The following is a 57,002-nucleotide window of genomic DNA, read 5'->3' on the forward strand; positions in this document are numbered from 1 at the left end:
GGTGAAGTCGTAACAAGGTAGCCGTATCGGAAGGTGCGGCTGGATCACCTCCTTTCTATGGAGAATCGTTTCCTGCAATGGAAACATTCAAATCGACTTAATAAGTCATATCATTCATCCATTTGTTCGGTTTTGATGGAATTTGAGGGGCCATAGCTCAGCTGGGAGAGCGCCTGCCTTGCACGCAGGAGGTCAGCGGTTCGATCCCGCTTGGCTCCACCATAACAATTTCATCATTATTTGTGTTGTTCTTTGAAAACTAGATAACGAAACAATTTTGCGATTTTAGAAGTATCCTTTAAGCTGAACTTGTGTTAAACAAGTGAAGATTAATAGATTGCATAGCGAAATTTTTGAATGATGAACGACTTTTGGCGAATGCCAACCGGAGTGAATCAGTCAAAAATGAGCATATGGTTAAGCTATTAAGAGCACACGGAGGATGCCTAGGCGCTAGGAGCCGATGAAGGACGTGGCGAACAACGATACTGCCTCGGGGAGCTGTACGCAAGCTTTGATCCGGGGATGTCCGAATGGGGAAACCCAGCTATCGTAATGGATAGTTATCTCCACCTGAATACATAGGGTGGTTGAAGGCAGACCAGGGGAACTGAAACATCTAAGTACCCTGAGGAAGAGAAAACAATAGTGATTCCGTCAGTAGCGGCGAGCGAACGCGGATTAGCCCAAACCAATCAGCTTGCTGGTTGGGGTTGTGGGACGTCTCACATGGAGTTACAAAGGAACCGATTAGTTGAAGAGGTCTGGAAAGGCCCGCCAGAGAAGGTAAAAGCCCTGTAGTCAAAAATCTGTTCCCTCCGAGACCCATCCCGAGTAGTGCGAGGCACGTGAAACCTCGTATGAATCCGGCAGGACCATCTGCCAAGGCTAAATACTCCCTAGCGACCGATAGTGAAGCAGTACCGTGAGGGAAAGGTGAAAAGCACCCCGGAAGGGGAGTGAAATAGAACCTGAAACCGTGTGCTTACAAAAAGTCAGAGCCCGTTTTATGGGTGATGGCGTGCCTTTTGTAGAATGAACCGGCGAGTTACGTTCCCGTGCAAGGTTAAGGTGAAAAGCCGTAGCCGCGGCCGAAAGCGAGTCTGAATAGGGCGATGTAGTACGTGGACGTAGACCCGAAACCGTGTGATCTACCCCTGTCCAGGGTGAAGGTGCGGTAACACGCACTGGAGGCCCGAACCCACGCATCGTTGAAAAGTGCGGGGATGAGGTGGGGGTAGCGGAGAAATTCCAATCGAACTCGGAGATAGCTGGTTCTCCCCGAAATAGCTTTAGGGCTAGCCTCGGAACAAGTAAGTCGTGGAGGTAGAGCACTGATTGGGTGCGGGGCCCGCAAGGGTTACCAAGCTCAGTCAAACTCCGAATGCCATAGACTTGTATTCCGGGAGTCAGACAGTGAGTGCTAAGATCCATTGTCAAGAGGGAAACAGCCCAGACCATCAGCTAAGGTCCCCAAGTGTGTGTTAAGTGGGAAAGGATGTGGAGTTGCACAGACAACCAGGATGTTGGCTTAGAAGCGACCACCATTTAAAGAGTGCGTAATAGCTCACTGGTCGAGTGACTCTGCGCCGAAAATGTAACGGGGCTAAACACACCACCGAAGCTATGGCTTGATACTATGTATCAGGGGTAGGGGAGCGTTGTATGCCGGGTTGAAGGTAGACCGGAAGGACTGCTGGACTGCATACAAGTGAGAATGCCGGTATGAGTAACGAAAAGATCAGTGAGAATCTGATCCGCCGAAAACCTAAGGGTTCCTGAGGAAGGCTCGTCCGCTCAGGGTAAGTCGGGACCTAAGGCGAGGCCGAAAGGCGTAGTCGAAGGACAACAGGTCGAAATTCCTGTACCACCGTAAATCGTTACGAGCGATGGGGGGACGCAGTAGGGTAGTGACGCAGACTGATGGATGTCTGTCCAAGCAGTGAGGCTGATGTGTAGGCAAATCCGCACATCATTAAGGCTGGGCTGTGATGGGGAGTGAAAATTATAGTAGCGAAGGTCATGATCTCAGACTGCCAAGAAAAGCCTCTAGCCAGATGAAGGTGCCCGTACCGTAAACCGACACAGGTAGGTGAGAAGAGAATTCTAAGGCGCGCGGAAGAACTCTCGTTAAGGAACTCGGCAAAATGACCCCGTAACTTCGGGAGAAGGGGTACCCCGGTAGTGTGAATAGCACGAGGGGGTCGCAGTGAAAAGGCCCAAGCGACTGTTTAGCAAAAACAGGTCTGTGCGAAGCCGCAAGGCGAAGTATACGGGCTGACGCCTGCCCGGTGCTGGAAGGTTAAGGGGAGTGGTTAGGAGCAATCCGAAGCTATGAACCGAAGCCCCAGTAAACGGCGGCCGTAACTATAACGGTCCTAAGGTAGCGAAATTCCTTGTCAGGTAAATTCTGACCCGCACGAATGGCGTAACGACTTGGGCGCTGTCTCAACGAGAGATCCGGTGAAATTTTAATACCTGTGAAGATGCAGGTTACCCGCGACAAGACGGAAAGACCCCATGGAGCTTTACTGCGACTTGATATTGGATTTGGGTACGATCTGTACAGGATAGGTGGGAGCCTAAGAAGCATGAGCGCCAGCTTGTGTGGAGGCAACGTTGGGATACCACCCTGATCGTATCTAGGTTCTAACTTGGTACCGTGATCCGGTGCGAGGACAGTGTCAGGTGGGCAGTTTGACTGGGGCGGTCGCCTCCTAAAGAGTAACGGAGGCGCCCAAAGGTTCCCTCAGAATGGTTGGAAATCATTCGCAGAGTGTAAAGGCACAAGGGAGCTTGACTGCGAGACCTACAAGTCGAGCAGGGACGAAAGTCGGGCTTAGTGATCCGGTGGTACCGCATGGAAGGGCCATCGCTCAACGGATAAAAGCTACCCTGGGGATAACAGGCTTATCTCCCCCAGAGTCCACATCGACGGGGAGGTTTGGCACCTCGATGTCGGCTCATCGCATCCTGGGGCTGAAGTAGGTCCCAAGGGTTGGGCTGTTCGCCCATTAAAGCGGTACGCGAGCTGGGTTCAGAACGTCGTGAGACAGTTCGGTCCCTATCTGTCGTGGGCGTAGGAAATTTGAGAGGAGCTGTCCTTAGTACGAGAGGACCGGGATGGACATACCGCTGGTGTACCAGTTGTTCCGCCAGGAGCATCGCTGGGTAGCTATGTATGGAAGGGATAAGCGCTGAAAGCATCTAAGCGCGAAGCCCACCTCAAGATGAGATTTCCCAATTAGTAAGACCCCTTGAAGACGACGAGGTAGATAGGCTGGGGGTGGAAGTGCGAATGCATGGAGCTGACCAGTACTAATCGGTCGAGGGCTTATCCTAAAAAAATCGCAAAGATTGTTTCGTATCTAGTTTTCAGGGAGCAAATCCTTGAGGAGAACCTGACGCTTGTTTCTTGATTCACACTTCCGTGTTGAACCCAAGTAACCGCAAAGAGCGAATGAATTTTCCGAAGATTTTTAAGTCGCATGTCCTTTCTAAGGTCTGATATTTTGCTGGTGAGTATTCACTGAAGATATCACAGCGCAAAAATCACGTTTGGTGGCGATAGCGGAGGGGTTCCACACGTACCCATCCCGAACACGACCGTTAAGCCCTCCAGCGCCGATGGTACTTGGACCGCAGGGTCCTGGGAGAGTAGGACGTCGCCAAGCAATAGAAAAAGACACTACCAAATGGTAGTGTCTTTTTTGTTGTCTGGATTTGATTTGTTTATGAAATGCTTACATTCTAACTTAATCTTTTAAATTAACTTACTTTAACCCATGGGCCTCGTGATTGACTTTTAAAAGGAGCTCTGAGACACTCAGGATAAGGTATATATAGGAAATTATATGATGTACATCCATTAAAAGAGGTGAGCGAATGGAAATTAGACAATTAAAAGCAGAGGAATACGAGCAAAGTGTTAGCTTATCAGAATATGCCTTTCAATATACATTAACACCGGAACAAAAAAAGAAAGAAAAGAGCGGTTCAAACCCGAACAATTTTGGGGTATTTTTGAAGAAGATCGATTGCAAGCAAAACTAACGATTCTCCCGCTTAAAGTATACTTGCAAGGAAAAGTAGTGCCTATGGGTGGTATTGCAGGTGTAGCAACTTGGCCGGAGAATCGCCGTAAAGGACATGTCTCTCAGCTACTAGGGCAAGCGCTCAAGGTGATGAAGGAGGAAGGACAGACCTTATCATTTCTACATCCGTTTTCGATTCCGTTTTATCGCAAGTATGGCTGGGAGCTATATGCCGAATATAAAAATTATATTATTACCTCAAAACAGTTTCCTCCTAAAATAGAGTACCCAGGTAAGGTAGTAAGGGATATTAAGGATATCTCTATTCTGAATAAATTGTATCAGTCTTTTGCAAGCTGCTATCAGGGTACTCTTGTTCGAGATGAAGAATGGTGGAAGTATACAGTCTTAGATCATACCAAATATAGTGCTGTCTATTATTCTCTTGATGGAGAGCCACAAGGCTATGTGTTATATGAATTAAAAGATAAAATGCTTGTATGTAATGAATTTGTTTATTTGAATGAAGAAGCGCGGAAAGCATTATGGACTTTTTTCTCGAATCACGACTCTCGTATTGAGCAAGTAAAGTTAACCATGGTTCCAGTTGATGATAATCTACCTTATATGCTCCCAGATCCGCGGGTAATCCAAGAAACAATTCCTTATTTTATGGCTCGTATTGTGGATATAGATTCTTTTTTACAACAGTATACGTTTGAAGCTGGCAATAGATCAGAATTAACGATACAAATTGATGATGCAGCCGCTTCATGGAATGCTGGGTTGTGGAAAATATCTATTAATGAACAAGGTCAAGCGAAGGTAACAAAGGTAATGGAAGAAAAAGAAGAGATTCGACCAGATTTAATAGCAGATATTCAAGTTTGGACTGCTCTTTTTCTGGGATATAAGCGTCCGGTGGCATTGTTTCACATACAGAAGCTAAAAGGGCAATCCCAAAAGGCAAAAGAACTTGAAAAGCTCATTCCCCAAGCACAAACCTTATTAATGGACTTTTTCTAATAACATATAAGAACTGCTCTTCTGGCTTCGATCAGGAGAGTTTTTTCTTAAAGCGAATAATTTATGTAAATATGTGAAAAATGAAAAGGGAATCTTACTTGAGATTTCTGTACAGTATGTTATAATGGAGACAAAGTCAAAGAAAGTCAAAGTCAACAAAGATCAGAATTTAAATTGTTGGTTATACTAATATTATTATGTAGTAAGTTAATTCAAGCTTATTTATAAATTTCACACAGAATGGGTATTTAGACATTTTAAGTGGTTGTTTATAAAAGAGAGCATTCATTTAAGCCAAAGAGGTTCGCCAGCTAAGTAAGATGGGTAATTATTGTAGTTGCCTCTTTCTGGATAAATTCGAATGTATGCATGTGATTAGCTTACCGGTTTTATACAGTGGGGGATGAGAATGCGTAATATTTCTGATATTATCGAACAATATCTGAAAAATATTTTGCAGGATAGCTCTGATGGAATGATTGAAATTCAGAGAAATGATCTTGCAGATAAATTCTCCTGTGTGCCATCCCAGATTAACTATGTAATTAGTACTCGTTTTACTCTTGAAAAAGGTTATCTTGTAGAGAGTAAGCGCGGTGGTGGTGGATATATACGGATACAGCGAGTAGAACTCCCTGCACACTCTGTGCTAGGAGGACATTTCCATCAGCATATTGGGGATGAAATCAACCAGGCATCTGCAGAAGGTCTTATCTACCAGTTAGAAGAAGCTAAATTTCTTAACTGCCGAGAAGCTGCTTTAATCAAAGCAGCGATGTCTAGAGAAGTATTATTCATAAAGCTTCCCTATCGTGATCAAATCCGTGCTCGTATGTTAAAGGCAATGTTAATTTCGCTCCTCGGTAAGTAGGTTGAATGCCATTGTATTTATCCGTTAGGAACGAATAAAGGAGGTATGCGGTATGCTTTGTCAAGAATGTAATGAACGTCCGGCTACTCTTCATTTTACGAAGATTGTAAATGGCGAGAAGACGGAATTCCATATTTGTGAAAGCTGCGCAAGAGAAAAAGGAGATCATCTATCCGGTATCTCTAATGGGTTCTCGATCCATGGACTCCTTTCAGGCCTTATGGATTTTGAATCTGGGAAATATAAAACAGCTGGAACACCTGCACCCGAGACACTTCAGTGTAAGGAATGCGGAATGACGATGCAGCAGTTTAGCAAGCTCAATCGATTTGGTTGCAGTTCATGCTATAAGTATTTTTCTAATCGTTTAGATCCTCTCTTAAAGCGCGTTCATGGAAATACAACTCATGTGGGTAAAGTTCCTGTTCGTGCTGGAGGAAAGATTCATTTAAGACGAAGAGTGGATGAACTTAAAAAAGAACTTCAAGAACAAATTAACCTACAGGAATTTGAGTCTGCTGCTGAATTACGTGACCAGATTCGTGAACTGGAAAGAGAAATAGCGGAAGAGTAAAGTTTGGTAAAGAGCAGGAGGTATGCACTATGTCAGATATCCGGTTTACCGATAAACCACTTAGTGAATGGATGCGTAGTAGCGCAGCTGATTCAGAAATTGTCATTAGCAGCCGGGTAAGAGTGGCACGAAACGTGCAGAGTTTTCCATTTCCTATGTTGGCAACCGACCAGCAGTCGAGAGCGGTACTCGATAAGGTAACGGAAGTCCTTCAATTTGATGATATTCATCAGTTTGGCAGTTTCCATGTCCTAAGTCTGAATGAACTATCTGACCTTGACCAAGAAATACTAGTCGAAAAACATCTCATTAGTCCGAACTTGGCGAATGAATCAAGAAATGGTGCGGTTATTCTCAGTGAAGATGAATCCATTAGTATTATGGTGAACGAAGAGGATCATTTGCGCATTCAATGTTTATATCCTGGTTTTCAGGTTCAAGAAGCGTGGAAACGTGCTTCCGCCATAGATGATGTTTTTGAAGCCCATATCGATTATTCTTTCGATGATCGCAGAGGATATTTAACCAGCTGTCCAACCAATGTAGGGACCGGAGTTCGTGCTTCCGTAATGATGCATTTACCGGCACTCGTAATGACGAAACAGATAGGCAGGGTACTCACTGCTGTATCCCAAGTAGGTCTTGCTGTAAGAGGAATTTACGGTGAGGGCAGTGAAGCGACAGGAAATCTGTTTCAAATATCGAATCAAATTACATTAGGACAAACTGAAACTGAGATTATTGATAATTTATATAGTGTTGTTCTGCAGATCATTGGTCATGAACGTAACGCTAGAGAAAGACTCATGACAGATTCTAAACTTCGTATTGCGGATCGAGTAATGAGATCATATGGTATTTTATCTCATGCTTATCTGATGGACTCGAAGGAAGCAGCTCAGCGTATATCTGATATTCGGCTCGGTATTGATTTGGATCTAATCAGGGAAAAAACGATTGTTGAAATGAATGAACTCAATGTCTTGATCCAGCCAGGTTTTCTTCAGAAGAAATTTGGGAGAACGCTCGAATCAGGAGAAAGAGATATGTATCGTGCGCAGTTAATAAGGGAATTTTTCCAAAAGGAATGAAGAAAGCCTTAGGTCTAGTGTAAAACCTTAGTGAAAGGCCCTTATTATGAACTAAGCTCTTATACGAAGTAATAACCCACTTCTTACATTCTTGTCTCACAAGAACGAAAGTTATGGGATTTACCGGCATTATGTCGGCTGGGCAAGCGTTAGAATAGCCTAGATATATAGATAAAGGAATTATTTTTTAAACTTATGGAGGTGCAAGGAATATGATGTTTGGAAGATTTACGGAACGAGCTCAAAAAGTTCTCGCTTTGGCTCAGGAAGAAGCAGTTCGTTTAGGTCATAATAACATCGGTACCGAACATATTTTGCTCGGCCTGATTCGTGAAGGTGAAGGTATTGCTGCAAAAGCTCTCATCGGCCTTGGCCTTGGTCTTGAAAAAATACAGGATGAGGTAGAAACACTCATTGGCCGTGGCCAAGAGCAACCTACCAATATTGCATATACGCCGCGTGCGAAAAAAGTAATTGAGCTTTCGATGGATGAGGCTCGTAAGCTGGGTCATACTTATGTGGGAACTGAACATATTTTGCTTGGTTTAATTCGTGAAGGTGAAGGTGTAGCAGCTCGCGTGCTAAATAACCTTGGAATTAGCCTTAATAAGGCTCGTCAACAAGTTTTGCAGCTGCTAGGCAGCAGTGAAGCAGTATCCAGTCATAATGGGACACAAGCCAACGTAAGCACTCCTACACTGGATAGTTTGGCAAGAGATTTGACAGCTACTGCGAGAGAGAGCAATCTTGATCCGGTAATCGGCCGTAGTAAAGAGATTGAGCGTGTTATTCAAGTGCTTAGCCGCCGTACAAAAAACAACCCAGTTTTAATTGGTGAACCAGGGGTTGGTAAAACGGCGATTGCAGAAGGACTTGCTCAGAAGATTATTGCAAATGAAATACCTGAAACGTTGCGTGACAAACGTGTAATGACACTAGATATGGGTTCTGTTGTTGCTGGAACGAAATATCGTGGTGAGTTTGAGGATCGACTCAAAAAAATTATGGATGAGATTCGTCAAGCGGGTAATATCATTCTCTTTATTGATGAGCTGCATACTCTTATTGGTGCAGGCGGAGCAGAGGGAGCAATCGACGCTTCTAACATTTTGAAACCTGCTCTTGCTCGTGGAGAACTACAGTGTATTGGTGCTACTACGCTGGATGAGTATCGTAAATATATTGAAAAAGATGCTGCTCTTGAACGTCGTTTCCAACCAATTACCGTTGATCAACCATCCGTTGATGAAGCCATTCAAATCTTGCATGGACTTAGAGATCGTTATGAAGCCCATCACCGTGTGAAAATTACGGATGAGGCAATTGAACAAGCAGTAAAACTGTCTGACCGTTATATTACAGATCGATTCCTGCCAGATAAAGCGATTGACCTTATTGATGAAGCGGGTTCTAAAGTAAGACTGAATTCTTATACAGTACCGCCTAATCTTAAACAACTGGAAAATCGTCTTGATGATATCCGTAAAGAAAAAGATTCTGCAGTTCAAAGTCAAGAATTCGAGAAGGCAGCAGCGCTGCGTGATACGGAGCAGAAAATTCGTGAAGAACTGGATATAACCAAAAATCAGTGGAAAGAAAAACAAGGTCGTACGGATTCAGAAGTAACTCCAGAAGATATCGCTCAAGTGGTAGCAAGCTGGACGGGAATTCCTGTTAGCAAATTGAAACAAGAAGAAACAGATCGCTTGTTAAATATGGAATCTATTCTCCATCAACGTGTTATCGGTCAGGATGAAGCAGTTGTAGCTGTCAGCCGTGCGATTCGCCGGGCACGTGCGGGTCTTAAAGATCCAAAACGTCCAATGGGCTCCTTTATCTTCCTTGGTCCTACAGGGGTAGGTAAAACGGAACTTGCTCGTGCGCTTGCCGAAGCAATGTTTGGAGATGAAAATGCTGTAATACGGATCGATATGTCCGAATACATGGAGAAACACTCTACTTCTCGATTGGTTGGAGCGCCTCCAGGATATGTAGGATATGAAGAAGGCGGTCAGCTTACTGAAAAAGTTCGCCGTAAACCGTATTCTGTAGTTCTCTTGGATGAGATCGAAAAAGCTCACCCAGAAGTATTTAATATCTTGCTTCAAGTTCTTGAAGACGGACGTTTGACTGACTCGAAAGGTCGCGTTGTAGACTTCCGTAATACCCTCATTATCCTGACTTCTAATGTGGGTGCAGATGCAATCAGACGTAATTCTACTCTAGGATTTACTGCAGTTGCAGATGCGGGTGCGGAGTACGTTAACATGAAAGGAAAAGTGATGGAGGAACTCAAGAAGAGTTTCCGTCCTGAATTCCTAAACCGGATTGACGAGGTTATTGTCTTCCATTCACTTGAAGAGAAACATATCGGAGAAATTGTTACTCTGATGGCTGAGGAACTTCGTAAACGTCTGCTCGAATATGAAGTGGACTTCGAGCTTACTGATAAGGCGAAGGCCTTCTTAGCCAAGGAAGGGTTCGATCCAGCCTATGGTGCAAGACCGCTTCGCCGTGCGATTCAAAAGCACATTGAAGATCGTCTCTCTGAAGAACTTCTTACGGCTTCCATTACGAAAGGTGATTTCCTTATCATTGATGAAGAAGATGGTGCACTATCTGTTACGAAAAAGAGCAATGTATCAACTAATTCTTAATTATTGATAATAATGCCCCCTGATTTCACAGGGGGCATTTTTTATTTTTAGTGAAAAGAATCATTCCCTTTGATGTAAAGTTTGTGATTAAGCTTTACGTTAAAATGCATTCAATGTTAAACTTTTAATAAATCCTTTATTGGTAAATTCGGTATGCAAAATTTATACGTGAAGTTTAAGAAAAGTTAAATGAGGAGAAGTGAAGTGGCTAAAGTAAAAACGAAGTTTTACTGTACTGAATGCGGCTATGAATCGCCGAAATGGTACGGTAAATGTCCAGGTTGCCAGTCATGGAATTCCATGCTTGAGGAAACCGAAAGTATTGTGAAGACACAGGGGAGGAATTCTTCCCTTTTTGATAGTAAAGAAAAACCGCTTCCTATCATAAATATAGAAAGTGACCAAGAGCCGCGAATTCTAACTGGCATTCAGGAACTGAATCGAGTTCTTGGCGGAGGAGTAGTACCAGGTTCTTTGATTCTAGTTGGTGGGGATCCGGGTATTGGTAAATCAACGCTCTTGCTCCAGACATCTCATGCCATGACCGTTTCAGGGCTACGTGTCTTGTATATTTCGGGTGAGGAATCGGTCAGACAAACCAAACTGAGAGCCGATCGGCTTGAAGCATTGTCTCCTGATCTATATGTTCTTAGCGAAACGAATATGGAACGGATAGAAGAGGCAGTGAATCAGGTTGATCCTCATTTTCTGGTGATTGATTCGATTCAGACTGTGTTTTTACCGGAAATAACAAGTGCTCCCGGAAGTGTTGCACAGGTACGAGAATGTACATCAAGGTTTATGCGGATTGCGAAAGGGCTAGGCATTGCAACAGTTCTGGTAGGGCATGTTACTAAAGAGGGTGCTATTGCAGGTCCTCGAATGCTGGAACATATGGTGGATTGTGTGCTTTATTTTGAAGGAGAACGCCATCATACGTATCGTTTGCTTCGTGCGGTAAAGAATCGTTTTGGTTCGACGAATGAAATCGGGATTTTCGAGATGGGGGAATCGGGTCTTAGAGAAGTGGCTAACCCATCAGAAATGTTCTTATCTGAGCGACCGCTAGGAGTGGCAGGTTCCACCGTTGCAGCGAGTATGGAAGGAACGCGTCCCATGCTTGTCGAGCTTCAGGCACTGATCTCGGCTACACAATTCCCGTCACCTAGGCGAATGGCTACCGGCGTTGATTATAACCGTATGGCACTAATCATTGCAGTCCTTGAGAAGCGACAAGGAATGTTCCTCCAGAATCAAGATGCTTATCTAAATGTAGCTGGTGGAGTGAAACTGGATGAACCCGCAACCGATTTGGCCATGGCAGTAAGTATTGCCTCCAGTTTTCGCGATTTGCCAACCAAACCCTATGATGTCATATTTGGAGAAGTAGGCTTGACTGGAGAAGTGCGTGGCGTTTCAAGAGCGGAACAAAGAGCCAAAGAAGCGCAAAAACTTGGGTTTAAACGGGTAATTATGCCAGAGAAGAGCTTAAAGGGGTGGAAGCATCCTGTTGGAATAGAACTGATCGGCATTAATACGGTCGGAGATGCACTAGCGGCTGCTTTAGATTAGGGGGCATTGAATAGATGAAAGAATCGAGCCAACTGGATAAAATGAATGAGTTGTTACGTTTGGTTGCACCGGGAACGCCTTTTCGTGAAGGGCTTGAAAATGTGCTTCGTGCAAAAACGGGTGCTTTGATTGTTGTCGGTTACAGTCCAGAAGTCATGGAAGTAGTGGATGGTGGATTTTCAATTAATTGCGATTTTTCACCTAACTACTTATATGAACTTGCCAAGATGGATGGAGCTATTATTCTTAGTGAAGATTTGAAACGGATATTGTATGCAAATACGCAGTTAATTCCCGATTCCTCCATTTCTTCATCCGAAACAGGTATTCGTCACCGTACGGCAGAACGTGTAGCGAAACAGACGGGGAAACTGGTTGTTTCCATTTCGCAAAGACGGAATATCATCACTCTTTACCAAGGAACGCTGCGTTATGCATTGAAGGAAATTGGAGTTATTTTAACAAAAGCCAATCAGGCGATTCAAACTTTGGAGAAATATAAAGCAGTCTTAAACCAGTCACTCACAAATCTGAGTGCATCCGAGTTTGAAGAATTGGTTACTATTCCTGAAGTGATAAACGTAATACAGCGCGTGGAAATGGTGCTGAGAATCAAGATGGAGATTAAACGTTATATTAATGAACTGGGCAATGAGGGCCGCCTGATTAACATGCAGATGGAAGAACTTGTTGCTAATACAGAAGAAGAAGCTTGGCTTTTGTATAAGGATTATGCTAAAGATAACAGTGATGAGAAGATCAAAGATATTATTAACGGCTTAAAACGATCTACAGATGACGAGTTGCTTGATACCCATCATATTGGCCGACTTCTTGGATATGGGGCTGCTGCAGCTGCTTCTGAAGAATCAGTAGCTCCAAGAGGATACCGTGTTTTAAGCAAAATCCCAAGATTGCCTAATGTCATTATTCATAATTTAGTTGAAGAGTTTGAAAAATTACCACATGTGATTATGGCTACGATTGAGGAACTTGATGAAGTGGACGGTATTGGTGAAGTTCGCGCTCGAACGATCAAAGATGGCTTGAAGCGTCTGCAAGAGCAGATGTTTATTGATCGGCAAATGTAAAGTTGTTTAGCTAAGATTTAGAAGAAAATTGTACAGTTACACTTACGAGGTGACGTGATGATAACAAAATCAATTCCGAACTTGTTTACCTTAGGTAATCTATCTCTCGGAATGATTGCCATTCTGCTGGCATCTGAGGGTCGCTACAGTTTAGCAGCGATTATGGTTGTTGTAGCGATGCTGATGGATGGACTGGATGGTCGAATTGCTAGAGCTTTAAATGCTCAAAGTGATTTTGGCAAAGAGCTTGATTCCTTATCGGATATGATCTCTTTTGGAGCTGCGCCAGCTTATATTATGTACAGCGTTTCATTTCAGGAGGCTCCTATCGCTCTCGCTTGGATTGTAACGTGTCTATTCCCGATATGCGGGGCTTTGAGGCTGGCTCGCTTTAATGTACGGCCTGGGATTCCTGGGTACTTTACAGGGCTTCCTATTCCTGCTGCGGGCGGTGTACTTGCGACATTGTCTTTATTCAATAAAGACATTTCTGCTCCCTTCATGATGATTGCAACTTTATTGCTTGCTTATCTGATGATTAGTTCGTTAAAATATCCTAACCTGAAAAAAGTGGGTCTTCCTAAAAAAGCAGTATGGATTGCTCCGCTCGTTGTTCTGTTTTCTATTGCACTTGCTGTATTGTTCTCAGAGCAACTATCTATGTTTGTATTTATACCTCTTGTACTTTATGCCATATATGGTATGACTCATAATATTGATCTTATTCTAGCCCGAAATCGCAAGAAGAAAAAGAAAAGAGAAAGAGATGAAACTTCTCTTTAAGCTTACGTAGAAATCATTATAAATGATCACAAGAAAAAGCATTTACCTTCCTAGGATGGAGAGGTAAATGCTTTTTTATTTTTTATATTCATTCTTTTTGTCGATAGATTATCTCTGTAATGACTAAAAGCTGTTTCCGAAATTAGGAGAGGTTGAAGATACCCAGTGTAGAACACTTTTTCGCTTCATTTTCAAGAACCTCTTCTAACTGAATATTAAGTAGGTTGCATAGTGCTGACATGTAGAACAGATTACGTCCAAGTTCTGAGCTGATGACTTCTTTGCACTGGTCACACAGATCACCATGGACATGTGTCTGTACCGAAGATTTGGCATCTTCTAGATCGCCATTATGAGCGTAAGATTGCTTGGTTGCATGCAGTTCAATACAACCACAGTCTGTGATGGCTTTAGAAACAGCCCGGTTAACAGAAGCATCCGCTTGTCCATTCTTGGATAAAACGTCAATTAGACTTCGGTGGCGGAGCAACAGTTCAGATACTTGGTTCTGGAATGTTTGCAAACTTGATGCGCTCATATTTTATTTTCACCTCGGGTTATCAGTTGAACTTATTATATGCCAGCAGACAAACCATTTTCAACCATCATTTACATTATAGAGAAAATGGTGATCCTACGATTAACGTTAAAAAATACCTTCTAACCACGATTAGGACCTAAAAAATTGGTTCATACTGGATAAAGAAAAGCAATTAAGGAGGTGTAGGGACGTGTGGAGAAAGCTTGTTTTTATTTTTACGGGGCTTTGCGGAGCATGGTCTGGTTATGCGCTTTATTATTCAGTAGGACAAACGATCCCTTGGTTAAGTGAGGGGACAAGTACATTCGGAGTAGGTTTGGCATTAACATTATTTATGTTAATTGGAGCTGTGTTTTTTGTTCTGATAAGTAGGATGCTTGGATCACTTCTTGATTTACGGGTAGAAGAAGGGGTTTCCAAACTTGCACGGGTTCCGATGGGAGAACTTGCAGCAGGAGCACTGGGGCTTGGTATAGGTTTATCGTTCTCGTTACTTCTTTATCCTTCGCTTAACTGGCTTGGCAGACCAGGGGACTTACTTCAAGTGGCGCTTATGCTCGTATTCGGTTATATGGGTCTGCGGGTAGGACTAGCAAAAAAGGAAGATTTGGGTTCGTTCTGGACCTCAGGAAGATGGAACACAGGTACAGTGAATGAGGAAAGGCGCATTGAAGAACATAAGATACTCGATACGAGTGTAATTATCGATGGCCGGATCGCTGATATTTGTAAAACTGGTTTTATTGAAGGGACTATTGTAATCCCAGAATTTGTACTAGAGGAATTACAGCATATTGCAGATTCTTCTGATCTCCTGAAAAGAAATCGCGGACGCCGAGGGCTCGATATTTTGAATAAAATCCAGAAAGAACTGGAGATTAAAGTCCTGATCTACGAGGGGGATTTTGAAGAAATCTCTGAGGTAGACAGCAAGCTTGTAAAATTAGCGAAAGTCCTGCAGGGTAAAGTAGTGACGAATGATTTTAATCTTAATAAAGTATGTGAACTTCAAGGTGTGTCGGTCCTTAATATCAATGATCTTGCTAATGCAGTGAAGCCTGTTGTACTTCCTGGTGAGGAAATTATGGTTCAGATTATTAAAGATGGGAAAGAACACGGTCAAGGTGTAGCCTATTTAGATGATGGAACGATGATTGTCGTGGAAGGCGGACGCGAGTATATCGGCACAATGATGGAAGTCTTGGTGACGAGTGTACTACAAACTTCTGCAGGACGAATGATTTTTGCCAAGCCGAAACTGTTGGAAAAAGCGCAATAAAGCGTTATGATGGAGAGTAAGTGTCCATGTACTGGAGACTGACAGATGACGGACAAGGCAGGGGTTAATGTACATGACGAAATCATGGGGGGCAGTCATTGTCGCAGCAGGAAGAGGCTCACGAATGAAGACAAGTGAGAGTAAACAGTTTCTGCTACTGCAAGATAAGCCCATTTTTATACATACACTTGAAGTGTTTAACCGCATACCTATGATTAAGGATATCATTGTGGTAACTGGTGCGCCCGATGTAAAGCGGTGTGAAGAATGGATTAAACAATCTGGACTTCATGACCATCGTACTTTCGTTGTTGCAGGGGGGAAGGAACGACAAGATTCGGTCTATGCGGGTCTTCAGAAGCTTGAGACGGATTATGTACTTATCCACGATGGCGTTCGTCCTTTTGTCCAGCCAGATCACATTGAAGCTTGCATGAAGGCAGCAGAACAAGTTGGAGCTGCAGTGCTTGCTGTTCCTGTCAAAGATACAATTAAGCAGGTAAGTACAGATGGAATGATAACTGCGACCCCCGATCGGAGCAGTCTGTGGAGCATTCAAACCCCACAGGCTTTTCGTCTTTCGGATGTAATAGAGGCGCATAGACTGGCCATAGAATCAGGTTTTGCGGGAACAGATGATGCTATGCTGGTTGAACGTCTGGGAAGACAGGTTAAGATTGTAGAGGGCAGTTATACCAATATCAAGATTACAACACCGGAAGATCTAGATTATGCTGCATTTATGCAAAAAGGGGAGAGAGAACAATGATTCGAGTAGGACAAGGTTTTGATGTCCATGAGTTGGTGGAAGGCAGGCCATGTATTATCGGCGGAGTAACGATTCCTTATGAAAAAGGCTTAATTGGTCACTCTGATGCCGATGTATTACTGCATGCGATCAGCGATGCAATCCTCGGCGCACTAGGTTTGGGGGATATCGGTAAACATTTTCCTGATACGGATCCTGTATTTAAGGATGCTGACAGCTTGAAGCTTCTTGAGCGAGTCTGGGAACTTGCAGAAGAGCGCGGTTATAAGCTTGGAAATATTGATTCTACTATTATTGCACAAAAGCCAAAAATGGCTCCTTATATTCCGCAAATGGCTGAAATTATCGCCAAGGCGTTACATGCTGAAGTATCGCAAGTGAACGTAAAAGCAACAACTACAGAACAGTTAGGTTTTACAGGACGGGGAGAAGGGATCGCAGCGCAATCGGTTGTCTGCCTGATCCAACCTGTGCTATCATCTTGAGATAAACAATTCGGAGGGGATATTATGAGCACGGAAGTCCGCGTGCGTTACGCGCCAAGCCCGACAGGTCATTTACATATTGGGAATGCCAGAACGGCGCTTTTTAATTATTTGTATGCTAGAAATCAAGGCGGGAAATTTATCATTCGTATTGAAGATACCGATGTGAAACGGAACGTGGAGGGTGGAGAAGAAAGTCAGCTCAAGTACCTGAAATGGCTCGGTATGGAATGGGATGAAAGTGTAGATGTACCGGGAGAATACGGTCCTTACCGTCAAACGGAACGTCTTGATATTTACCGTAAATATTGGCAGGATCTTATTGACCGCGGCCTTGCTTACTTCTGCTACTGTACGGAGGAAGAGCTCGAGCAGGAGAGAGAAGAGCAAACAGCCCGCGGAGAAACTCCGCGCTATTCTGGTAAACACCGGAATTTAACAGAAGAACAGCGTAAGGCATTTGTAGCAGAAGGCCGTGTACCAAGTGTGCGTTTCCGTGTACCGGATGAGAAGGTTTATACTTTTGATGATATGGTAAAAGGAACGATCTCTTTTAATTCGAAAGAGTCCGGTGACTTTGTTATTGTTAAAAAAGATGGAATCCCTACGTATAACTTTGCAGTTGTAGTAGATGATTATTTAATGAAGATCACTCACGTTCTACGTGGGGAAGATCACATCTCTAATACACCAAGACAGCTCATGATTTACGAAGCTCTTGGATGGGAACCTCCGATCTTTGGTCATATGACACTGATCGTGAATGAGAATCACAAAAAACTCAGTAAACGGGATGAGTCAATCATTCAATTTATTGAGCAGTACGATAAACTGGGATACTTGCCGGAAGCGATGTTTAACTTCATTTCCTTATTAGGCTGGTCTCCGGAAGGTGAAGAGGAGATTTACAGCAAAGATGAGCTGATTAAGATCTTTGATCCAAACCGTCTTTCGAAATCCCCGGCTGTATTTGATACAAACAAACTGGCTCATTTAAATAATACGTATATCAAAAATGCGGACACGGATCGGATTGCTAAACTTGCCATCCCTCATTTGCAAAAAGCAGAACTGCTGCCTGCTGAACTTAGTCCAGAACAAGAAAGCTGGGCCAAGGAAGTAGTAGCTCTCTATCAAGAGCAAATGACGGCTGCCTCTGATATCGTGGAACTATCTGCCTTGTTCTTCAAAGAAGAAGTAGAATTTGAAGGCGATGCTGCTGGAATCCTAGAGGAGGAACAAGTTCCTGTTGTACTTCGTGCTTTTGCTGATAAAGTAGCAGTAGAAGAAGATTTTTCAGCGTCTCGTATGGCTGCACTTATCAAAGAAGTTCAGAAAGAAACAGGTTTTAAAGGGAAACAACTCTTTATGCCGATACGTGTGGCTCTAACGGGTCAGACGCATGGGCGGGATTTGAATAAGACCATATATCTGCTAGGTCGTGAAAAAGTACTTTCTCGTCTGAATGCACGACTATAGAACAAGAGTAATAAAGTAATCAAACGAATATTTCTTGTTCTTGTCAGTATGAGTTCTTTTCGTTAAGATATAAGAAATAATAGTGTACCGATTATTCAATAGCTATGATCAGGAGAAGTAGGCGGTGTTGGTTGTGAACCAGAGAAGATAACCAGGTAAGGCTTAAGGGCCTTCGGGGCTGGAAGTTATCTCACAATTTACCGATCGAAAATGCGCCTAGGAGCTGCGCTTCCGAACCTGGCCCCCTTGTTTAACAGCAAGGCACGGCAGGTAGGTGGTGACGTGTCGTCCTCGTTATCGGACGTCAAAAGATAGTTATGCTCTTTATGGACATAACTAAGCAGAGTGGAACCGCGGACTTATGACGCCTCTGCAGCCTATACGGGCTGCGGAGGCGTTTTTTTCATAGACCTGCAAGCAATTCGAAATTAAGACGGTGCTTGGTGCCAAAGAGGGGAACAGACATGTTTAGAAAAATAAAATCGGATATTCAGGCAGTAATTGATAACGATCCCGCAGCTAGAAGCTGGTTTGAGGTCATCTTTACGTATTCCGGCTTGCATGCAATCTGGGCTCACCGACTGGCTCACCGTTTTTATCGTAGAGGGTGGTTTGCCTTAGCGAGAACCATTTCCCAAGCGAGTCGTTTTATGACAGGGATTGAAATACACCCCGGTGCTACGATTGGTGAAAGGCTTTTTATAGATCATGGCATGGGTGTAGTAATAGGAGAAACGTGCGAGATTGGTGATGACGTTGTTATCTACCAGGGAGTAACTTTAGGGGGAACAGGAAAAGAAAAAGGAAAACGGCATCCGACCATCGGGAATAATGTCGTAATTTCATCTGGTTCCAACGTACTCGGTTCGTTTAAAGTAGGAGATTACAGTAACATAGGCGCCAATTCGGTTGTTCTGAAAGAAGTTCCTCCAAACAGCACGGTGGTTGGCATACCAGGGCGTGTAGTGAAACAGGATGGTAAACGAATTGATCGTTTAAGTCAGCAGCTCCCTGACCCTATTATTGACTCCATGCGTGAACTCCAGCTTGAGATTCATGAACTGAGAGAAGAACTGAAAAAGCTGAAATCTTTGCAACAGCAGGACTGCCTTGAAAAAGAACCGGTGGCTCGTGGTAACAAAGTATAAACGTGGTACAATATAATGATGGAAAAGATCGAAAGGAATGTGACTGATGACGCTTCAAATCTATAATACGCTCACAAGGCATAAAGATACCTTCGTTCCTCAGGAGCCAGGGAAAGTGAAAATGTACGTCTGTGGACCGACTGTCTATGATTATATTCATATCGGTAATGCCAGACCGATGATTTTTTTCGACGTTGTTCGCAGTTACCTTGAGGTCATTGGTAATGATGTGAATTATGTCGTAAACTTCACGGACGTAGATGATAAATTGATTAAGAAAGCAGATCAACTGGGTACGACGGTGCCGGAAGTAGCGGATCGCTTTATTCAAGCATACTACGAAGATCTCGATGGTCTAGGCATCCCGAGAGCAACACATAATCCTCGAGTAACCGAGAATATGAATTTGATCATTGATTTTATCAAACAGCTTGAAGATGAAGGTGTCGCTTATGAAAAAGGCGGCGATGTGTATTATCGTACTCACAAATTCCCGGATTACGGTAAACTCTCCAAACAGAATCTTGAAGAACTTCAGTTTGGAATTCGAATTGGAGTCGATGAGCGTAAAGAACATCCGCAAGATTTTGTTTTGTGGAAAGCGGCAAAGCCAGGAGAAATTTTCTGGGATAGTCCGTGGGGGAAAGGTCGTCCAGGCTGGCATATTGAATGCTCTGCAATGGCCCGTAACATCTTGGGGGATACACTGGATATTCATGGCGGAGGACAAGATTTGCAATTCCCGCATCATGAATGTGAAGTAGCACAATCCGAAGTGTTAACAGGAAAACCTCTCGCAAATTACTGGATGCATAATGGTTTTATCCGTATTGATAACGAGAAAATGTCGAAATCACTCGGTAACGGTATCCTTGTAAAAGATTTGCGTGAGCAATACAAAAGAGAAGCTATTCGATATTTCATGCTTTCGACACATTATCGGAATCCGCTGAATTTCAGTGAAGATATTATGGAACAGGCTGAAAATAGTGTGGATCGGATCGCTAATGCGGTTAATAATATGAAACACCGTCTGAATACAGTCACCATTAACGAAGCGATTCCGCTAGAGCGGGAGGCGAAAATTGCAGAAATTCGTGATCAATTTCACGAAAAAATGCAGGATGATTTTAATACGCCTGATGCAATTACTGCTGTTTTTGAATGGGTAAATGAAGCAAATATGCTTCTTCAGGCAGACGTAGTTAACCGCGCTGAACTTGAAGCAATGCTTGCATTGTTTGACGAAATGAATGCGGTACTTCGGGTGTATACCGAAGAACAAGATGAACTTCATGACGATGTAGAGAAGCTGATCCAAGAGCGTGCGGAAGCTCGTAAAGCAAAGGACTGGGCTCGTTCTGATGAGATTCGCGATGAGCTGGCAGATATGGGTATCGTTATCGAAGATACACCACAAGGTGTAAGATGGCGGCGCAAATGAGTGAGAACCAACAACTGCAGAATTATGACGGTGGCCAAGGAGAGAAAGGGTGGTTATTCCCCTACTCTCCTTCCCGTAAGCCGGAACTTATTCCCCCTATTACTCTTGCTTACATAGGAGATGCAGTTTATGAGGTGGCTGTCCGACAATATTTGCTATCAAAGTCTAATCTCCGACCCAATCATCTTCACCAAAATGCGACAAGTTTTGTATCTGCGAAAGCTCAAAGCAGGATTTTGTCGTATATTGAAGAAGAATTGTTGCCTGCCGAAGAGGATATTGTGAGACAAGGTAGAAATGCCAAATCCAATGTTCCGAAAAATGCAGATGTTTTAGAATATAGACACGCTACCGCCTTTGAATGTCTGATTGGGTATTTATACACGAGTGGATATCAAGAAAGACTTAGCGAACTGGTTGCTCTTGGGATTCAGAGGATGGAACAAGCAAAAGAAGATGAAAAAGCACAAAAATAATAATGGATTATAACGAAATATAGAGCTTCTAAACAGTCAAAGTATGGCGTATCGAAGCTAGGAGGATATAGAGAAATGGAAGAAGAATGGATTGCCGGTAAGCACTCGGTTATTGAGGCGTTACGTTCCGGAAGAACGATAAACAAAATATGGATTGCTGAACAGGCGCAGAAGCATCTTACCTTGCCAATCTATGCTGAGGCGAAGAAAGCTGGCGTGATTATTCAACAGGTAGACAAGCGCAAGTTAGAGCAAATGGTTCCTGGCGTACAGCATCAAGGTGTTGTGGCACAGGCTGCTCCCTATGAATATGCACATGTGGAAGATCTACTCGCTGCAGCACGAGATAAAGGAGAAGATCCTTTCTTAGTTCTGCTTGATGAGATTGAGGATCCCCACAATCTTGGTTCGATTTTACGAACCGCAGACTGCACGGGAGCACATGGCGTTATTGTCCCGAAACGTCGCTCGGCTCAGGTAACAGCAACGGTTTCTAAAACTTCTGCCGGTGCAGCAGAGTATGTTCCTGTAGCAAGAGTAAGCAATTTGGCACAAACCATTGATGAGCTTAAAGAAGCGGGTGTATGGGTTGTGGGAACCGACTTGCAAGCAACAGAGTCTGTTTTCGGTAATGGTGTATTTACGGGACCAGTTGCTATCGTGATCGGCAATGAAGGAAAAGGTATAGGAAGACTTATACGCGAAAAATGTGATGTTCTTTTGAAGTTACCAATGGCTGGCCAGATCAACTCCCTGAATGCTTCTGTTGCCGCAGGCGTAGTGATGTACGAAGTGCTTAGATCCCGGAAGTCATAAGGACTAGCAGGAAATGAAGGATACCCGTGATGTGCTTCTCGTGGACGGTTATAACATGATAGGGGCTTGGAAAGAATTCTCTGCCCTAGCCCGAACCGATTTGCAGGACGCACGGGACAAGCTATTGGTACGGCTGGCCGATTACCAGGGTTTTTCGGGGATAAGAGTGATCGTAGTTTTTGATGCTTATAGAGTGCCTGGTTTAGGTAAATCTTTCACAGAGAGTAAAGTACAGGTGCATTTCACTAAAGAAAAAGAGACGGCTGACGAGTGTATTGAACGACTTGTAGGTGAGCTTAGTTCTCGGAGGCGTCAAATCTATGTGGCTACAAGTGATATGGTGGAGCAGCATGTTATTTTTGGTCAAGGTGCGCTCCGTCTATCCGCCCGTGAACTTTATATCGAGCTGGAACAGAATGATAAGGAACTTGGCCGTAAGATAAAAGATGATTACCAGAAGAAATCAACCAAGAATACAATAGATTCGAAATTGTCACCCGAAGTACGTAAAATGTTCGAAAAATGGAGAAGAGATTGAGATCAAATCTATCATTTTGTAAAACATTGGAATTATGAATCTCTTGACATTTATATCATTCTTTTCTTTTTTAGGCGAAGTGTGGTTGACGTTTGAAGGTATGTTCATATATACTTGGGCTATATTTTGATAGGTAACGGGGTCCTTGCGTTGCAGCCGGAGGGATTGTTAGTGAGTGTTGACCTCAAAGATATCATGTTGTCCAAGTTTGATTACCTAAGTGATGAGGATATTGTCCAAGCCGTTCATGACAACGACAGTGAGGCACTAGAATACTTGATCAACAAGTATCGTAATTTTGTACGAGCCAAAGCAAGATCTTACTTTTTAATTGGTGCTGATAGAGAAGATATCATTCAAGAAGGAATGATTGGGCTGTACAAAGCGATACGTGATTTCAGAGGGGACAAGCTGGCATCATTTAAAGCATTTGCTGAGTTATGTATAACGAGGCAGATCATTACGGCTATAAAAACAGCGACTCGCCAGAAGCATATACCACTGAATTCGTATATCTCTCTGGATAAACCGATCTATGATGAAGAATCTGATCGCACTTTGATGGATGTTATTTGTGGCACACAAGTAAGTGATCCGGAAGAACTTGTTATTAACCAGGAAGAATTTACTGGTTTAGAAGACAAAATGTCTGAGATTTTAAGTGATCTGGAACGCAAAGTGCTTATGCTATACCTGGACGGAAGATCTTATCAGGAAATTGCTGTGGATCTCAACCGTCATGTGAAATCGATTGATAATGCATTACAGCGTGTAAAACGAAAACTTGAGAAATATCTAGAAGTAAGAGATAATTAGATTAACTCGTTTTCTGAAGAAGGACTCAGACTAGATCGAGTCTTTTTTTGTTGGAGAAGAGGAAGAACGTTTAAAAATAGCGGTTTGATTAATACTGATAAACATTGACGTTTTCGATGGTACGCTCGATCCAAGCTCTCGAACATGAGATAATGAATGTATATCATTTTATTTTATTCATTTTTCTGTCCGATATGCAGCAGGTGTCAAGAACAGCTTTCTGAGAAAAAAGTTAGACTTGAAGTAAGAAACTCTAGAAAAGGGTATTTTAGGCAGAGATTAAAGCCTATTCTTCGATTGACATGAATATACCCTTGTGATAAAGTGTTTTAGGTAGGCCTAAATTCGCGCTATTTTTTTTAGGAACCAATTTAGAGACTCTGATAATGTTCGGATGTCTTCGGGAGGTGCACATCATGCGGGTAATTATTACTTTGGCTTGTACCAATTGCAAACAAAGAAATTACACAACGACTAAAAACAAGCGTAATCACCCCGACCGCATGGAGATGAAGAAATTTTGCAAGTTTTGTAACGAGCAGACTTCTCATCGCGAAACCAGATAGTTATTTGGAGGTGTAGTCGGCGTGAAACGTAGTTTCAAGTCTCTGTTTTCCTTTTTCTCAGAAAGCTGGGCAGAGCTCAAAAAGGTTCGCTGGCCTAATCGTAAAGAGTTAACAAACTACACCCTTATTGTTTTGGGGACGGTTATAGTTATTACGCTTTATTTTTGGGTGCTTGACATCGGTATTTCCGCTGTGATTGAAGCGATAATTTAAGAAGGGTCCCAGGTGGCTTGATATGGAAAAAAGATGGTATGTCGTTCATACCTATTCAGGGTATGAGAACAAAGTCAAAGCCAATTTGGAAAAACGCGTAGAGTCCATGGGCATGGAGGACAAAATATTCCGTGTTCTTGTTCCAATGGAAGAAGAAGTGGTAAATAAAGACGGTAAGACAAAAACCGTCATGCGTAAAATTTACCCCGGATATGTCCTTGTTGAGATGGTTCAAACTGATGATTCTTGGTATGTTGTTCGCAACACTCCGGGAGTTACTGGTTTTGTTGGATCAACAGGATCTGGTTCGAAGCCCACGCCACTATTGCCGGATGAAGTTGAACAAATTCTGAAGCATATGGGTGTTGTGGAGCCGAAACCGAAGATTGAATTCGATATTAAGGAATCCGTACGAATTAAAGTTGGTCCTTTTGCGAATTTTGTGGGCTCCGTGGAAGAAATATTGGCTGAGAAGAGTAAGTTGAAAGTTCACGTCAACATGTTTGGACGGGAAACCCCGCTTGAGCTCGATTATACTCAAGTGGAAAAATTATAGAGCGCAAGCTTCATGGTTTCTGTGGGAGGGCTACATGCTCGCTAACCACTATTGATGCAAGGAGGTGTCTTACATGGCCAAAAAGGTAATGAAAATGGTAAAACTGCAAATTCCTGCAGGTAAAGCAAACCCAGCACCACCAGTAGGTCCAGCATTGGGTCAAGCAGGTGTCAACATCATGGCATTCTGTAAAGAATTTAATGCTCGTACTGCTGATCAAGCAGGTTTGATTATTCCAGTTGAAATTACGGTGTTTGAAGATCGTTCTTTCACATTTATCACTAAAACTCCACCGGCAGCAGTATTGCTTAAAGTAGCTGCTAAACTTGAAAAAGGATCCGGTGAGCCGAACACGAAAAAAGTCGCAACTGTAAAACGTGACGCTGTTCGTCAAATTGCAGAGCAAAAAATGCCTGACCTAAACGCTGCGAACGTTGAGTCCGCAATGCGCATGGTAGAGGGTACTGCTCGCAGCATGGGTATCACCATCGAAGACTAATTACAAGTGTTCGTGCACAGGCTGATTCGCAGCCTGTGTTGTGGGAGGTATATCCGCTAAAACCACAAAGGAGGAAAAAAACATGGCTAAACATGGTAAGAAATATGTTGAAGCTGCTAAGCTGATTGACAGCGAAGCAAGCTACGAGCCTTTGGAAGCTGTAGAGCTTGTCAAAAAGGCAGCTACTGCAAAATTCGACGAAACAATCGAAGTTGCAGTACGTTTGGGTGTAGACCCTCGTAAACAAGACCAAGCCGTTCGTGGTGTTGTTGTCTTGCCACATGGTACAGGTAAAACACAACGCGTATTGGTATTTGCAAAAGGTGAAAAAGCGAAAGAGGCGGAAGCTGCTGGAGCAGACTACGTTGGAGATCAAGATATGATCACAAAAATCCAACAAGGTTGGTTCGAGTTTGATGTCTGCGTAGCTACACCTGACATGATGAGTGAAGTAGGTAAATTGGGTCGTCTGCTCGGTGGTAAAGGTCTTATGCCTAACCCTAAAGCTGGTACGGTTACTTTTGATGTTACTAAAGCTGTTCAAGAAATTAAAGCTGGTAAAATCGAGTATCGTCTGGATCGTGCGGGACAAATTCATGCGCCAATCGGTAAAGCTTCTTTCACTGCTGAGCAGTTGAATGAAAACCTGACTGCTTTGGTTGAAGCACTTAACCGTGCAAAACCATCGGCTGCAAAAGGTGTTTACCTGAAAAACATCAGCATGTCCTCTACAATGGGACCTGGTGCGCGTGTGAACACAGCTTCTTTTAAATAATAAATTCCAGTTGACTTATGTCATCTGAATCTGTTATTCTGATGAAGTTGTTTAGTCCTTGTGACTGACCATTAAATTCGAATATGCTTACCGTAGACAGTAGGTGCTGTAACAAGCTTAATTTCCTACCGAGGTGTGATGATAGAACGTATCATTTGAGTGTTTTGCTCAATATGACTTTATCAAGCCTTCGTGATTCTACGGAGGCTTTTCTTATGGGTAAATGAATCGGGAATTGTATTACTTCCCGATTCATATATCTTACGGAAAATCTTCCGCGAATAAGCGGTTTTTACAGCCCTAATCTTTCATTAATGGAATAGGTGCTGGATGCAGGGCAGCCTTCGGCTGATCTGCAAGAAATCTATCAGGAGGTGTACAATTTGGCAAACGCAAAAGTGATCCAAGCAAAACAAGAAGCGGTTGATGTAGTATCAGCTAAATTACGCGAAAGCGTAACTACTGTAGTTGCTGACTACCGTGGTCTAAACGTTTCCCAAGTAACTGAGCTGCGTAAACAGCTTCGTGATGCGGGAATCGAATTCCAAGTACTGAAAAACACATTGCTTCGCCGCGCAACTGCGGCTGCTGAGCTGACTGAACTTGATGAAGTTCTTACTGGCCCTACTGCAATTGCTTTCAGTGTTGATGATGTTGTTGCTCCAGCCAAAATTTTGAATGACTTCGCTAAGAAAAACGAAGCTTTGAAAATTAAAGGTGGGGTAGTTGAAGGTCGTGTAGTTAGTCTTGAAGAAGTTCAAGCACTTGCAGAGCTTCCTTCACGCGATGGTCTTCTTTCTATGCTCCTCAGCGTGCTTCAAGCACCTGTACGCAACTTCGCCCTTGCTGTTAAAGCAGTTGGCGAAAAAGAAGAGCAAGGCGCTTAAGTTTTTGAATAAACAAGTTGTATAAAATACTAATTAAAATAATGGAGGTTCAACCATGAGTAAAGAGCAAATCTTGGAAGCAATCAAAGGTATGACTGTATTGGAACTGAACGATCTTGTTAAAGCAATCGAAGAAGAATTTGGCGTAACTGCAGCAGCTCCTGTAGCTGTAGCGGGTGGCGCTGCTGCTGCTGAAGCTGCAGAGCAAACAGAATTTGATGTAATCCTTACATCTGCTGGTGGTTCTAAAATCAACGTAATCAAAGCAGTTCGCGAAATTACTGGTCTTGGCTTGAAAGAAGCTAAAGAAGTAGTAGATAACGCTCCTAAAGCTTTGAAAGAAAAAGTAAGCAAAGAAGAAGCTGAAACAGTTAAAGCTAAACTTGAAGAAGTTGGCGCTTCTGTTGAATTGAAATAGTCCATTTCACTATATTAAGTGAATAGGAAATTAACATACAAACCCCTTGAAGCAATCAAGGGGTTTGTTGTTATGAAGGGGCATGATTGGTAATAATTGAAGATAAAAAGTATCTTTAATTGTACTAATGTACTTTGTGGAGAAGGGGTTTTGTATCATGTCCGATCACTACTATTCCAGTAAGCCTGAAACTGCTCATGATCGGCAGACGCTTGCAGTAGATTTGAGAGGTTTTTCACTAAAACTGACAAGTGATGCTGGAGTTTTTTCGAAGAATGGTGTGGATTATGGTAGTCGGGTCCTGATTAATGCAATGGATTTGACAGGTGCCAAAGCAATTCTTGATGTTGGTTGTGGGTATGGTCCAATTGGTATTACGGCAGCAAAACTTGTCCCGAATGCGATTGTGACAATGCTTGATATTAATGAAAGAGCTGTTGAACTTGCCAGACACAATGCCATTCAAAATCAAGTGAGTAGTAATACGGTGATTAAACAAAGCGATCGTCTTGAAGCGGTAAGGAATCAAACGTTTGATCTCATTCTAACGAATCCACCGATTCGAGCAGGTAAAGAGATCGTGCATTCTATTTTTGAACAGGCATATGAGCAACTTACAGTGGGAGGATCTCTGTGGATTGTAATTCAGAAGAAACAGGGCGCGCCTTCAGCAAGAGAAAAGCTTTCTTCCATGTTCAAATATGTAGAGGAAGTTACCAAAGATAAAGGATATCGGATCTTAAGAGCGGAGAAATAACCAAGAGATGGCAAGTATATAATTGCAAAAAAATGCAATTGGACTATTGACTTGACAAATCAGTTATGGTATTCTTAGTGAATGTCAGTATTAAGATGCCCTACTTAGCTTTAGTTTGTGAAAATGTCAATCTTTTTTTCGCCTTTTTTGGCATATTTCTGTGCAGATCGGCGTATAATATGTACATTTTGGGCAAACTATACGTAAGTGGGTTTTTCTGGGATGAAGAGGACATCCACTAATTAAGTTGCTCTTTTATCGAAAAAATTCGAATTAAGGGCTTTTCTTTATTTGTGGATACGCAAACTCTGTTATCAGATAATCTTGTTATGAGTTCCATTATAAGGTTACAAACAGAGGTTCGCAACGAAATTTTTAAAAGTGAGTAGACATTGAGGGGTGAGTTTAAGTTGGCAGGACATCTTGTTCAGTATGGTCGACGCACTCGGCGCAGTTATGCACGAATTAACGAGATACTCGAAATTCCGAACCTGATAGAAATCCAACAAAAATCTTACGAATGGTTTTTGGAGGAAGGTTTGCGAGAAATGTTCCAGGACATCTCGCCAATTCAGGATTTTACCGGTAATTTGGTATTGGAATTTATCGACTACAGTCTCGGTGAACCGAAATATACGGTAGACGACGCGAAGGAACGCGACGTTACTTATGCCGCACCACTTCGGGTTAAGGTCCGGCTCATTAATAAGGAAACGGGCGAAGTCAAAGAGCAGGAAGTATTCATGGGGGATTTCCCGCTGATGACGGAAACAGGCACGTTTATCATTAACGGTGCGGAACGGGTTATTGTCAGCCAGTTGGTTCGCTCCCCTAGCGTCTATTTCAGCACTAAAATAGATAAGAATGCAAAGAAATCTTATACAGCTACAGTGATTCCGAACCGTGGAGCATGGCTCGAACTCGAGATGGATGCGAAGGACATTATCTATGTTCGTATCGATCGTACTCGTAAAATCCCTGTTACCGTACTACTAAGATCTCTTGGATTCGGTACAGACGCAGAAATTTTGGAACTACTCGGCGATGACGAGTATATCCGGAATACGCTGGATAAAGACAATACGGATTCGACAGAGAAAGCGCTGATTGAAATTTATGAGCGTCTTCGTCCAGGCGAACCGCCAACATTGGATAATGCAAAGAGCTTGCTTGTAGCTCGCTTCTTTGATCCAAAACGTTATGACCTTGCTAATGTAGGTCGTTACAAAATGAATAAAAAACTTCATATTAAGAACCGTTTGTTCAATCAGCGTCTAGCTGAGTCTCTGATTGATACTTCAACAGGGGAAATCATTGCTGAAGCAGGTCAAGTTATTGACCGCCGTTTGCTTGATGAGATTCTTCCTTACCTTGAAAGTGAAAACGGAGTTGGAACACGTACTTATCATGTAGCTAATGGTGTTCTTGACGCTAATGATATTCCTGTTCAAACGATTGATGTATTCTCACCAACTGAAGATGGAAAAGTTGTGAAGTTAATAGCGAACAGCAATATTGATAAATCTGTGAAGAACATAACTCCAGCAGATATTATCTCTTCCATCAGTTATTTCCTTAACTTACTGCAAGGCATTGGTGATACAGATGATATCGATCATCTGGGTAACCGTCGTTTGCGTTCTGTAGGTGAACTCTTACAGAATCAATTCCGTATTGGTCTTTCCCGTATGGAACGTGTAGTTCGTGAGAGAATGTCTATCCAAGATGCGAATGTAATTACACCTCAAGCGCTTATTAATATTCGCCCTGTAATTGCATCGATTAAAGAATTCTTCGGTAGTTCGCAGTTGTCTCAATTTATGGATCAAACGAACCCGTTGGGAGAACTTACTCACAAACGTCGTTTATCCGCACTCGGACCGGGTGGTTTGACTCGTGAGCGTGCTGGCTTTGAAGTGCGTGACGTTCATCCATCTCACTATGGCCGTATGTGTCCAATTGAAACTCCTGAGGGACCAAACATCGGTTTGATCAACTCCTTGTCTACCTTTGCTCGTGTTAATGAGTATGGTTTTATTGAGGCTCCTTATCGTTGGGTAGATCCTAAGACAGGCCGAGTTACTGATCAAGTTCGCTACGTTACAGCTGACGAGGAAGATAACTATGTTATCGCTCAGGCAAACGCGAAGTTGAATGATGACGGTTCATTTGCTGAGGATATGGTTGTTGTACGTTACAACAAACAGTCAGATAACATTACAACCATGCCTAATAACCGTGTTGACTATATGGACGTATCGCCTAAACAAGTAGTTTCCGTTGCAACGGCGCTCATTCCGTTCCTTGAGAACGATGACTCCAACCGTGCGCTCATGGGATCTAACATGCAGCGGCAGGCCGTTCCTCTTCTGATTCCTAAAGCACCACTAGTGGGTACAGGAATGGAACATAAGGCTGCGAAAGATTCTGGTGTATGTATTGTATCCAAACATGACGGGATTATTGAAAGATCTTCTGCCAATGAAATTTGGGTTCGTAAAATTGAAATGGTAGATGGTAAAGAAGTTAAAGGCGATCTTGTTAAACATAAATTACACAAATTTATGCGTTCGAACCAAGGAACATGTATTAACCAGCGTCCAATTGCTAAAATTGGCGATCGTGTTAAGGTTGGCGACATTTTGGCTGATGGTCCATCTACTGAGTTGGGTGAACTAGCACTTGGTCGTAACGTTGTCGTAGCCTTTATGACTTGGGAAGGTTACAACTATGAGGATGCGATCCTTCTTAGTGAGAAACTCGTTAAAGAAGATGTTTATACATCGATCCATATCGAGGAGTATGAGTCCGAAGCTCGTGATACGAAACTCGGGCCAGAAGAAATTACACGCGACATTCCAAATGTCGGGGAAGAAGCTCTTCGTAATCTAGATGAGCGTGGTATTATCCGTATCGGTGCCGAGATCGCTGCAGGCGATATCTTGGTAGGTAAGGTTACACCGAAAGGGGTAACAGAACTTACGGCGGAAGAACGTCTCCTTCATGCAATCTTCGGTGAGAAGGCTCGTGAAGTTCGTGATACATCTCTGAGAGTTCCTCATGGTACTGACGGGATTGTAGTCGATGTGAAGGTGTTTACTCGTGAGAATGGTGATGAACTCCCTCCAGGTGTGAATCAACTCGTTCGTGTCTATATCGCTCAAAAACGGAAAATTTCCGAGGGTGATAAAATGGCAGGACGTCACGGTAACAAAGGGGTCGTGGCGCGTATTCTTCCAGAAGAAGATATGCCTTTCCTTCCTGATGGAACGCCAGTTCAAGTTGTTCTGAACCCGCTGGGTGTACCATCCCGTATGAACATCGGTCAGGTTCTTGAAGTTCACTTGGGTATGGCTGCAATGCAGCTAGGTATTCATGTTGCTACACCAGTATTTGACGGTGCTACAGAATATGACGTATTTGATACGATGGAAGAAGCCGGAATGCAGCGTAACGGTAAGACTGTTCTGTATGATGGCCGTACAGGTGATCGCTTCGAGCGTGAAGTTACTGTTGGTGTCATGCACATGATCAAACTTGCCCACATGGTTGACGATAAAATCCATGCTCGTTCTACAGGTCCTTACTCACTCGTTACGCAACAGCCGCTGGGTGGTAAAGCTCAGTTTGGTGGACAACGTTTCGGGGAGATGGAGGTATGGGCGCTTGAAGCATACGGTGCTGCCTACACGCTTCAAGAAATCCTTACTGTAAAATCAGATGATGTGGTTGGTCGTGTGAAAACTTACGAATCCATCGTTAAAGGTGAGAATGTACCAGAACCAGGTATTCCAGAATCCTTTAAAGTTCTTATTAAAGAGCTTCAGAGCCTTGGTATGGACGTTAAGATGCTCACTAAAGATGAAGAAGAAATTGATTTGAAAGAATCAGATGATGATGATGATGCTGCGAGCGATAAACTGAGCCTCAATCTTGAAGGTTCAGAAGTAGGCGCAGAGTAATTCATTAGTAAGTCATTGTCATTTGTCTCAATACCGGAATTTTCATCAGGCTCTTACTCCCCTCTGGTGGTCTTATGACCTCTAGAGGGGGAAGAACCTAGAATTTAGGACTTGGTTAAGGAGGGTTGCTCCTTGTTGGACGTAAACAATTTCGAATATATGAAAATCGGGCTTGCATCGCCGGAAAAAATTCGCTCTTGGTCCCGCGGAGAAGTGAAAAAGCCGGAGACGATTAACTATCGTACGTTGAAACCGGAAAAAGAAGGTCTGTTCTGCGAGAAAATCTTCGGTCCTACAAAGGACTGGGAATGTCACTGCGGTAAATACAAACGTGTGCGTTATAAAGGCGTAGTTTGTGATCGCTGTGGTGTTGAAGTAACTCGCGCTAAAGTGCGTCGCGAACGCATGGGGCATATTGAACTGGCAGCTCCGGTTTCTCACATCTGGTATTTCAAAGGCATTCCGAGCCGTATGGGTCTGGCTCTAGATATGTCTCCGAGATCTTTGGAAGAGATCATCTATTTTGCATCTTATGTTGTTACTGATCCAGGTGAGACTCCCCTGGAAAGAAAACAGCTTTTGTCCGAAAAAGAATATCGTAGCTACCGTGAAAAATACGGGTACGGATTCCATGCAGGCATGGGTGCAGAAGCAGTAAAAAAACTACTTCAAGATCTTGATATTGATAAAGAACTTGAATTCTTGAAGGAAGAGCTTCGTACTGCTCAAGGACAACGTCGTAATCGTGCGATTAAACGTCTTGAAGTAATTGAAGCTTTCCGTAATTCTGGCAATAAGCCGGATTGGATGATCATGGATGTACTTCCTGTCATTCCTCCAGAGCTTCGTCCAATGGTTCAGCTGGATGGTGGGCGTTTTGCAACGTCAGACCTGAACGATCTGTACCGTCGTGTTATTAACCGTAATAACCGTTTGAAACGTCTTTTGGATCTTGGTGCTCCTGATATTATCGTTCAAAACGAAAAACGGATGCTTCAAGAAGCAGTAGATGCTCTTATCGATAATGGCCGTCGTGGTCGTCCGGTAACAGGTCCTGGTAACCGTCCTTTGAAATCTCTCAGCCACATGCTGAAAGGTAAACAAGGTCGTTTCCGTCAGAACTTGCTCGGTAAACGGGTTGACTATTCTGGTCGTTCCGTTATCGTTGTAGGTCCTTCCCTGAAAATGTATCAATGTGGTCTTCCAAAAGATATGGCGCTTGAATTGTTCAAACCTTTTGTTATGAAAGAACTTGTTAACAAAGGACTTGCTCATAATATCAAGAGTGCAAAACGTAAAGTTGAACGTGTAAGTCCGGAAGTTTGGGACGTTCTTGAAGAAGTAATTAGAGAACATCCAGTATTACTTAACCGTGCACCAACTCTTCACAGACTTGGTATCCAAGCGTTCGAACCAATTCTTGTAGAAGGTAAAGCGATTCGTTTGCATCCGCTCGTATGTACGGCTTATAATGCCGACTTTGACGGTGACCAAATGGCCGTTCACGTACCTTTGTCTGCAGAAGCGCAAGCTGAAGCACGTCTTTTGATGCTTGCAGCAGGTAACATCTTGAACCCTAAAGATGGAAAGCCGGTTGTAACTCCATCTCAAGATATGGTCCTTGGCTCTTTCTATCTGACGATGGATAATAAAGAGGAAAAAGGTACAGGTATGATTCTGCGTACGGTTAACGAAGCAGTATCTGCTTACCAACGTGGATCTGCTGGTCTGCATGCTCGTGTTGCTATTCCTGTTAAAGCTTTGAATAAAACAAACTTTACAGAAAAACAACAAGAAGCAATGATGATTACAACGATTGGTAAGATTATCTTTAACGAGATCTTCCCTAGCAGTTTCCCTTATATTAATGATGCAACTCGTGCGAACCTTATCCAAGGTACACCTGAGTTTTCCTTTGTATATGAGAAAGGTGCTAACTTGCAGGAAGCAATCATGAATGCACCTCAAACCAATGGTGTTGGTAAAGAGTATCTTGGTCACATCATTGCACGTTGTTTTGAGGTTTACCATACAACAAGAACATCTGTTATTTTGGATAAAATCAAGCAACTCGGTTTCACATACTCCACTCGTGCAGGGGTTACTGTTGGTGTATCCGACGTTATCATTCCTGAGGCGAAGTATGAGATTCTTCGTGTATCTGATGAAAAGGTTGCTGTCGTTACGAATCAGTATCGTCGCGGACTTATCACGAACGAAGAACGTTATGACCGCGTAATTGATATTTGGTCCAAAGCAAAAGATGAAATTACTGATATCCTTATGAAATCCATGGATCGCTTTAACTCCATTATGCTTATGGTGGACTCTAAAGCCCGTGGTAACAAATCACAGATCACTCAGCTGGGCGGTATGCGTGGACTGATGGCCAACCCATCTGGACGTATCATCGAACTCCCAATTAAATCGAACTTCCGTGAAGGTCTGACAGTACTCGAGTACTTCTTGTCCACTCACGGTGCGCGTAAAGGTCTTGCCGATACAGCGCTTCGTACTGCTGACTCCGGTTACCTGACTCGTCGTCTGGTAGACGTAGCACAGGATGTTATTGTTCGAGAAGATGACTGTGGAACGGACAAAGGATTTACGGTTAGCCGTATTCAGGATGGTAAAGAGGTTATCGAGGATCTATACGATCGTATCGAAGGCCGTTACTGTTTCCAAACGGTACGTCACCCAGAAACGGGAGAAGTTATTGCTAACCGCAATGAGTTGATCGATTCGGATAAAGCAGAAGCTATTGTAGCTGCTGGTGTTCAAAAGCTGCAGATTCGTTCTGTGCTTAGTTGCCGTGCGCGTCATGGGGTCTGCAAGAAGTGTTACGGACGTAACCTGGCAACAGGTAAACATGTGGAGATTGGTGAAGCAGTTGGTATTATCGCAGCTCAATCCATCGGTGAACCAGGAACACAGCTTACAATGCGTACGTTCCATACCGGTGGTGTTGCTGGAGATGATATTACACAAGGTCTTCCGCGTATCCAAGAGCTCTTTGAGGCACGTAATCCTAAAGGTCAAGCAACAATCAGTGAAATTGATGGTGTTGTTAAAGAAATCCGTGAAGCAAAAGACCGCCGTGAAATTGAAATCCAAGGGGAAGCAGAAACGAAAGTTTATGCTGTTACCTATGGATCCCGTCTGCGCGTAAGCGAAGGCATGGAAATTGAAGCGGGCGACGAGCTTACAGACGGTTCTATTGACCCGAAAGAAATGCTTCGAATCAAAGGTGTTCGTGGAGTTCAAAACTATATCTTGCAAGAAGTACAACGCGTATATCGTAACCAAGGTGTAGAAATTAACGACAAACACGTTGAAGTTATGATTCGTCAAATGCTTCGTAAGATCCGTATTGTGGATGCAGGAGATACAACGTTGCTTCCAGGATCTTTCGTAGATACACATGAATACGAAGCAGCGAATAAAGATGCGATTCTTAGTGACAAGGAACCTGCTGTGGCGAAACCAGTACTTCTTGGTATTACCAAGGCATCCCTTGAAACAGATTCCTTCTTGTCTGCAGCTTCCTTCCAAGAAACGACACGCGTCTTAACTGATGCTGCCATTAAAGGTAAAGTCGACCAACTTCTTGGCTTGAAAGAAAATGTAATTCTTGGTAAATTGATCCCTGCCGGTACTGGTATGAATCGTTACCGCAGTGTGAAATTGGCACAGCCGGAAGATGGCGAATCTAACCTAGAAGCGCTTGAAACGGTATCAGTAGACTAGTAACACTACTTTGGAGTCTGAAAGGACACCAAATTCGGCTTGACCGTACCAATTGTATATTCAAGAGGAGATATTCATCTCCTCTGAATATAACAATTCCAATGCTTAGAATTTATATGAATCTCTTGACAACGAATGTCTCTAGATGCTAATATAGCAAAGGTGCGTGAGTAGTCACATGTTATCATGTCTTTTCGGAGGTATTGATAAATGTCGAACGACAACTTTTTGCAGGATGCTCATGTCAAGATCGGTACCAAGCAGACCATGAAGATGGTTGAGTCAGGAATTGCTGCTGAGGTTTATGTGGCGCAAGATGCTGATATGCGGATTACTTCAAAAATCCAGGCTTTATGTGAGAAACACCAAGTGAAACTAACATTAGTTGACACGATGGAACGACTCGGTAAAGCATGCGGAATCGAAGTAGGAGCGGCGATGGTAGCCGTTGTGAAACAATAGGTTTTAGAAGATGTTTTTGTCTGGATGCTCAAGCTTCCTAATACGGCAAAAACTTTTCATTTGTTCTTTTATGAACCGCCTGGGTCTGTGGACTTAAAAAGTGAGGTTTATAAATAGAATGACGAATCTGGGAAGGGGGTGGCAACATGCCAACAATTAATCAGCTAGTTCGTAAAGGACGCCAAGCTAAAGTTTACAAGTCTAAATCACCAGCGTTGCAAAAAGGCTACAATGCCCTAAAACGTGAATCCACTAACATTAGTGCTCCACAAAAACGTGGTGTTTGTACTCGTGTAGGTACTATGACTCCACGTAAACCAAACTCAGCGCTCCGTAAATATGCTCGTGTTCGTTTGACGAACCGTCTCGAGGTAACAGCTTATATCCCGGGTATCGGACATAACTTACAAGAGCACAGTGTTGTATTGCTTCGCGGAGGTAAAGTAAAGGACCTTGCAGGGGTTCGTTACCATATCGTTCGTGGTGCTTTGGATACAGCAGGTGTAGCTAACCGGATGCAAGCCCGTTCTAAATACGGTGCGAAACGCCCTAAAGCTAAAAAAGCATAAGATTATCAACTAATCTTATTGTGTCAGTAAACCGATAGCATAGCGCTTCGGTCGCAGAACAACAACAACAACAACAACAACAAAAGTATAAACATATAAGAAAGGGGGATTTCTATGCCACGCAAAGGTCCTGTTACCAAAAGAGACGTGTTGCCTGATCCGGTTTACAATAGCAAACTTGTTACTCGCCTGATCAACCGCATCATGCTTGATGGAAAACGTGGTGTTGCTCAAAGCATCTTGTACAATGCGTTCAACTTGATTCAAGAACGTACTGGTAAAGATCCTATGGAAGTCTTTGAAGCAGCTATCAAAAATATTATGCCTGTTCTGGAAGTTAAAGCTCGCCGTGTTGGTGGTGCTAACTATCAAGTACCTATCGAGGTTAAACCTGAAAGACGTACTGCCCTTGGTTTACGTTGGCTTGTAAACTACTCCCGCAGCCGCGGTGAGAAAACAATGGAAGAACGTTTGGCAGCTGAGATCATCGACGCTTCCAACAACACTGGTGCTTCCGTTAAAAAACGTGAAGACACACACAAAATGGCTGAAGCAAATAAAGCATTTGCTCACTACCGTTGGTAGGATTTCAGTCTTAAAAATATACTTCATTTTGAAGGGAGACCCAAGTCATGGCTACTAGAGAGTTCTCCTTGCAAAATACACGTAATATCGGGATCATGGCGCATATTGACGCTGGTAAGACTACTACCACTGAGCGGATCTTATTCTATACAGGCCGTACGCACAAAATCGGTGAAGTTCACGAGGGTGCTGCGACAATGGACTGGATGGAGCAAGAACAGGAGCGCGGTATCACGATTACATCCGCTGCGACGACTGCTCAATGGAAGGGTCACCGCGTTAATATTATTGATACCCCGGGACACGTTGACTTCACAGTAGAAGTTGAACGTTCCCTTCGTGTATTGGACGGAGCTGTAGGTGTTTTCAGTGCGAAAGAAGGCGTAGAGCCTCAGTCTGAAACTGTATGGAGACAGGCTGATCGCTACGGCGTTCCACGTATCGCATATGTAAACAAAATGGATATCATTGGCGCAGACTATCTTAACGTAGTTAAAGATATGCGCGAGCGTCTTCAAGCTAATGCTGTTGCAATTCAACTTCCTATCGGAGCTGAAAATGATTTTGTTGGTATTATCGACATCATCGAGCAAAGAGCATATATGTTCAAAGACGATCTCGGTAGAGAAGTAGAAGAAACTGACGTGCCAGCAGAATTTGCTGACCAAGTTGAAGAACTTCGTATGGAACTGATCGAGAAAGTAGCAGAACTTGATGAAGATTTGACTATGAAATACCTCGAAGGTGAAGAAATCTCTGTTCCAGAGATTAAAGCAGCTCTTCGTAAAGGTGTAGTAGAAGTTAAAATCTTCCCAGTTATCTGTGGATCCTCTTACCGTAACAAAGGTGTTCAACTTATGTTGGATGCTGTTCTTGATTACCTCCCATCTCCTATTGATGTTCCTGCTATCACAGGTCATTTGGAAGATGGAACAGAAGCAGTTCGTAACTCTTCTGACGAAGAGTCGTTCTCGGCTCTTGCGTTTAAGATTATGACGGACCCTTATGTTGGTAAACTTACATTCTTCCGCGTATACTCTGGTGTACTTCAATCCGGTTCATACGTATTGAATGCAACAAAAGGAAAACGCGAACGTATCGGACGTATTCTACAAATGCATGCGAACACACGTCAAGAAATCACTGAAGTATTCTCTGGTGATATTGCGTCTGCCGTAGGTTTGAAAGATACCGGTACAGGTGATACACTATGTGATGAGAAAAATCCGATCATCTTGGAGTCAATGAACTTCCCAGATCCGGTTATTCAAATCGCGGTTGAACCAAAAACTAAAGCTGACCAAGATAAAATGTCTGTTGCTCTTGGTAAATTGACTGAAGAGGATCCAACTCTTCGTGCTCATACTGATGAAGAAACAGGACAAACTATTTTGGCTGGTATGGGTGAACTTCACCTTGATATTATCATTGACCGTATGCGTCGTGAGTTCAAAGTGGATACTAACATTGGTCAACCTCAAGTTGCTTACCGTGAAACATTCCGTCAACCAGCGCGTGTTGAAGGTAAATTCGTACGTCAGTCCGGTGGCCGCGGTCAATATGGACACGTATGGGTTGAATTCGAACCGCTCGAAGCGGGTAGCGGTAACCAATTTGAAAGTAAAGTAGTCGGTGGATCCGTACCTCGTGAGTACATTGGACCTGCACAACAAGGTATTGAAGAATCTATGAAAAACGGTGTCCTTGCAGGATTCCCGCTTGTAGACGTTAAAGCTACAATCGTAGATGGTTCATACCATGATGTCGATTCCAATGAAATGGCATTTAAAATTGCCGGATCCATGGCACTTAAAGCAGCTAAAGACAAGTGTAAAGCTGTCCTGCTTGAGCCAATCATGAAAGTTGAAGTTACCGTTCCAGAGGAATACATGGGCGATGTAATGGGTATGCTGAATTCCCGTCGTGGTAGAATCGAAGGTATGGATTCTCGCGGTGGTACGCAAATCATTCGTGCTAAGGTACCTCTCTCTGAAATGTTCGGTTACTCCACAACTCTCCGTTCTGGTACACAAGGTCGCGGTGTGTTCTCTATGGAACTCTCTCATTATGAAGAAGTTCCAAGAACAATTTCCGAAGAAATTGTTGCTAAAACTAAGGGAGAATAATTTTTACTAACTGATGTGTGAAAGCACCGAAAGGTTAATATTAATCTGAGGGTGCTTATCCACACAGTGCCAACATATAAATTTATCCATTTTAAGGAGGCCACGTTCAAATGGCAAAGGCTAAGTTCGAACGTAATAAACCACACGTTAACATTGGTACTATCGGTCACGTTGACCATGGTAAAACTACTTTGACTGCTGCAATTACTACTGTATTGGGTAAAACTTACGGTGGCGCAGCGATCGCTTTCGATCAAATCGATAAAGCTCCAGAAGAGCGCGAACGCGGTATCACAATCTCTACTTCACACGTTGAATATGAAACTGATGCTCGTCACTATGCACACGTTGACTGCCCAGGTCACGCTGACTATGTTAAAAACATGATCACTGGTGCTGCACAAATGGACGGAGCTATCCTGGTTGTATCCGCAGCTGACGGCCCTATGCCGCAAACTCGTGAACACATCCTTCTGTCCCGCCAAGTAGGCGTACCTTACATCGTTGTATTCTTGAACAAATGCGACATGGTAGAAGACGAAGAGCTTCTTGAACTCGTTGAAATGGAAGTTCGCGACCTTCTTAGCGAATACGACTTCCCAGGTGATGATACTCCAATCACTCGTGGATCTGCTCGTGAAGCACTTCAAAACCCAGATGGTGAGTGGGCTCAAAAAATCGTTGAGATGTTTAAAGAAATCGATACTTACATCCCGAATCCAGAGCGCGACACTGACAAACCTTTCTTGATGCCTGTTGAGGATGTATTCTCTATCACTGGTCGTGGTACTGTTGCTACAGGTCGTGTAGAGCGTGGTACTATCAAAGTCGGCGAAGAAATCGAAATCGTAGGTATTCACGAAGAAACTAAAAAATCCGTTGTAACGGGCGTTGAAATGTTCCGTAAACTTCTGGATTCCGCTCAAGCTGGTGACAACATTGGAGCATTGCTTCGTGGTGTAGACCGTTCTCAAATCGAGCGTGGACAAGTTCTTTCCAAACCAGGTTCCGTTAATCCTCATACTGAGTTTACTGCTCAAGTATACGTTTTGACTAAAGAAGAAGGCGGACGTCATAAACCTTTCTTCACTGGTTACCGTCCACAGTTCTACTTCCGTACAACTGACGTAACTGGTATCATTAACCTTCCAGAAGGTACTGAAATGGTTATGCCTGGCGACAACATCGAAGTTACAGTATCATTGATCTCTCCAATCGCTATTGAAGAGGGTACTCGCTTCGCGATCCGTGAAGGCGGACGTACTGTTGGTGCTGGTGCAGTAGCATCCATCCAAAAATAATTTGACTCAATAGTCAAATTAAAAATAGAGTAACATTGTATTGGAACGAGTAACATTGTATTGGACAGTAAAAAAGGATCTTGCCAGAGATGGCAGGGTCCTTTTTTCATTTTTTTCTTTTGCTTTTTTTATAATATAATATATAATAGGAAAAGTTGTGATTCGGGGACAACAGATCATAGGAAACAAGGTATCTCTATTTTTCATAGTAGGCTGCATGAATACTAACGTATTTTGAGTCAGACAAAAGATAGAATAATAGAAGATTGATTGGTTTTAGAATCTTTTATATAAATGCTTGCATTATGCCTATGTTTTCGATATAATAATAAATGTTGTTCTGTGACGTTGCGATGATGTGAGAGGTTACTGACACACCCGGCCCCTTTGCCATGGGAGAGTGGGTTAGAAAATTTTCACGGAGTATGTCCGATATTAAATTGGGCGATAAAAGGAGGGACTAAAATGGCAAAGCAAAAAATTCGTATTCGTTTGAAAGCTTACGACCACAGGATTCTTGATCAATCCGCTGAGAAAATTGTAGAAACGGCAAAACGTTCGGGTGCAGGTGTATCCGGTCCGATTCCGCTTCCAACTGAAAAACAAATCATTACTATTCTTCGTGCGGTACACAAGTACAAGGATTCTCGTGAACAATTCGAACAACGTACACATAAACGTTTGATCGATATTGTGAACCCAACTCCACAAACTGTGGATGCCTTGATGCGCTTGGATCTACCGTCCGGTGTAGATATCGAAATTAAATTGTAATATCAAACTCGTATTAATGAAGGAAAAGAGGTGTCAACATGAAAGGTATCTTAGGTAAAAAACTAGGCATGACGCAAGTATTTACACCAGAAGGTAACGTAATTCCTGTAACGGTTATCGAAGCAGGCCCATCTGTTGTCTTGCAAAAGAAAGACCTGGAAAACGACGGCTACGAAGCTGTACAACTAGGTTATGCCGATAAGAAAGAAAAAAATGCTAACAAACCTGAAACAGGACATGCGAAAAAAGCTAATACGGCTCCTAAGCGCTACGTTCGCGAACTCCGCGGTGTTGATCTTGCGGGATTCGAGGTTGGCCAAGAAATTAAAGCAGACATCTTCGCAGAAGGCGAATTTGTTGACGTAACTGGTATTTCTAAAGGTAAAGGTTTCGCCGGTGTTATCAAACGTTGGGGACAAAGAACAGGCCCGATGTCTCACGGTTCCCGTTACCACAGAGGACCAGGTTCCATGGGTTCCATTCAAGCGAACCGTGTACCTAAAGGTAAACACCTTCCAGGACACATGGGACACGAAACAATTACAATTCAACGTCTTGAAGTAATTAAAGTAGACGCTGAACGTAACGTATTGCTTGTTAAAGGTTCTATTCCTGGACCGAAAAACACTTTCGTTAAAATTAAAGAATCGGTGAAGAAATAATCACCTAAGGAAAGGAGGAACACAAAATGCCAAAAGTAGCACTTTATAATGTCAGTGGTAGCCAAGTAGGAGAAGTTGAATTGAATGACGCAGTATTCGGAATTGAGCCGAACACTCACGTTCTTCATGATGCTGTTGTTATGCAACGCGCTTCCCTTCGTCAAGGTACACACAAAGTAAAAGGACGTTCTGAAGTACGTGGCGGTGGACGTAAACCTTGGAAACAAAAAGGTACAGGTCGCGCTCGTCAAGGTTCGATCCGTGCACCACAATGGGTAGGTGGTGGTACTGTATTCGGTCCAACTCCGCGCAGTTACGCTTTCAAACTACCTAAAAAAGTTCGTCGTCTGGCGATTAAATCCGCATTGTCTTCTAAAGTAATCGACAACGAAATCATCGTTCTGGATGCTCTTACACTGAACACACCGAAAACTAAAGAATTTGCTGCTATTTTGAACAATCTTAAAGTAGATCGCAAAGCTTTGATCGTTGGTTCAGGCTATGATGATAATGTTGCTCTTTCCGCGAGAAATATTCCAGGTGTGAAATTTGTTGCGGCTGACGGCATTAATGTTCTTGACGTACTTACGTACGACAAACTGATCATTACAAAAGAAGCAGTACAGATGGTAGAGGAGGTTCTTGCGTAATGAAAAATCCTCGTGATATCATTAAACGTCCAGTAATCACTGAGCGTACAGCTGATATGATGGCTGATTTGAAATATGTTTTCGAAGTAGATATTCGTGCAAATAAAACGGAAATCAAAGCTGCTGTTGAAGAAATCTTCAACGTTAAAGTGAAAAACGTGAACACACTTCGCGTACCTGGTAAGTTGAAACGTTACGGCCGTTACTCTGGCTATACTCCAGAGTGGAAAAAAGCTTTCGTAACTCTCGCTCCAGATAGCAAAGCACTTGAGTTCTTTGAGACTGTATAAGAAACTGCTAAAGTAAGGAGGGAAATTCAGTGCCAATTAAAAAGTACAAACCGACATCTCCGGCTAGACGTAATATGTCCGTATCCACTTTCGAAGAAATTACGACTAACCAGCCTGAGAAATCGTTGCTTGCTCCGCTGAGCAAAACAGCAGGGCGTAACAACCAAGGTAAAATTACGGTTCGTCATCATGGCGGCGGACACAAACGTAAATATCGTATCATTGACTTCAAACGTACTAAAGATGGAATACCGGGCCGCGTTGCTACAATCGAGTACGACCCTAACCGGACTTCTAATATTGCTCTGATCAACTACGCAGATGGTGAGAAACGTTACATCATCGCTCCAAAAGGACTTAAAGTAGGAGATCTAATCGAATCTGGACCAACTGCAGATATCAAAACAGGTAATGCTTTGCCTCTTGAAAATATCCCAGTAGGTACTGTTATTCATAACATTGAGCTTCAACCAGGTAAAGGTGGCCAATTGGTTCGCGCAGCTGGTACAGAAGCACAACTTCTTGGTAAAGAAGAAAAATACGTGACTGTTCGTTTGTCATCTGGTGAAGTTCGTCGCATTCTTAAAGTTTGCCGTGCTACAATCGGATCCGTTGGTAACCAAGATCACGAATTGATCAAAATCGGTAAAGCAGGCCGTAGCCGCTGGCTCGGAAGACGTCCTGAAGTCCGTGGTGTTGTAATGAACCCTAACGATCACCCACACGGTGGTGGTGAAGGTAAAGCTCCAATCGGTCGTAAATCGCCAATGTCTCCTTGGGGTAAACCAACTCTTGGATACAAAACACGTAAGAAAAACAAAGCTTCTGACAAATACATCGTTCGCCGCCGCACGAAGTAATACACATTACTGTGCATAACTTCGCGCGCGCGATCGTGAATGAACGAGAACATTGGATGAAGGGAGGATTTACACATGAGTCGCAGTCTAAAAAAAGGGCCATTTGTTGATGGACACCTGATGAAAAAAGTTGAAGATTTGAACGAGTCCGGGAAGAAACTAGTTATCAAAACTTGGTCCCGTCGCTCTACAATTTTCCCACAATTCATTGGACATACGTTTGGTGTGTATGACGGCCGTAAACACGTTCCTGTATATGTAACGGAAGATATGGTTGGACACAAACTGGGTGAGTTCGCTCCTACGCGTACTTACAAAGGTCATGCAGCAGACGATAAGAAAACAAGAAGATAAATGATCAAGCGCTAATGTTTGAGAGGAGGTTAAACAATGGAAGCAAAAGCACATGCCAAGTTTGTTCGGATTGCTCCTCGTAAAGTTCAACTTGTTGTTGACTTGATTCGTGGTAAGCAAGTGGGCGAGGCGATCGCAATTCTGCGTCACACTCCAAAATCCGCTTCTCCAGTAGTTGAGAAATTGCTCAACTCTGCTATTGCAAATGCAGAGCACAATTACTCTTTGGATATTAACAATCTGGTTATCTCACAAGCTTATGTAAACCAAGGACCGACTATGAAACGTTTCCGCCCTCGTGCAATGGGACGTGCAAGTCGTATCAATAAACGCACCAGCCACATTACTTTGGTGGTATCCGAAAAATAAGGAGGGAAAACGTGTGGGACAAAAGGTAAATCCCATCGGGCTCCGTATCGGAGTTATCCGTGACTGGGAATCCAAATGGTACGCAGGCAAAGATTTCGGTGATCTTTTGCTTGAAGACGTAAAAATTCGTGAATACCTGAAAAACAAATTGAAAGACTCCGCAGTATCTCGTATTGAAATTGAGAGAGCGGCTAACCGTGTCAATGTAACGATCCATACTGCTAAACCAGGAATGGTTATCGGTAAAGGTGGATCCGAAGTTGAAATTCTCCGTGGTCAAATCACGAAGATTGCAGGCGGTAAAAAAGTTCACATCAACATTTCTGAAATTAAACAACCAGATCTTGACGCAATTCTTGTTGCTGAAAGCATTGCACAACAATTGGAACGCCGTGTTTCTTTCCGTCGTGCTCTGAAACAAGCAATTCAAAGAACTATGCGCTCTGGTGCAAAAGGAATTAAAACACAAGTAGGCGGACGTCTTGGCGGAGCTGAGATCGCACGTTCTGAAGGCTACAGCGAAGGAACTGTTCCACTGCATACGCTTCGTGCCGACATTGACTACGGTACAGCTGAAGCTCATACTACTTACGGCCGTCTGGGCGTAAAAGTATGGATCTATCGTGGAGAGATTCTTCCTACGGCTAAGAAAGCTGTCAAGGAAGGAGGCAACTAATCATGTTGGTACCAAAACGTGTTAAACACCGTAAGCAACAACGCGGACACATGAAAGGCCAAGCTAAAGGCGGAACTACACTGAACTTTGGCGAATATGGCTTGCAAGCTACTGAGCCAGCGTGGATTACGAACCGTCAGATCGAGGCAGCTCGTATCGCGATGACTCGTTATATCAAACGTGGTGGTAAAGTTTGGATTAAAATTTTCCCTGATAAACCAATCACTCAAAAGCCTCTAGAGGTTCGTATGGGTAGTGGTAAAGGTAACGTTGAGAAATGGGTTGCTGTAGTTAAACCAGGAAAGATCATGTTTGAACTTTCTGGCGTACCAGAAGATGTTGCTCGTGAAGCAATGCGTCTGGCTGCTCACAAGCTGCCAATCAAAACGAAGTTTGTGAAACGTGAAGAATTGGGTGGTGAAGTAAATGAAGGCTAGTGAATTCCGCAACCTAACCACTGCTGAAATTGAGCAAAAGATTGCCGGATTTAAAGAAGAACTCTTTAACCTCCGCTTTCAACTCGCTACCGGTCAGCTTGATAACCCAACTCGTATTCGTGACGTACGTAGAGAAATTGCACGTGCTAAAACGATCATCCGTGAAAGAGAACTTGGGATTAGCTAATATATAGTACCGGATGGACAATCCGTCTGTAATTGAGGAAGGAGGCCCAACAATGAGCGAAGAACGCAACGCACGTAAAGTGCAAGTCGGTAAAGTGGTTAGTGACAAAATGGATAAAACAATTGTGGTTGCTGTAGAAACTTACAAAAAGCATGATTTGTACCATAAACGCATCAAGTACACTAAAAAGTTCAAAGCACATGATGAAAATAACACTGCTAAAATCGGTGATGTTGTTAAAATCATGGAAACTCGTCCTTTGTCGAAAGACAAGAACTGGAGACTTGTTGAAGTCGTGGAAAAAGCGATTATCATTTAATGATTTTCAGCTTGGCTGAAAGGAGGAAAACAAGATGATTCAACCATTTACACGTTTGACTGTAGCAGACAACTCTGGTGCGAAGGAACTGATGTGTATCCGCGTACTGGGTGGTACGGGACGTAGTCGTACAGCTTCAATCGGAGACCTTATCGTTTGTTCTGTCAAACAAGCAACACCAGGCGGCGTTGTCAAAAAAGGTGATGTGGTAAGAGCAGTTGTGGTTCGCACAAAACGTTCTGTTCGTCGTAAAGACGGATCCTACATCGCATTTGATGAAAATGCAGCAGTGGTAGTTAAAGAAGACAGAAGCCCTCGTGGAACTCGTATTTTCGGACCAGTTGCTCGCGAACTTCGCGAAAAAGACTACATGAAAATCGTTTCCTTGGCTCCAGAAGTTATCTAATAACACAACTTAATCCTTCTGAGGATTGATTTATAGCTTGTTCACGCAAGTCATAGGAGGTGTACGAAATGGCAAAAGTGAAAAAGGTCTTGGAATCTCATAACAACAAGTTGCACGTCAAAAAAGACGACACTGTTATGGTGATCAGCGGTAAAGACAAAGGCAAAAAAGGCCGTGTCATCGCAGCTTATCCTCGTGAAAACCGTGTTCTTGTAGAAGGTGTTAACCTCGTGAAAAAACACCAAAAGCCTAACCAGCTTAATCCGCAAGGCGGCATCATCGAGAAAGAAGCTCCAATCCATGTATCGAACGTGATGCATATTGATCCGAAGAGCGGAAACGTAACCCGTATTGGTTACAAAGTTTTGGACAACGGCAAAAAAGTACGCGTTGCTAAACGTTCCGGAGAATCGATCGACTAATGTAACCGAATGAGAAAGGAGGTCCATAATTCATGGCAAGATTGAAAGAACGTTTTCTAAATGAAATAACTCCTGCTTTGGTGCAGAAGTTTGAATATAGCTCAGTAATGCAAGTTCCTAAAATCGAGAAAGTGGTTATCAACATGGGGGTGGGCGACGCTGTCCAAAACTCCAAAGTGCTTGATTCCGCTGTGAATGATTTGCAGCTGATTTCTGGTCAAAAACCAGTTATCACAAAAGCTAAAAAATCAATCGCTGGTTTTAAACTACGTGAGAACATGCCAATCGGGGTGAAAGTGACACTGCGCGGCGAGCGTATGTACCACTTCCTTGATAAATTGTTCAACATTACTCTTCCTCGTGTACGTGACTTCCAAGGGGTATCAAACAAAGCGTTTGATGGTCGTGGTAACTACACACTTGGTCTTAAAGAGCAACTCATCTTCCCTGAGATTGAGTATGATAAAGTGGACAAAGTCCGCGGTATGGATATCGTAATCGTAACTACGGCTAAAACCGATGAAGAGTCTCGCGAATTGCTTACTCAACTCGGAATGCCTTTCGCAAAGTAAGAAACTAATAGTATCCGGGAGTCCTTGACAGACCCCGAATTCTCCGAAATTATTTAGGAGGTGTCAGGCTAAGTGGCAAAAACTTCAATGAAAGTTAAACAACAACGTACACCGAAATATAAAGTTCGTGCTTATACTCGTTGCGAACGTTGTGGTCGTCCACATTCTGTATTGCAGAAGTTTAAAATTTGCAGAATTTGTTTCCGTGAATTAGCTTATAAAGGCCAGATCCCTGGCGTGAAAAAAGCAAGCTGGTAAAAAGTCCTGAACGGGAAGGAGGTTACACACAATGACTATGTCTGATCCAATTGCAGATATGCTTACTCGCATTCGTAATGCGAACACAGTTCGTCACGAAACGGTAGAAATGCCTGCTTCGACGATGAAAAAACAAATCGCTGAAATCCTGAAGCGTGAAGGTTTCATCCGTGATGCTGAATATGTGGATGATAACAAACAAGGAATCATCCGTATCTTCTTGAAATACGGACAAAACAACGAGCGTGTTATTACTGGTCTGAAAAGAATCAGTAAACCAGGTCTACGTGTTTACACGAAGAGCAATGAAGTACCTCGCGTACTTGGCGGTCTCGGAATCGCGATCATTTCTACTTCCAAAGGCGTAATGACAGATAAAGAAGCTCGTCAAGCAAAATCTGGCGGCGAAGTTATCTGCTACGTATGGTAATATAAGTCACAAAACAAGGAGGTGCAACACATGTCCCGTATTGGTCGCAAACCAATTACTGTACCAAGTGGCGTAGAAGTCACTTTGAATGACACCGTTATTACGGTAAAAGGTCCTAAAGGTACACTTACACGTGAACTTCATAAAGATATGAAGGTAACTGTTGAAAATAATGAAATTCTTGTAACTCGTCCTTCTGACAACAAACTCCATCGTTCCCTACACGGTACTACTCGTTCCGTTGTTAGTAACATGGTGAGTGGTGTAACTGAAGGTTTCGAAAAATCTCTAGAGCTGGTTGGGGTCGGATATCGTGCAAGCAAATCTGGAGATAAGATTGTACTGAACGTAGGTTACTCCCATCCGGTAGAAATCACTCCGGAACCGGGCATTGAGTTCGATGTTCCTACGAACACAAAAATCATCGTTCGCGGTATCAATAAAGAGCGTGTAGGTGCATATGCAGCTGAGATCCGTTCTGTTCGCGAACCTGAGCCTTACAAAGGTAAAGGGATTAAATATGAAGGCGAGCGCATTATCCGTAAGGAAGGTAAAGCCGGTAAGAAGAAATAAGTTTTCTTACCGCTTTTCCCTCGTCCCTATCATATGGTGGCGATATGCTCGTGTTTCTAATATACCCTGTGCGTCTTAATATGAAGCTTTAAAGGCAAACTGAAGGGAGTGAAACGAAGATGATTACTAAACAAGATAAGAACAAAGTACGTCTGAAAAGACATATCCGTGTTCGTGGTAAAATTTCTGGAACAGCTGAACGTCCACGTTTGAACGTATTCCGTTCTTCCAAGCATATCTACGCTCAATTGATCGATGATGTAGCAGGTGTAACCCTGGTATCCGCATCAACAGTAGATAAAGCAATCAGTGGCGAAATCAGTAACGGTGGTAACGTAGAAGCAGCTCGTAAAGTTGGCGAACTCGTTGCTAAACGTGCAAAAGAAAAAGGATACACTAACATCGTTTTCGATCGTGGTGGCTACCTTTATCATGGACGTGTTCAAGCATTAGCTGATGCTGCTCGTGAAGCAGGGCTTGAATTCTAAGATATTTTTAAAAGGAGGTTAACGACTTGCGTGTAGATCCTAACACTTTAGAACTCACTGAAAGAGTTGTAAATATTAATCGCGTAGCTAAAGTAGTAAAAGGCGGACGCCGTTTCAGTTTCAGCGCACTAGTTGTTGTCGGCGATGGCAACGGCTGGGTTGGAGCTGGTATTGGTAAAGCTGGCGAAGTACCTGATGCGATTCGCAAAGGTATTGATGATGCTAAGAAAAATCTGATTTATGTACCAATCGTAGGAACATCTATTCCTCACATGATCACTGGTAAGTTCGGCGCTGGCCGTGTTCTTTTGAAACCAGCTTCTGAAGGTACTGGAGTTATCGCTGGTGGACCAGTACGTGCCGTTCTGGAACTTGCTGGTGTAGGTGACATTTTGACAAAATCACTGGGTTCTTCGAATTCCATGAACATGGTCAATGCGACCTTGGAAGGTTTGTCCCGCTTGAAACGCGCTGAAGATGTAGCGAAATTGCGTGGAAAAACTGTCGAAGAGCTTCGGGGCTAAGGAGGGAATCTCATGGCTAAATTGGAAATTACCCTCGTTCGCAGTTTGATCGGACGTAATGAGTCACAAAGAGCGACTGTTAATACACTCGGTCTTCGTAAGATCAACCAAACTGTGGTTCATAACGATAATGCTGCTATCCGCGGTATGGTGAATAAAGTAAGTCACATGGTTTCTGTTAAAGAAATCCAAGAATAATTCGTAAGGGACTTGTCCCACAAATCATTAAGGAGGTGCAACGAACGATGAAGTTACATGAACTTTCTCCAGCACCTGGATCCCGCAAAGAACGCAAACGCGTTGGACGCGGTACTTCCAGCGGTATGGGTAAAACTTCAGGTCGCGGTCATAAAGGTCAAAACTCTCGCTCTGGCGGTGGTGTACGTCCAGGCTTCGAGGGTGGACAAAACCCATTGTATCGTCGTCTGCCAAAACGCGGTTTCACGAATCCTACTCGTAAAGAGTATGCGATTGTGAATCTTGAAGATCTGAACAGTTTTGAAGCAGGTACAGAAGTAACTCCAGAAATTTTGGTTAATTCGGGTATTGTGAAAAACACAAAATCCGGAATCAAAATTCTGGGTAATGGCGATGTTACTGTGAAGTTGACAGTTAAAGCTAACAAGTTCTCTCAATCTGCGGTAGAGAAAATCGAGGCTGCCGGCGGTAAAACCGAGGTGATCTAATGCTCACAACCTTAAAGAATATATGGCGAGTTGAAGATCTGCGTAAACGGATTTTATTCACTCTCTTTGTTCTGATAATCTATCGCATTGGCTCCTTTGTTCCGGTTCCCGGAGTTAACAAAGAAGTATTCACTGCGGCAGATTCGCAAGGCAGAGAATTGTTTGGTCTTCTAAACACATTCTCGGGCGGAGCGTTGTTCCAATTTTCGATCTTCGCGCTCGGGATTATGCCATATATTACAGCGTCCATCATTGTACAGCTTCTGTCGATGGATGTTATTCCGAAACTAGCGGAATGGGCTAAACAAGGTGAGCATGGCAAGAAAAAACTTGCGCAGCTCACGCGTTATGGTACAGTAATTTTGGGGTTAATCCAGGCTTTTGGTACATCTATCGGTTTTAACCGGTTGTATGGACAGGAAATGGTGCCGAATGCAACATTCATTGACTATATTGTCATTGCAATCGTATTGACTGCAGGTACTTCATTCCTCATGTGGCTCGGTGAACAAATTACTGAAAAAGGTATTGGTAACGGGATTTCCATCATTATCTTTGCAGGTATCGTTTCAACGATTCCTAATGTGATCCGTACAACAGTTGAATCTGAATTTATCCAGGCTGATCAAGTATTCATGAATGCACTTAAAGTGATCATAGTGGTACTAGTTCTCCTGTTAACAGTAGTAGGGGTTATTTACATCCAGCAAGCGATTCGGAAGATTCCGGTTCAATATGCTAAACGTGTTGTAGGTAACAAAATGTACGGTGGACAAAACACTCATATTCCGCTGAAAATTAATGCGGCGGGTGTTATCCCAGTCATTTTTGCTGTATCACTTCTTCAGTTCCCTGTCATCATTGCTTCATTCTGGGCTAATTATGGCTGGGCTGATTGGGTAACTGCTAATTTGTCTTATGACAAACCGCTTGGTATGGTACTCTATGTACTTATGATTATCGGTTTTACGTTCTTCTACACTTTCGTGCAGATGAACCCGCAACAAATGGCCGATAACATGAAAAAGAATGGTGGTTACATCCCAGGCATTCGCCCGGGTAAAGCAACTGAGAAATACTTGTCCCGTGTCATGACTCGCTTGACTATGACCGGAGCTTTGTTCTTGGCTGTCATCTCCGTTCTACCTGTATTCTTAGGTTCGCTTTCTGGTTTGCCGCAAGTTGCACAACTTGCAGGTACATCCATGCTGATCGTAATCGGTGTAGCGCTGGATACGACCAAACAAATCGAAAGTCAATTGATTAAACGCCATTACAAAGGTTTCATCAATAAGTAGCCATAGGTTCCGGTATTGAAAGCAGCTAATCATTTATTTGATTGTTGCCAGAACCGGCACCTATTGTGCTGTTTCTTGTTGAAGGGATAGTCTTGGAGGGAGTGACATAACGTGAACATTTTATTCATGGGCCCTCCTGGGGCAGGGAAAGGGACACAAGCAGAAGCAATTGTAAATGAATTCAGCATTCCTCACATTTCAACAGGCGATGCATTCCGCTTAGCGATCAAACAAGGAACTCCTATTGGGATGAAAGCTAAAGAATACATGGACCAAGGACTGCTTGTACCAGACGATGTAACAATCGGTATTGTTGAAGAACGCCTACAGCAGCCTGACTGCAAGAAAGGGTTTCTATTGGATGGATTTCCAAGAACCATTTCTCAAGCAGAAGCGCTTGACGGTATTCTAAATCGACTTAATACTGGTTTGGATCATGTCATCAACTTGAAAGTAGACCGTGATAAACTTCTTGCTCGTCTAACGGGACGTCGCTTGTGTAAAAATTGCGGTGCTACGTATCATGTTGTTTTTAACCCTCCTAAACAGGAAGGCATTTGTGATAAATGCGGCGGCGAATTGTATCAACGTTCTGATGATAATGAAGAGAGCGTAGGTACACGTCTTGACGAATATATCAACAAAACTGCACCACTCCTCACGTTTTATGAGAACAAAGGTCTTCTGCGTCAAATCGACGGGGAACAGGAAATTCATGCGGTGTCGCAAGAGATCGTATCCTTACTGCGAGGTTAATGGTAATGATCATTTGTAAGTCCGATGCAGAACTGGGATCAATCTGTGATGCAAGATTAACTCGCACATTAGTGCAGGTGGATCCTTCGAGTCATTGTATTGCTCGGGTTTTGTCCGGAGAACTTGACCAAATGACTGATCAACATAATCGCAGTCAAGGGGCTGTGCCGTCTTTCACAGGTTATAACGGTTTTCCTGCCAGTATTTGTACTTCAGTCGATGAACGAAGAGTGCATGAAGCGTCGAACATTGTTCGACTGTATACAATGTCGTATGACAATGTGCTGTGTGCTCAAGAACTTTCTTTTGTTCTTAACCAGACAGGATGTAATTTTTACGAAAGCGAGATGCGTAGGAGATGAGACGATGAATCAAAAGATCCCACAAGTCGGACAGATCGTAAAAATACTTCGAGGCAGAGATGCCGGTCAGATTGCAGTAGTCATTGCTGTTGAGGACAACAGGTTCGTGTATATTGCTGACGGATACAAACGTAAGTTTGACGGACGAAAGAAGAAGAACCTTCTTCACCTGGAACCCCAGCCGATGATTAGCAGCGAGGTTGTGAACAGCTTAAACGAAGTTGGACGGGTAACGAACGGAAAACTGCGTTATGCAGTTCAGCAGTTCTTAAATGTAGGCGAAGTTCAAAGCTGAAGAGAAAGGAGACTAACTGTGGCCAAAGAAGATGTCATTGAAGTGGAAGGAACGGTTCTTGAGCCGCTTCCCAACGCAACGTTCAAAGTAGAGCTTGAGAATGGTCATCAAATTCTAGCTCACGTTTCCGGCAAACTGCGGATGCACTTTATCCGCATTCTGACAGGAGATAAAGTGGTTGTTCAGTTATCGCCTTATGACCTATCAAAAGGGCGTATAACTTATCGTAAATAGTAAGGCTTATTTTCTGAAATAACGATGAAGGTTTATATCAGCTTTGCATGGTATGATAATCTAGTGTACGCTATGTAAATAGATTGTGTATCATCTGGCTGTTAGCATGCTTTCGAAGTCAGTTTTACTCATCGTAAAACTTTGAGGAGGTAATCAACATGAAGGTAAGACCTTCTGTAAAACCTATCTGCGAGAAATGCAAAGTCATTCGCCGCAAAGGTAATGTAATGGTCATCTGCGAAAATCCGAAACACAAACAAAAACAAGGTTAATAGAAGGGGGTGTAGCGTAAAATGGCTCGTATAGCTGGTGTGGATTTGCCACGTGATAAACGCGTTGAGATCGCCTTGACATATATTTTCGGAATCGGTTCAACGACTTCCAAGAAAATTCTGAGCGAAACTGGCATTAGTCCGAATACTCGTGTCCGTGATCTTACGGAAGATGAAGTGAGCAAATTACGTGAAAGTATCGACAAAATGGTTAAAGTAGAAGGTGACCTTCGTCGAGAAATTTCTTTAAATATTAAACGTTTGACTGAGATTGGATGCTACCGTGGTATTCGTCACCGTCGTGGTCTTCCAGTTCGTGGACAACGTACTAAAACAAATGCTCGTACGCGTAAAGGTCCTCGTCGTACTGTAGCAAATAAAAAGAAATAAGAAGGGAGGATAATCTACAATGGCTAAACCGAAAAAAGTCGTACGTACTAAACGTCGTGACCGTAAAAATATTGAGTCTGGCGTGGCTCACATTCGTTCCACGTTCAATAACACAATTGTTACTATTACGGATCCACACGGTAACGCTATCTCTTGGGCAAGCTCCGGCGGTCTTGGATTTAGAGGTTCCCGTAAGTCGACTCCATTCGCAGCTCAAATGGCAGCAGAATCTGCAGCTAAAGCAGCAATGGAACATGGCATGAAAGCAGTTGAAGTTATGGTTAAAGGTCCAGGTGCTGGCCGTGAAGCAGCGATCCGCTCTTTGCAAGCTGCTGGTCTTGAAGTTAACCTGATCAAAGACGTAACTCCTGTGCCACATAACGGATGCCGTCCTCCAAAACGTCGTCGTGTCTAATGAGATTTGCCCCCTTCGTGTGGTATAATCCGGCACAATCTGTTAATAATGGTTGTTTAGGCATACTACATGGTAACACTAGATAAGGTAAATATTTCATATCGGACCGACGTTTTGAAGGAGGGGTATTGCAGTGATAGAAATCGAAAAGCCAAAAATTGAGACGGTAGACGTCAACGATGATGGCACTTATGGCAAATTTGTGGTAGAACCGCTGGAACGCGGATATGGTACGACGCTAGGTAACTCGCTTCGCCGTATCTTGCTTTCCTCACTTCCAGGTGCGGCAGTTACATCGGTGCAAATCGATGGAGTGTTGCACGAGTTTGCTACAGTTCCTGGCGTAATGGAAGACGTTACGGAAATCATTCTGAACCTTAAAGCTTTGTCTTTGAAGATTCACTCTGATGAAGAGAAGATTCTTGAGATTGATGCTGAAGGTGAAGGGGCTGTTACAGCCGGAGATATCCGTGCGGATAGTGATGTTGAAATCCTTAATCCGGATCTTCATATCGCTACTCTTGGTCCAGGTTCGAGACTTCACATGCGTATTTATGCCAATCGCGGTCGCGGCTACGTCCAGGCAGATCGGAATAAACGCGATGATCAGCCGATCGGCGTCATCCCTGTGGATTCGATCTATACCCCGATTGCGCGTGTCAACTATGGTGTTGAAAATACGCGTGTAGGTCAAGTAACAAACTACGATAAGCTTACACTTGAAATTTGGACAGATGGCAGCATCCGTCCAGAAGAAGCGGTAAGTCTTGGCGCAAAAATCTTGACTGAACATGTACTGCTCTTTGTGGGTCTAACAGACGAAGCAAAAGATGCAGAAATCATGGTCGAAAAAGAGGAAGACAAAAAAGAAAAAGTACTCGAAATGACGATCGAAGAGCTCGATCTATCTGTTCGATCCTATAACTGCTTGAAACGTGCTGGTATCAATACGGTTCAAGAACTTACAACGAAAACTGAAGAGGACATGATGAAGGTACGTAACCTGGGTCGTAAATCTTTAGAAGAAGTGCAAGAGAAGCTCGAAGAGCTTGGTTTGGGTCTTCGTACAGAAGAGTAGCAACACGATTGCTTGAAGTGAAGGAGGGGAAAACATGGCATACCAAAAATTGGGTCGTAACTCCAGTGCTCGTAAAGCATTGTTCCGTGACCTCGTAACGGATCTGTTCTTATATGAGCGCATTCAAACGACGGAAGCGAAAGCGAAAGAAGTTCGTTCTATCGCTGAGAAATTGATCACAAAAGCTAAAAAAGGTGATTTGCACGCACGTCGTCAAGTTGCTGCATATGTGCGCCGTGAAACAATTGATGGTGAACAGGATGCAATTCAAAAACTGTTCAGCGATATTGCACCACGTTACACTGAGCGTCCAGGCGGATACACTCGTATCATGAAACTGGGACCTCGTCGCGGTGATTCTGCACCTATGGTTTACTTGGAATTAGTAGACCGCGTGTAATATTAGGCGAGAGTGAAGGAAGGGTGGACAGGATCTAGGTTCTGAACTGCCCCTTTTTTTCACTTGCGCTACGCTGTAGTTTGGGGAGGAGCTCCGAGAGGAGCTCTTTTTCATTGTGGTGCTTTCAAGTACGAAGTGGTTACTGTGATTAGTATGGTATGATGAGGTGAGAATAATGCGGAACATTTGTATGCGTGTGAATTATGATGGAACGGATTACTTTGGTTTTCAGACACAGCCCATTGGCAACACAATACAGGATGTTATCGAGAAATCGATTAAATACCTGACTGGAGAGGAAATCAAAATCCATGCCTCGGGACGTACTGATGCTGGGGTCCATGCAAGGGGACAAGTATTTCACTTTCACACAGAGTCCAAGATTCCTCTTGAACGCTGGTGCATGGCTCTTAACACAAGACTTCCTGATGACATCCTTATAACAGATGCATATGAAGTACCACTCTCATTTCATTCCCGGCGCTCTGCCAAAAGAAAGACTTATCGTTATACGATTAATGCGAATCAATTTGTAGATCTATTTAATCGCCGAATACAGCTGCACCATCCAGGTAAGCTCGATATTAAGGCAATGAATGAAAGTTTGCCGTACTTACTAGGTACGCACGACTTTACTTCTTTTGCATCCAGG

At 43.2% G+C, this 57,002-nt stretch carries 63 protein-coding genes, 1 tRNA gene, 3 rRNA genes, 3 pseudogenes and 1 other annotated feature (2 of these 71 only partly in view); of the genes and pseudogenes, 69 read left to right on the top strand and 1 reads right to left on the bottom strand.

The window, feature by feature from the left end; translation table 11 throughout:
- From ACWPWY_RS21355 to pssA, 12 genes and pseudogenes are all read left to right on the top strand, one after another.
- A 16S ribosomal RNA gene (locus ACWPWY_RS21355) occupies positions 1–55 on the top strand; it begins 1,493 nt to the left of the window's first position.
- 91 nt (positions 56–146) lie between these two features.
- Positions 147–222, top strand: a tRNA-Ala gene (locus tag ACWPWY_RS21360).
- Between the two features lie 193 nt (positions 223–415).
- Positions 416–3,342 (top strand): 23S ribosomal RNA (locus ACWPWY_RS21365).
- A 215-nt stretch (positions 3,343–3,557) separates the two neighbouring features.
- Positions 3,558–3,674: ribosomal RNA gene (gene rrf, locus ACWPWY_RS21370) — 5S ribosomal RNA — on the top strand.
- The 16S, 23S and 5S rRNA genes sit together here with 1 tRNA gene alongside, the layout of an rRNA operon.
- Before the next feature lie 211 nt (positions 3,675–3,885).
- Positions 3,886–5,060: pseudogene (locus ACWPWY_RS21375) on the top strand (GNAT family N-acetyltransferase).
- Positions 5,061–5,469: 409 nt separating this feature from the next.
- Positions 5,470–5,931 (top strand): CtsR family transcriptional regulator, encoded by a 462-nt coding sequence (locus ACWPWY_RS21380; protein WP_454193593.1) that lies wholly within the window; start codon positions 5,470–5,472, stop codon positions 5,929–5,931.
- A gap of 52 nt (positions 5,932–5,983) precedes the next feature.
- A complete protein-coding gene (locus ACWPWY_RS21385; RefSeq protein WP_454193594.1) occupies positions 5,984–6,505 on the top strand; it encodes a UvrB/UvrC motif-containing protein in 522 nt (173 codons plus the stop codon).
- A gap of 29 nt (positions 6,506–6,534) precedes the next feature.
- Positions 6,535–7,596 (top strand): protein arginine kinase, encoded by a 1,062-nt coding sequence (locus tag ACWPWY_RS21390; RefSeq protein ID WP_454193595.1) that lies wholly within the window; start codon positions 6,535–6,537, stop codon positions 7,594–7,596.
- Positions 7,597–7,808: 212 nt separating this feature from the next.
- Positions 7,809–10,253: an ATP-dependent protease ATP-binding subunit ClpC gene (gene clpC, locus ACWPWY_RS21395; protein ID WP_454193596.1), complete on the top strand. Its 2,445-nt coding sequence runs from the start codon at positions 7,809–7,811 to the stop codon at positions 10,251–10,253.
- A 204-nt stretch (positions 10,254–10,457) separates the two neighbouring features.
- On the top strand, positions 10,458–11,825 hold the full coding sequence (gene radA / locus ACWPWY_RS21400) for a DNA repair protein RadA (RefSeq protein ID WP_454193597.1): 1,368 nt from the start codon (positions 10,458–10,460) through the stop codon (positions 11,823–11,825).
- A 14-nt stretch (positions 11,826–11,839) separates the two neighbouring features.
- Positions 11,840–12,916, top strand: a complete 1,077-nt coding sequence (gene disA, locus ACWPWY_RS21405) for a DNA integrity scanning diadenylate cyclase DisA (RefSeq protein WP_454193598.1) — start codon at positions 11,840–11,842, stop codon at positions 12,914–12,916.
- A gap of 57 nt (positions 12,917–12,973) precedes the next feature.
- On the top strand, positions 12,974–13,699 hold the full coding sequence (pssA, locus tag ACWPWY_RS21410; protein WP_454193599.1) for a CDP-diacylglycerol--serine O-phosphatidyltransferase: 726 nt from the start codon (positions 12,974–12,976) through the stop codon (positions 13,697–13,699).
- A 142-nt stretch (positions 13,700–13,841) separates the two neighbouring features.
- On the opposite strand, the gene ACWPWY_RS21415 is transcribed toward pssA, so the two are convergent.
- Entirely contained in the window at positions 13,842–14,237 is a 396-nt protein-coding gene (locus tag ACWPWY_RS21415) for a nucleoside triphosphate pyrophosphohydrolase family protein (protein WP_191804476.1), read from the bottom strand.
- Between the two features lie 193 nt (positions 14,238–14,430).
- Here ACWPWY_RS21415 and ACWPWY_RS21420 point away from each other — a divergent pair, with 193 nt between their 5' ends.
- The 57 genes and pseudogenes from ACWPWY_RS21420 to truA form a co-directional block, all read left to right on the top strand.
- The gene (locus tag ACWPWY_RS21420) at positions 14,431–15,519 is read left to right on the top strand and encodes a PIN domain-containing protein (RefSeq protein WP_454193600.1); all 1,089 of its coding nucleotides are present in this window, start codon (positions 14,431–14,433) and stop codon (positions 15,517–15,519) included.
- A 73-nt stretch (positions 15,520–15,592) separates the two neighbouring features.
- Entirely contained in the window at positions 15,593–16,288 is a 696-nt protein-coding gene (gene ispD, locus ACWPWY_RS21425) for a 2-C-methyl-D-erythritol 4-phosphate cytidylyltransferase (RefSeq protein WP_454193601.1), read from the top strand.
- The gene (ispF, locus tag ACWPWY_RS21430) at positions 16,285–16,773 is read left to right on the top strand and encodes a 2-C-methyl-D-erythritol 2,4-cyclodiphosphate synthase (RefSeq protein WP_454193602.1); all 489 of its coding nucleotides are present in this window, start codon (positions 16,285–16,287) and stop codon (positions 16,771–16,773) included. The genes ispD and ispF overlap by 4 nt, the downstream gene beginning before the upstream one ends.
- Before the next feature lie 24 nt (positions 16,774–16,797).
- On the top strand, positions 16,798–18,252 hold the full coding sequence (gene gltX, locus ACWPWY_RS21435) for a glutamate--tRNA ligase (RefSeq protein WP_454193603.1): 1,455 nt from the start codon (positions 16,798–16,800) through the stop codon (positions 18,250–18,252).
- A 464-nt stretch (positions 18,253–18,716) separates the two neighbouring features.
- The gene (gene cysE / locus ACWPWY_RS21440) at positions 18,717–19,400 is read left to right on the top strand and encodes a serine O-acetyltransferase (protein ID WP_454193604.1); all 684 of its coding nucleotides are present in this window, start codon (positions 18,717–18,719) and stop codon (positions 19,398–19,400) included.
- A 46-nt stretch (positions 19,401–19,446) separates the two neighbouring features.
- The gene (cysS, locus tag ACWPWY_RS21445; protein ID WP_454193605.1) at positions 19,447–20,844 is read left to right on the top strand and encodes a cysteine--tRNA ligase; all 1,398 of its coding nucleotides are present in this window, start codon (positions 19,447–19,449) and stop codon (positions 20,842–20,844) included.
- Entirely contained in the window at positions 20,841–21,320 is a 480-nt protein-coding gene (locus ACWPWY_RS21450; protein ID WP_454193606.1) for a Mini-ribonuclease 3, read from the top strand. Before cysS ends, ACWPWY_RS21450 begins: the two co-directional genes overlap by 4 nt.
- A 75-nt stretch (positions 21,321–21,395) precedes the next feature.
- A complete protein-coding gene (gene rlmB, locus ACWPWY_RS21455; RefSeq protein WP_454193607.1) occupies positions 21,396–22,136 on the top strand; it encodes a 23S rRNA (guanosine(2251)-2'-O)-methyltransferase RlmB in 741 nt (246 codons plus the stop codon).
- Between the two features lie 13 nt (positions 22,137–22,149).
- A complete protein-coding gene (locus tag ACWPWY_RS21460; RefSeq protein ID WP_454193608.1) occupies positions 22,150–22,674 on the top strand; it encodes an NYN domain-containing protein in 525 nt (174 codons plus the stop codon).
- Between the two features lie 171 nt (positions 22,675–22,845).
- The gene (gene sigH, locus ACWPWY_RS21465) at positions 22,846–23,490 is read left to right on the top strand and encodes an RNA polymerase sporulation sigma factor SigH (RefSeq protein WP_160036593.1); all 645 of its coding nucleotides are present in this window, start codon (positions 22,846–22,848) and stop codon (positions 23,488–23,490) included.
- Positions 23,491–23,906: 416 nt separating this feature from the next.
- A complete protein-coding gene (gene rpmG / locus ACWPWY_RS21470; protein ID WP_072735843.1) occupies positions 23,907–24,056 on the top strand; it encodes a 50S ribosomal protein L33 in 150 nt (49 codons plus the stop codon).
- 21 nt (positions 24,057–24,077) lie between these two features.
- A complete protein-coding gene (secE, locus tag ACWPWY_RS21475; protein ID WP_160036594.1) occupies positions 24,078–24,269 on the top strand; it encodes a preprotein translocase subunit SecE in 192 nt (63 codons plus the stop codon).
- Between the two features lie 22 nt (positions 24,270–24,291).
- On the top strand, positions 24,292–24,825 hold the full coding sequence (gene nusG, locus ACWPWY_RS21480) for a transcription termination/antitermination protein NusG (protein WP_160036595.1): 534 nt from the start codon (positions 24,292–24,294) through the stop codon (positions 24,823–24,825).
- Positions 24,826–24,898: 73 nt separating this feature from the next.
- Positions 24,899–25,324, top strand: a complete 426-nt coding sequence (gene rplK, locus ACWPWY_RS21485; protein WP_160036596.1) for a 50S ribosomal protein L11 — start codon at positions 24,899–24,901, stop codon at positions 25,322–25,324.
- Between the two features lie 82 nt (positions 25,325–25,406).
- Positions 25,407–26,099, top strand: coding sequence for a 50S ribosomal protein L1 (gene rplA, locus ACWPWY_RS21490; protein ID WP_454193609.1), 693 nt, complete (start codon positions 25,407–25,409; stop codon positions 26,097–26,099).
- A gap of 72 nt (positions 26,100–26,171) precedes the next feature.
- Positions 26,172–26,322: a sequence feature (ribosomal protein L10 leader region), on the top strand.
- 160 nt (positions 26,323–26,482) lie between these two features.
- On the top strand, positions 26,483–26,986 hold the full coding sequence (gene rplJ / locus ACWPWY_RS21495; RefSeq protein WP_454193610.1) for a 50S ribosomal protein L10: 504 nt from the start codon (positions 26,483–26,485) through the stop codon (positions 26,984–26,986).
- 55 nt (positions 26,987–27,041) lie between these two features.
- Positions 27,042–27,404 carry a 50S ribosomal protein L7/L12 gene (gene rplL / locus ACWPWY_RS21500; RefSeq protein WP_454193611.1) on the top strand — a complete coding sequence of 121 codons (363 nt, stop codon included), beginning with the start codon at positions 27,042–27,044 and terminating at the stop codon, positions 27,402–27,404.
- 157 nt (positions 27,405–27,561) lie between these two features.
- Positions 27,562–28,161, top strand: coding sequence for a class I SAM-dependent methyltransferase (locus ACWPWY_RS21505; RefSeq protein WP_454193612.1), 600 nt, complete (start codon positions 27,562–27,564; stop codon positions 28,159–28,161).
- A gap of 410 nt (positions 28,162–28,571) precedes the next feature.
- Positions 28,572–32,123: a DNA-directed RNA polymerase subunit beta gene (rpoB, locus tag ACWPWY_RS21510; RefSeq protein ID WP_454193613.1), complete on the top strand. Its 3,552-nt coding sequence runs from the start codon at positions 28,572–28,574 to the stop codon at positions 32,121–32,123.
- Between the two features lie 132 nt (positions 32,124–32,255).
- Positions 32,256–35,870 carry a DNA-directed RNA polymerase subunit beta' gene (gene rpoC, locus ACWPWY_RS21515; RefSeq protein ID WP_454193614.1) on the top strand — a complete coding sequence of 1,205 codons (3,615 nt, stop codon included), beginning with the start codon at positions 32,256–32,258 and terminating at the stop codon, positions 35,868–35,870.
- Positions 35,871–36,080: 210 nt separating this feature from the next.
- On the top strand, positions 36,081–36,332 hold the full coding sequence (locus ACWPWY_RS21520) for a ribosomal L7Ae/L30e/S12e/Gadd45 family protein (protein ID WP_213535597.1): 252 nt from the start codon (positions 36,081–36,083) through the stop codon (positions 36,330–36,332).
- A gap of 146 nt (positions 36,333–36,478) precedes the next feature.
- On the top strand, positions 36,479–36,901 hold the full coding sequence (gene rpsL / locus ACWPWY_RS21525; protein WP_160036603.1) for a 30S ribosomal protein S12: 423 nt from the start codon (positions 36,479–36,481) through the stop codon (positions 36,899–36,901).
- 114 nt (positions 36,902–37,015) lie between these two features.
- On the top strand, positions 37,016–37,486 hold the full coding sequence (gene rpsG, locus ACWPWY_RS21530) for a 30S ribosomal protein S7 (RefSeq protein ID WP_191804514.1): 471 nt from the start codon (positions 37,016–37,018) through the stop codon (positions 37,484–37,486).
- A gap of 47 nt (positions 37,487–37,533) precedes the next feature.
- A complete protein-coding gene (gene fusA, locus ACWPWY_RS21535) occupies positions 37,534–39,612 on the top strand; it encodes an elongation factor G (protein WP_454193615.1) in 2,079 nt (692 codons plus the stop codon).
- A gap of 110 nt (positions 39,613–39,722) precedes the next feature.
- A complete protein-coding gene (tuf, locus tag ACWPWY_RS21540) occupies positions 39,723–40,913 on the top strand; it encodes an elongation factor Tu (RefSeq protein WP_454193616.1) in 1,191 nt (396 codons plus the stop codon).
- 465 nt (positions 40,914–41,378) lie between these two features.
- Entirely contained in the window at positions 41,379–41,687 is a 309-nt protein-coding gene (rpsJ, locus tag ACWPWY_RS21545) for a 30S ribosomal protein S10 (protein WP_017692074.1), read from the top strand.
- A 38-nt stretch (positions 41,688–41,725) separates the two neighbouring features.
- Complete coding sequence (gene rplC / locus ACWPWY_RS21550) at positions 41,726–42,349, top strand: 50S ribosomal protein L3 (RefSeq protein ID WP_454193617.1); 624 nt, start codon at positions 41,726–41,728, stop codon at positions 42,347–42,349.
- Positions 42,350–42,375: 26 nt separating this feature from the next.
- Positions 42,376–42,999 carry a 50S ribosomal protein L4 gene (gene rplD, locus ACWPWY_RS21555; RefSeq protein WP_191804520.1) on the top strand — a complete coding sequence of 208 codons (624 nt, stop codon included), beginning with the start codon at positions 42,376–42,378 and terminating at the stop codon, positions 42,997–42,999.
- Positions 42,999–43,289: a 50S ribosomal protein L23 gene (gene rplW, locus ACWPWY_RS21560; protein WP_454193618.1), complete on the top strand. Its 291-nt coding sequence runs from the start codon at positions 42,999–43,001 to the stop codon at positions 43,287–43,289. The genes rplD and rplW overlap by 1 nt, the downstream gene beginning before the upstream one ends.
- Positions 43,290–43,318: 29 nt before the next feature.
- Positions 43,319–44,149, top strand: coding sequence for a 50S ribosomal protein L2 (gene rplB, locus ACWPWY_RS21565; protein ID WP_191804524.1), 831 nt, complete (start codon positions 43,319–43,321; stop codon positions 44,147–44,149).
- A gap of 75 nt (positions 44,150–44,224) precedes the next feature.
- Positions 44,225–44,503, top strand: a complete 279-nt coding sequence (rpsS, locus tag ACWPWY_RS21570) for a 30S ribosomal protein S19 (protein ID WP_191804526.1) — start codon at positions 44,225–44,227, stop codon at positions 44,501–44,503.
- A 36-nt stretch (positions 44,504–44,539) separates the two neighbouring features.
- Positions 44,540–44,872, top strand: a complete 333-nt coding sequence (rplV, locus tag ACWPWY_RS21575; protein WP_160036611.1) for a 50S ribosomal protein L22 — start codon at positions 44,540–44,542, stop codon at positions 44,870–44,872.
- A 13-nt stretch (positions 44,873–44,885) separates the two neighbouring features.
- Complete coding sequence (gene rpsC, locus ACWPWY_RS21580) at positions 44,886–45,548, top strand: 30S ribosomal protein S3 (protein WP_454193619.1); 663 nt, start codon at positions 44,886–44,888, stop codon at positions 45,546–45,548.
- A 2-nt stretch (positions 45,549–45,550) separates the two neighbouring features.
- Positions 45,551–45,985 carry a 50S ribosomal protein L16 gene (gene rplP / locus ACWPWY_RS21585; protein WP_160036613.1) on the top strand — a complete coding sequence of 145 codons (435 nt, stop codon included), beginning with the start codon at positions 45,551–45,553 and terminating at the stop codon, positions 45,983–45,985.
- Positions 45,975–46,172 (top strand): 50S ribosomal protein L29, encoded by a 198-nt coding sequence (gene rpmC / locus ACWPWY_RS21590; protein WP_160036614.1) that lies wholly within the window; start codon positions 45,975–45,977, stop codon positions 46,170–46,172. Before rplP ends, rpmC begins: the two co-directional genes overlap by 11 nt.
- A 52-nt stretch (positions 46,173–46,224) precedes the next feature.
- The gene (rpsQ, locus tag ACWPWY_RS21595) at positions 46,225–46,491 is read left to right on the top strand and encodes a 30S ribosomal protein S17 (RefSeq protein WP_160036615.1); all 267 of its coding nucleotides are present in this window, start codon (positions 46,225–46,227) and stop codon (positions 46,489–46,491) included.
- A gap of 34 nt (positions 46,492–46,525) precedes the next feature.
- A complete protein-coding gene (rplN, locus tag ACWPWY_RS21600; protein ID WP_160036616.1) occupies positions 46,526–46,897 on the top strand; it encodes a 50S ribosomal protein L14 in 372 nt (123 codons plus the stop codon).
- Between the two features lie 68 nt (positions 46,898–46,965).
- Entirely contained in the window at positions 46,966–47,319 is a 354-nt protein-coding gene (gene rplX, locus ACWPWY_RS21605; RefSeq protein ID WP_076315706.1) for a 50S ribosomal protein L24, read from the top strand.
- Positions 47,320–47,351: 32 nt separating this feature from the next.
- Complete coding sequence (gene rplE, locus ACWPWY_RS21610; RefSeq protein ID WP_191804532.1) at positions 47,352–47,891, top strand: 50S ribosomal protein L5; 540 nt, start codon at positions 47,352–47,354, stop codon at positions 47,889–47,891.
- Positions 47,892–47,963: 72 nt separating this feature from the next.
- Positions 47,964–48,149 carry a type Z 30S ribosomal protein S14 gene (locus ACWPWY_RS21615; protein ID WP_074961883.1) on the top strand — a complete coding sequence of 62 codons (186 nt, stop codon included), beginning with the start codon at positions 47,964–47,966 and terminating at the stop codon, positions 48,147–48,149.
- Positions 48,150–48,180: 31 nt separating this feature from the next.
- Positions 48,181–48,579, top strand: a complete 399-nt coding sequence (rpsH, locus tag ACWPWY_RS21620) for a 30S ribosomal protein S8 (RefSeq protein ID WP_160036618.1) — start codon at positions 48,181–48,183, stop codon at positions 48,577–48,579.
- A gap of 30 nt (positions 48,580–48,609) precedes the next feature.
- A complete protein-coding gene (gene rplF / locus ACWPWY_RS21625; protein WP_191804534.1) occupies positions 48,610–49,152 on the top strand; it encodes a 50S ribosomal protein L6 in 543 nt (180 codons plus the stop codon).
- A 119-nt stretch (positions 49,153–49,271) separates the two neighbouring features.
- Positions 49,272–49,640 carry a 50S ribosomal protein L18 gene (gene rplR, locus ACWPWY_RS21630; RefSeq protein ID WP_211749529.1) on the top strand — a complete coding sequence of 123 codons (369 nt, stop codon included), beginning with the start codon at positions 49,272–49,274 and terminating at the stop codon, positions 49,638–49,640.
- A 26-nt stretch (positions 49,641–49,666) separates the two neighbouring features.
- Positions 49,667–50,164, top strand: coding sequence for a 30S ribosomal protein S5 (gene rpsE / locus ACWPWY_RS21635; RefSeq protein ID WP_191804538.1), 498 nt, complete (start codon positions 49,667–49,669; stop codon positions 50,162–50,164).
- Between the two features lie 12 nt (positions 50,165–50,176).
- Positions 50,177–50,362: a 50S ribosomal protein L30 gene (gene rpmD, locus ACWPWY_RS21640; RefSeq protein WP_160036622.1), complete on the top strand. Its 186-nt coding sequence runs from the start codon at positions 50,177–50,179 to the stop codon at positions 50,360–50,362.
- A gap of 47 nt (positions 50,363–50,409) precedes the next feature.
- Positions 50,410–50,850: a 50S ribosomal protein L15 gene (gene rplO, locus ACWPWY_RS21645; RefSeq protein ID WP_454193620.1), complete on the top strand. Its 441-nt coding sequence runs from the start codon at positions 50,410–50,412 to the stop codon at positions 50,848–50,850.
- Complete coding sequence (secY, locus tag ACWPWY_RS21650) at positions 50,850–52,148, top strand: preprotein translocase subunit SecY (RefSeq protein ID WP_191804542.1); 1,299 nt, start codon at positions 50,850–50,852, stop codon at positions 52,146–52,148. Before rplO ends, secY begins: the two co-directional genes overlap by 1 nt.
- Before the next feature lie 111 nt (positions 52,149–52,259).
- Positions 52,260–52,904 (top strand): adenylate kinase, encoded by a 645-nt coding sequence (locus ACWPWY_RS21655; RefSeq protein ID WP_191804544.1) that lies wholly within the window; start codon positions 52,260–52,262, stop codon positions 52,902–52,904.
- A gap of 113 nt (positions 52,905–53,017) precedes the next feature.
- Positions 53,018–53,140: pseudogene (locus ACWPWY_RS21660) on the top strand (type I methionyl aminopeptidase); the annotation flags it as partial.
- 130 nt (positions 53,141–53,270) lie between these two features.
- Positions 53,271–53,577, top strand: a pseudogene (locus ACWPWY_RS21665) (KOW motif-containing protein).
- Between the two features lie 2 nt (positions 53,578–53,579).
- A complete protein-coding gene (gene infA, locus ACWPWY_RS21670) occupies positions 53,580–53,795 on the top strand; it encodes a translation initiation factor IF-1 (RefSeq protein ID WP_036652996.1) in 216 nt (71 codons plus the stop codon).
- Between the two features lie 158 nt (positions 53,796–53,953).
- Entirely contained in the window at positions 53,954–54,067 is a 114-nt protein-coding gene (gene rpmJ, locus ACWPWY_RS21675; RefSeq protein WP_003333770.1) for a 50S ribosomal protein L36, read from the top strand.
- 21 nt (positions 54,068–54,088) lie between these two features.
- Entirely contained in the window at positions 54,089–54,457 is a 369-nt protein-coding gene (gene rpsM, locus ACWPWY_RS21680) for a 30S ribosomal protein S13 (protein WP_191804548.1), read from the top strand.
- 19 nt (positions 54,458–54,476) lie between these two features.
- Positions 54,477–54,872: a 30S ribosomal protein S11 gene (gene rpsK, locus ACWPWY_RS21685; protein ID WP_191804550.1), complete on the top strand. Its 396-nt coding sequence runs from the start codon at positions 54,477–54,479 to the stop codon at positions 54,870–54,872.
- 133 nt (positions 54,873–55,005) lie between these two features.
- Entirely contained in the window at positions 55,006–55,950 is a 945-nt protein-coding gene (locus tag ACWPWY_RS21690) for a DNA-directed RNA polymerase subunit alpha (RefSeq protein ID WP_160036627.1), read from the top strand.
- Positions 55,951–55,984: 34 nt separating this feature from the next.
- Positions 55,985–56,350: a 50S ribosomal protein L17 gene (rplQ, locus tag ACWPWY_RS21695; protein WP_160036628.1), complete on the top strand. Its 366-nt coding sequence runs from the start codon at positions 55,985–55,987 to the stop codon at positions 56,348–56,350.
- 175 nt (positions 56,351–56,525) lie between these two features.
- Positions 56,526–57,002, top strand: partial view of a tRNA pseudouridine(38-40) synthase TruA gene (gene truA / locus ACWPWY_RS21700; RefSeq protein WP_454193621.1) — the 5' portion only. 339 nt of this gene lie beyond the right edge of the window; only the first 477 of its 816 coding nucleotides appear in the window; its start codon is at positions 56,526–56,528; its stop codon lies off the right edge, out of view.

Source organism: Paenibacillus sp. Marseille-Q7038 (genome assembly GCF_965111595.1).

Bases quoted from the DNA above. Each gene is read 5' to 3' on its own strand.
- rpsJ (WP_017692074.1), top strand. From the start codon at position 41,379: ATGGCAAAGCAAAAAATTCGTATTCGTTTGAAAGCTTACGACCACAGG.
- rplO (WP_454193620.1), top strand. From the start codon at position 50,410: ATGAAGTTACATGAACTTTCTCCAGCACCTGGATCCCGCAAAGAACGC.
- rpsS (WP_191804526.1), top strand. From the start codon at position 44,225: ATGAGTCGCAGTCTAAAAAAAGGGCCATTTGTTGATGGACACCTGATG.
- ACWPWY_RS21505 (WP_454193612.1), top strand. From the start codon at position 27,562: ATGTCCGATCACTACTATTCCAGTAAGCCTGAAACTGCTCATGATCGG.
- ACWPWY_RS21460 (WP_454193608.1), top strand. From the start codon at position 22,150: ATGAAGGATACCCGTGATGTGCTTCTCGTGGACGGTTATAACATGATA.
- rpsM (WP_191804548.1), top strand. From the start codon at position 54,089: ATGGCTCGTATAGCTGGTGTGGATTTGCCACGTGATAAACGCGTTGAG.
- clpC (WP_454193596.1), top strand. From the start codon at position 7,809: ATGATGTTTGGAAGATTTACGGAACGAGCTCAAAAAGTTCTCGCTTTG.
- rlmB (WP_454193607.1), top strand. From the start codon at position 21,396: ATGGAAGAAGAATGGATTGCCGGTAAGCACTCGGTTATTGAGGCGTTA.
- rplK (WP_160036596.1), top strand. From the start codon at position 24,899: ATGGCCAAAAAGGTAATGAAAATGGTAAAACTGCAAATTCCTGCAGGT.
- ACWPWY_RS21415 (WP_191804476.1), bottom strand. From the start codon at position 14,237: ATGAGCGCATCAAGTTTGCAAACATTCCAGAACCAAGTATCTGAACTG.
- rpsL (WP_160036603.1), top strand. From the start codon at position 36,479: ATGCCAACAATTAATCAGCTAGTTCGTAAAGGACGCCAAGCTAAAGTT.
- rpmD (WP_160036622.1), top strand. From the start codon at position 50,177: ATGGCTAAATTGGAAATTACCCTCGTTCGCAGTTTGATCGGACGTAAT.
- ACWPWY_RS21380 (WP_454193593.1), top strand. From the start codon at position 5,470: ATGCGTAATATTTCTGATATTATCGAACAATATCTGAAAAATATTTTG.
- disA (WP_454193598.1), top strand. From the start codon at position 11,840: ATGAAAGAATCGAGCCAACTGGATAAAATGAATGAGTTGTTACGTTTG.
- ACWPWY_RS21385 (WP_454193594.1), top strand. From the start codon at position 5,984: ATGCTTTGTCAAGAATGTAATGAACGTCCGGCTACTCTTCATTTTACG.
- rplF (WP_191804534.1), top strand. From the start codon at position 48,610: ATGTCCCGTATTGGTCGCAAACCAATTACTGTACCAAGTGGCGTAGAA.
- rpmG (WP_072735843.1), top strand. From the start codon at position 23,907: ATGCGGGTAATTATTACTTTGGCTTGTACCAATTGCAAACAAAGAAAT.
- rplV (WP_160036611.1), top strand. From the start codon at position 44,540: ATGGAAGCAAAAGCACATGCCAAGTTTGTTCGGATTGCTCCTCGTAAA.
- rplD (WP_191804520.1), top strand. From the start codon at position 42,376: ATGCCAAAAGTAGCACTTTATAATGTCAGTGGTAGCCAAGTAGGAGAA.
- rplR (WP_211749529.1), top strand. From the start codon at position 49,272: ATGATTACTAAACAAGATAAGAACAAAGTACGTCTGAAAAGACATATC.
- rplX (WP_076315706.1), top strand. From the start codon at position 46,966: ATGGCAAAAGTGAAAAAGGTCTTGGAATCTCATAACAACAAGTTGCAC.
- rplL (WP_454193611.1), top strand. From the start codon at position 27,042: ATGAGTAAAGAGCAAATCTTGGAAGCAATCAAAGGTATGACTGTATTG.
- secY (WP_191804542.1), top strand. From the start codon at position 50,850: ATGCTCACAACCTTAAAGAATATATGGCGAGTTGAAGATCTGCGTAAA.
- rplA (WP_454193609.1), top strand. From the start codon at position 25,407: ATGGCTAAACATGGTAAGAAATATGTTGAAGCTGCTAAGCTGATTGAC.
- rpsK (WP_191804550.1), top strand. From the start codon at position 54,477: ATGGCTAAACCGAAAAAAGTCGTACGTACTAAACGTCGTGACCGTAAA.
- rplP (WP_160036613.1), top strand. From the start codon at position 45,551: ATGTTGGTACCAAAACGTGTTAAACACCGTAAGCAACAACGCGGACAC.
- rpmJ (WP_003333770.1), top strand. From the start codon at position 53,954: ATGAAGGTAAGACCTTCTGTAAAACCTATCTGCGAGAAATGCAAAGTC.
- tuf (WP_454193616.1), top strand. From the start codon at position 39,723: ATGGCAAAGGCTAAGTTCGAACGTAATAAACCACACGTTAACATTGGT.
- fusA (WP_454193615.1), top strand. From the start codon at position 37,534: ATGGCTACTAGAGAGTTCTCCTTGCAAAATACACGTAATATCGGGATC.
- rplW (WP_454193618.1), top strand. From the start codon at position 42,999: ATGAAAAATCCTCGTGATATCATTAAACGTCCAGTAATCACTGAGCGT.
- gltX (WP_454193603.1), top strand. From the start codon at position 16,798: ATGAGCACGGAAGTCCGCGTGCGTTACGCGCCAAGCCCGACAGGTCAT.
- rpsH (WP_160036618.1), top strand. From the start codon at position 48,181: ATGACTATGTCTGATCCAATTGCAGATATGCTTACTCGCATTCGTAAT.
- cysS (WP_454193605.1), top strand. From the start codon at position 19,447: ATGACGCTTCAAATCTATAATACGCTCACAAGGCATAAAGATACCTTC.
- rpsQ (WP_160036615.1), top strand. From the start codon at position 46,225: ATGAGCGAAGAACGCAACGCACGTAAAGTGCAAGTCGGTAAAGTGGTT.
- rplN (WP_160036616.1), top strand. From the start codon at position 46,526: ATGATTCAACCATTTACACGTTTGACTGTAGCAGACAACTCTGGTGCG.
- ACWPWY_RS21450 (WP_454193606.1), top strand. From the start codon at position 20,841: ATGAGTGAGAACCAACAACTGCAGAATTATGACGGTGGCCAAGGAGAG.
- cysE (WP_454193604.1), top strand. From the start codon at position 18,717: ATGTTTAGAAAAATAAAATCGGATATTCAGGCAGTAATTGATAACGAT.
- rplE (WP_191804532.1), top strand. From the start codon at position 47,352: ATGGCAAGATTGAAAGAACGTTTTCTAAATGAAATAACTCCTGCTTTG.
- rpsG (WP_191804514.1), top strand. From the start codon at position 37,016: ATGCCACGCAAAGGTCCTGTTACCAAAAGAGACGTGTTGCCTGATCCG.
- ispD (WP_454193601.1), top strand. From the start codon at position 15,593: ATGACGAAATCATGGGGGGCAGTCATTGTCGCAGCAGGAAGAGGCTCA.
- rpmC (WP_160036614.1), top strand. From the start codon at position 45,975: ATGAAGGCTAGTGAATTCCGCAACCTAACCACTGCTGAAATTGAGCAA.
- ACWPWY_RS21390 (WP_454193595.1), top strand. From the start codon at position 6,535: ATGTCAGATATCCGGTTTACCGATAAACCACTTAGTGAATGGATGCGT.
- pssA (WP_454193599.1), top strand. From the start codon at position 12,974: ATGATAACAAAATCAATTCCGAACTTGTTTACCTTAGGTAATCTATCT.
- ispF (WP_454193602.1), top strand. From the start codon at position 16,285: ATGATTCGAGTAGGACAAGGTTTTGATGTCCATGAGTTGGTGGAAGGC.
- nusG (WP_160036595.1), top strand. From the start codon at position 24,292: ATGGAAAAAAGATGGTATGTCGTTCATACCTATTCAGGGTATGAGAAC.
- rplC (WP_454193617.1), top strand. From the start codon at position 41,726: ATGAAAGGTATCTTAGGTAAAAAACTAGGCATGACGCAAGTATTTACA.
- rplQ (WP_160036628.1), top strand. From the start codon at position 55,985: ATGGCATACCAAAAATTGGGTCGTAACTCCAGTGCTCGTAAAGCATTG.
- ACWPWY_RS21520 (WP_213535597.1), top strand. From the start codon at position 36,081: ATGTCGAACGACAACTTTTTGCAGGATGCTCATGTCAAGATCGGTACC.